At 36.9% G+C, this 57,671-nt stretch carries 56 protein-coding genes (2 of these 56 cut by a window edge); 26 read left to right on the top strand and 30 right to left on the bottom strand.

Features of this window, described 5'->3' with window-relative positions; translation table 11 throughout:
• Positions 1 to 562, bottom strand: partial view of a D-serine transporter DsdX gene (dsdX, locus tag AB4J89_RS12890; protein WP_100159298.1) — the 5' portion only. It extends 776 nt beyond the left edge of the window; 562 of the gene's 1,338 nt are visible here — the first part of the coding sequence; the start codon lies at positions 560 to 562; its stop codon lies off the left edge, out of view.
• Positions 563 to 785: 223 nt separating this feature from the next.
• Here dsdX and dsdC point away from each other — a divergent pair, with 223 nt between their 5' ends.
• Positions 786 to 1,730, top strand: coding sequence for a DNA-binding transcriptional regulator DsdC (gene dsdC, locus AB4J89_RS12885; RefSeq protein ID WP_088493618.1), 945 nt, complete (start codon positions 786 to 788; stop codon positions 1,728 to 1,730).
• 18 nt (positions 1,731 to 1,748) lie between these two features.
• Entirely contained in the window at positions 1,749 to 2,405 is a 657-nt protein-coding gene (locus AB4J89_RS12880; protein WP_368469499.1) for a hypothetical protein, read from the top strand.
• A gap of 80 nt (positions 2,406 to 2,485) precedes the next feature.
• Here the strand turns inward: AB4J89_RS12880 and AB4J89_RS12875 are convergent, their stop codons facing one another.
• Complete coding sequence (locus tag AB4J89_RS12875; RefSeq protein WP_088493620.1) at positions 2,486 to 2,839, bottom strand: hypothetical protein; 354 nt, start codon at positions 2,837 to 2,839, stop codon at positions 2,486 to 2,488.
• A gap of 90 nt (positions 2,840 to 2,929) precedes the next feature.
• On the bottom strand, positions 2,930 to 4,807 hold the full coding sequence (gene gss, locus AB4J89_RS12870) for a bifunctional glutathionylspermidine amidase/synthase (RefSeq protein ID WP_088493621.1): 1,878 nt from the start codon (positions 4,805 to 4,807) through the stop codon (positions 2,930 to 2,932).
• Between the two features lie 602 nt (positions 4,808 to 5,409).
• On the opposite strand from gss, the gene AB4J89_RS12865 reads away from it, so the two are divergent.
• From AB4J89_RS12865 to efeB, 6 genes are all read left to right on the top strand, one after another.
• Positions 5,410 to 5,697 (top strand): helix-turn-helix domain-containing protein, encoded by a 288-nt coding sequence (locus AB4J89_RS12865; protein ID WP_072063612.1) that lies wholly within the window; start codon positions 5,410 to 5,412, stop codon positions 5,695 to 5,697.
• Between the two features lie 303 nt (positions 5,698 to 6,000).
• Positions 6,001 to 6,558 carry an iron transporter gene (locus AB4J89_RS12860; protein WP_311755368.1) on the top strand — a complete coding sequence of 186 codons (558 nt, stop codon included), beginning with the start codon at positions 6,001 to 6,003 and terminating at the stop codon, positions 6,556 to 6,558.
• Positions 6,559 to 6,626: 68 nt separating this feature from the next.
• Positions 6,627 to 6,974: a cupredoxin domain-containing protein gene (locus AB4J89_RS12855; RefSeq protein WP_088493623.1), complete on the top strand. Its 348-nt coding sequence runs from the start codon at positions 6,627 to 6,629 to the stop codon at positions 6,972 to 6,974.
• 2 nt (positions 6,975 to 6,976) lie between these two features.
• Positions 6,977 to 7,813: an FTR1 family protein gene (locus AB4J89_RS12850; RefSeq protein WP_368469496.1), complete on the top strand. Its 837-nt coding sequence runs from the start codon at positions 6,977 to 6,979 to the stop codon at positions 7,811 to 7,813.
• Complete coding sequence (locus tag AB4J89_RS12845) at positions 7,803 to 8,726, top strand: EfeM/EfeO family lipoprotein (RefSeq protein WP_368469494.1); 924 nt, start codon at positions 7,803 to 7,805, stop codon at positions 8,724 to 8,726. Before AB4J89_RS12850 ends, AB4J89_RS12845 begins: the two co-directional genes overlap by 11 nt.
• Positions 8,716 to 9,981, top strand: coding sequence for an iron uptake transporter deferrochelatase/peroxidase subunit (gene efeB / locus AB4J89_RS12840; protein ID WP_088493626.1), 1,266 nt, complete (start codon positions 8,716 to 8,718; stop codon positions 9,979 to 9,981). Before AB4J89_RS12845 ends, efeB begins: the two co-directional genes overlap by 11 nt.
• Positions 9,982 to 10,045: 64 nt before the next feature.
• Here the strand turns inward: efeB and AB4J89_RS12835 are convergent, their stop codons facing one another.
• Positions 10,046 to 10,735 (bottom strand): IclR family transcriptional regulator, encoded by a 690-nt coding sequence (locus tag AB4J89_RS12835; RefSeq protein ID WP_088493627.1) that lies wholly within the window; start codon positions 10,733 to 10,735, stop codon positions 10,046 to 10,048.
• Between the two features lie 231 nt (positions 10,736 to 10,966).
• Between AB4J89_RS12835 and AB4J89_RS12830 the strand changes: the two genes are divergently transcribed.
• From AB4J89_RS12830 to htpX, 5 genes are all read left to right on the top strand, one after another.
• On the top strand, positions 10,967 to 13,303 hold the full coding sequence (locus AB4J89_RS12830; protein WP_368469492.1) for a molybdopterin-dependent oxidoreductase: 2,337 nt from the start codon (positions 10,967 to 10,969) through the stop codon (positions 13,301 to 13,303).
• Between the two features lie 2 nt (positions 13,304 to 13,305).
• Positions 13,306 to 13,857 (top strand): 4Fe-4S dicluster domain-containing protein, encoded by a 552-nt coding sequence (locus AB4J89_RS12825; RefSeq protein WP_072070981.1) that lies wholly within the window; start codon positions 13,306 to 13,308, stop codon positions 13,855 to 13,857.
• A gap of 2 nt (positions 13,858 to 13,859) precedes the next feature.
• On the top strand, positions 13,860 to 14,678 hold the full coding sequence (locus AB4J89_RS12820) for a DmsC/YnfH family molybdoenzyme membrane anchor subunit (RefSeq protein ID WP_318619983.1): 819 nt from the start codon (positions 13,860 to 13,862) through the stop codon (positions 14,676 to 14,678).
• A 304-nt stretch (positions 14,679 to 14,982) separates the two neighbouring features.
• Positions 14,983 to 15,543 (top strand): LemA family protein, encoded by a 561-nt coding sequence (locus AB4J89_RS12815; protein ID WP_088493630.1) that lies wholly within the window; start codon positions 14,983 to 14,985, stop codon positions 15,541 to 15,543.
• Between the two features lie 76 nt (positions 15,544 to 15,619).
• Complete coding sequence (htpX, locus tag AB4J89_RS12810) at positions 15,620 to 16,585, top strand: zinc metalloprotease HtpX (protein ID WP_311755363.1); 966 nt, start codon at positions 15,620 to 15,622, stop codon at positions 16,583 to 16,585.
• 100 nt (positions 16,586 to 16,685) lie between these two features.
• Here the strand turns inward: htpX and AB4J89_RS12805 are convergent, their stop codons facing one another.
• The 4 genes from AB4J89_RS12805 to AB4J89_RS12790 all read right to left on the bottom strand — a co-directional run bounded on the left by AB4J89_RS12805 (position 16,686) and on the right by AB4J89_RS12790 (position 20,077).
• Positions 16,686 to 16,868: a DUF2526 family protein gene (locus tag AB4J89_RS12805; RefSeq protein WP_088493632.1), complete on the bottom strand. Its 183-nt coding sequence runs from the start codon at positions 16,866 to 16,868 to the stop codon at positions 16,686 to 16,688.
• 87 nt (positions 16,869 to 16,955) lie between these two features.
• Positions 16,956 to 18,188 carry an MFS transporter gene (locus tag AB4J89_RS12800; protein ID WP_088493633.1) on the bottom strand — a complete coding sequence of 411 codons (1,233 nt, stop codon included), beginning with the start codon at positions 18,186 to 18,188 and terminating at the stop codon, positions 16,956 to 16,958.
• 186 nt (positions 18,189 to 18,374) lie between these two features.
• Complete coding sequence (locus tag AB4J89_RS12795; protein ID WP_088493634.1) at positions 18,375 to 19,145, bottom strand: ABC transporter permease; 771 nt, start codon at positions 19,143 to 19,145, stop codon at positions 18,375 to 18,377.
• Positions 19,142 to 20,077 carry an ABC transporter ATP-binding protein gene (locus AB4J89_RS12790; RefSeq protein WP_075674123.1) on the bottom strand — a complete coding sequence of 312 codons (936 nt, stop codon included), beginning with the start codon at positions 20,075 to 20,077 and terminating at the stop codon, positions 19,142 to 19,144. The genes AB4J89_RS12795 and AB4J89_RS12790 overlap by 4 nt, the downstream gene beginning before the upstream one ends.
• Before the next feature lie 784 nt (positions 20,078 to 20,861).
• Here AB4J89_RS12790 and can point away from each other — a divergent pair.
• From can to AB4J89_RS12775, 3 genes are all read left to right on the top strand, one after another.
• On the top strand, positions 20,862 to 21,515 hold the full coding sequence (gene can / locus AB4J89_RS12785; RefSeq protein WP_036932822.1) for a carbonate dehydratase: 654 nt from the start codon (positions 20,862 to 20,864) through the stop codon (positions 21,513 to 21,515).
• A 135-nt stretch (positions 21,516 to 21,650) separates the two neighbouring features.
• Positions 21,651 to 21,962: a type II toxin-antitoxin system HigB family toxin gene (locus tag AB4J89_RS12780; protein ID WP_194951895.1), complete on the top strand. Its 312-nt coding sequence runs from the start codon at positions 21,651 to 21,653 to the stop codon at positions 21,960 to 21,962.
• The gene (locus AB4J89_RS12775) at positions 21,959 to 22,375 is read left to right on the top strand and encodes a helix-turn-helix domain-containing protein (protein WP_311755361.1); all 417 of its coding nucleotides are present in this window, start codon (positions 21,959 to 21,961) and stop codon (positions 22,373 to 22,375) included. Before AB4J89_RS12780 ends, AB4J89_RS12775 begins: the two co-directional genes overlap by 4 nt.
• Before the next feature lie 58 nt (positions 22,376 to 22,433).
• Here AB4J89_RS12775 and hpt read toward each other — a convergent pair whose 3' ends face one another.
• Together hpt and cueO are read right to left on the bottom strand one after the other, a co-directional pair.
• Positions 22,434 to 22,976: a hypoxanthine phosphoribosyltransferase gene (gene hpt, locus AB4J89_RS12770; protein ID WP_036932823.1), complete on the bottom strand. Its 543-nt coding sequence runs from the start codon at positions 22,974 to 22,976 to the stop codon at positions 22,434 to 22,436.
• Positions 22,977 to 23,135: 159 nt separating this feature from the next.
• Positions 23,136 to 24,716, bottom strand: a complete 1,581-nt coding sequence (cueO, locus tag AB4J89_RS12765) for a multicopper oxidase CueO (RefSeq protein WP_368469486.1) — start codon at positions 24,714 to 24,716, stop codon at positions 23,136 to 23,138.
• A 213-nt stretch (positions 24,717 to 24,929) separates the two neighbouring features.
• On the opposite strand from cueO, the gene AB4J89_RS12760 reads away from it, so the two are divergent.
• On the top strand, positions 24,930 to 25,280 hold the full coding sequence (locus tag AB4J89_RS12760; RefSeq protein ID WP_088493638.1) for a YacC family pilotin-like protein: 351 nt from the start codon (positions 24,930 to 24,932) through the stop codon (positions 25,278 to 25,280).
• Positions 25,281 to 25,403: 123 nt separating this feature from the next.
• Here the strand turns inward: AB4J89_RS12760 and AB4J89_RS12755 are convergent, their stop codons facing one another.
• Complete coding sequence (locus AB4J89_RS12755; RefSeq protein WP_088493639.1) at positions 25,404 to 26,456, bottom strand: AbrB family transcriptional regulator; 1,053 nt, start codon at positions 26,454 to 26,456, stop codon at positions 25,404 to 25,406.
• A gap of 112 nt (positions 26,457 to 26,568) precedes the next feature.
• Here AB4J89_RS12755 and AB4J89_RS12750 point away from each other — a divergent pair, with 112 nt between their 5' ends.
• Entirely contained in the window at positions 26,569 to 26,979 is a 411-nt protein-coding gene (locus AB4J89_RS12750; RefSeq protein ID WP_368469484.1) for a GNAT family N-acetyltransferase, read from the top strand.
• On the opposite strand, the gene AB4J89_RS12745 is transcribed toward AB4J89_RS12750, so the two are convergent.
• The 4 genes from AB4J89_RS12745 to AB4J89_RS12730 form a co-directional block, all read right to left on the bottom strand.
• Positions 26,974 to 28,422, bottom strand: coding sequence for a hypothetical protein (locus tag AB4J89_RS12745; RefSeq protein ID WP_368469482.1), 1,449 nt, complete (start codon positions 28,420 to 28,422; stop codon positions 26,974 to 26,976). The two genes, AB4J89_RS12750 and AB4J89_RS12745, sit on opposite strands and share 6 nt — an antisense overlap.
• 74 nt (positions 28,423 to 28,496) lie before the next feature.
• A complete protein-coding gene (locus tag AB4J89_RS12740) occupies positions 28,497 to 30,041 on the bottom strand; it encodes a hypothetical protein (RefSeq protein ID WP_368469480.1) in 1,545 nt (514 codons plus the stop codon).
• Positions 30,042 to 30,254: 213 nt separating this feature from the next.
• On the bottom strand, positions 30,255 to 30,887 hold the full coding sequence (locus AB4J89_RS12735) for a transcriptional regulator (protein WP_075674283.1): 633 nt from the start codon (positions 30,885 to 30,887) through the stop codon (positions 30,255 to 30,257).
• A gap of 64 nt (positions 30,888 to 30,951) precedes the next feature.
• Positions 30,952 to 31,584: a TetR/AcrR family transcriptional regulator gene (locus AB4J89_RS12730; protein WP_072063633.1), complete on the bottom strand. Its 633-nt coding sequence runs from the start codon at positions 31,582 to 31,584 to the stop codon at positions 30,952 to 30,954.
• A gap of 232 nt (positions 31,585 to 31,816) precedes the next feature.
• Here AB4J89_RS12730 and AB4J89_RS12725 point away from each other — a divergent pair, with 232 nt between their 5' ends.
• Positions 31,817 to 33,028, top strand: coding sequence for a Tm-1-like ATP-binding domain-containing protein (locus tag AB4J89_RS12725; RefSeq protein ID WP_368469477.1), 1,212 nt, complete (start codon positions 31,817 to 31,819; stop codon positions 33,026 to 33,028).
• Positions 33,029 to 33,044: 16 nt separating this feature from the next.
• Positions 33,045 to 33,872 (top strand): phosphoenolpyruvate hydrolase family protein, encoded by an 828-nt coding sequence (locus tag AB4J89_RS12720; RefSeq protein WP_088493647.1) that lies wholly within the window; start codon positions 33,045 to 33,047, stop codon positions 33,870 to 33,872.
• 86 nt (positions 33,873 to 33,958) lie between these two features.
• On the opposite strand, the gene AB4J89_RS12715 is transcribed toward AB4J89_RS12720, so the two are convergent.
• The gene (locus AB4J89_RS12715) at positions 33,959 to 34,858 is read right to left on the bottom strand and encodes a diaminopimelate dehydrogenase (RefSeq protein ID WP_088493648.1); all 900 of its coding nucleotides are present in this window, start codon (positions 34,856 to 34,858) and stop codon (positions 33,959 to 33,961) included.
• A 200-nt stretch (positions 34,859 to 35,058) separates the two neighbouring features.
• Between AB4J89_RS12715 and AB4J89_RS12710 the strand changes: the two genes are divergently transcribed.
• On the top strand, positions 35,059 to 36,399 hold the full coding sequence (locus AB4J89_RS12710) for an MATE family efflux transporter (RefSeq protein WP_088493649.1): 1,341 nt from the start codon (positions 35,059 to 35,061) through the stop codon (positions 36,397 to 36,399).
• Between the two features lie 39 nt (positions 36,400 to 36,438).
• On the opposite strand, the gene AB4J89_RS12705 is transcribed toward AB4J89_RS12710, so the two are convergent.
• Together AB4J89_RS12705 and AB4J89_RS12700 are read right to left on the bottom strand one after the other, a co-directional pair.
• Positions 36,439 to 37,224 carry a hypothetical protein gene (locus AB4J89_RS12705; RefSeq protein ID WP_368469475.1) on the bottom strand — a complete coding sequence of 262 codons (786 nt, stop codon included), beginning with the start codon at positions 37,222 to 37,224 and terminating at the stop codon, positions 36,439 to 36,441.
• Between the two features lie 83 nt (positions 37,225 to 37,307).
• Positions 37,308 to 37,934: a hypothetical protein gene (locus tag AB4J89_RS12700; RefSeq protein WP_368469473.1), complete on the bottom strand. Its 627-nt coding sequence runs from the start codon at positions 37,932 to 37,934 to the stop codon at positions 37,308 to 37,310.
• Positions 37,935 to 38,396: 462 nt separating this feature from the next.
• Between AB4J89_RS12700 and pepT the strand changes: the two genes are divergently transcribed.
• From pepT to AB4J89_RS12685, 3 genes are all read left to right on the top strand, one after another.
• Positions 38,397 to 39,650, top strand: a complete 1,254-nt coding sequence (gene pepT / locus AB4J89_RS12695) for a peptidase T (RefSeq protein WP_194951885.1) — start codon at positions 38,397 to 38,399, stop codon at positions 39,648 to 39,650.
• Positions 39,647 to 41,014, top strand: coding sequence for a C4-dicarboxylate transporter DcuC (gene dcuC / locus AB4J89_RS12690; protein ID WP_088493653.1), 1,368 nt, complete (start codon positions 39,647 to 39,649; stop codon positions 41,012 to 41,014). Before pepT ends, dcuC begins: the two co-directional genes overlap by 4 nt.
• Before the next feature lie 671 nt (positions 41,015 to 41,685).
• Positions 41,686 to 43,008: a serine dehydratase subunit alpha family protein gene (locus tag AB4J89_RS12685; protein ID WP_368469471.1), complete on the top strand. Its 1,323-nt coding sequence runs from the start codon at positions 41,686 to 41,688 to the stop codon at positions 43,006 to 43,008.
• A gap of 198 nt (positions 43,009 to 43,206) precedes the next feature.
• Here AB4J89_RS12685 and yjiA read toward each other — a convergent pair whose 3' ends face one another.
• The 11 genes from yjiA to apt all read right to left on the bottom strand — a co-directional run bounded on the left by yjiA (position 43,207) and on the right by apt (position 56,392).
• Positions 43,207 to 44,187: a GTPase gene (gene yjiA, locus AB4J89_RS12680; RefSeq protein ID WP_270754520.1), complete on the bottom strand. Its 981-nt coding sequence runs from the start codon at positions 44,185 to 44,187 to the stop codon at positions 43,207 to 43,209.
• A gap of 22 nt (positions 44,188 to 44,209) precedes the next feature.
• Positions 44,210 to 44,416, bottom strand: coding sequence for a YbdD/YjiX family protein (locus AB4J89_RS12675; protein ID WP_004245057.1), 207 nt, complete (start codon positions 44,414 to 44,416; stop codon positions 44,210 to 44,212).
• A 60-nt stretch (positions 44,417 to 44,476) separates the two neighbouring features.
• The gene (locus AB4J89_RS12670) at positions 44,477 to 46,627 is read right to left on the bottom strand and encodes a carbon starvation CstA family protein (protein ID WP_088493656.1); all 2,151 of its coding nucleotides are present in this window, start codon (positions 46,625 to 46,627) and stop codon (positions 44,477 to 44,479) included.
• Between the two features lie 336 nt (positions 46,628 to 46,963).
• Positions 46,964 to 49,471, bottom strand: a complete 2,508-nt coding sequence (locus AB4J89_RS12665; RefSeq protein ID WP_368469468.1) for a TonB family protein — start codon at positions 49,469 to 49,471, stop codon at positions 46,964 to 46,966.
• 15 nt (positions 49,472 to 49,486) lie between these two features.
• Positions 49,487 to 50,962, bottom strand: a complete 1,476-nt coding sequence (locus AB4J89_RS12660; RefSeq protein ID WP_368469466.1) for a DNA-binding protein — start codon at positions 50,960 to 50,962, stop codon at positions 49,487 to 49,489.
• Positions 50,956 to 51,711, bottom strand: coding sequence for a PP2C family serine/threonine-protein phosphatase (locus AB4J89_RS12655; protein WP_088493659.1), 756 nt, complete (start codon positions 51,709 to 51,711; stop codon positions 50,956 to 50,958). The genes AB4J89_RS12660 and AB4J89_RS12655 overlap by 7 nt, the downstream gene beginning before the upstream one ends.
• On the bottom strand, positions 51,711 to 52,379 hold the full coding sequence (locus AB4J89_RS12650; protein ID WP_227336451.1) for a VWA domain-containing protein: 669 nt from the start codon (positions 52,377 to 52,379) through the stop codon (positions 51,711 to 51,713). Before AB4J89_RS12650 ends, AB4J89_RS12655 begins: the two co-directional genes overlap by 1 nt.
• Positions 52,380 to 52,624: 245 nt before the next feature.
• Positions 52,625 to 53,230: a recombination mediator RecR gene (recR, locus tag AB4J89_RS12645; RefSeq protein WP_088493661.1), complete on the bottom strand. Its 606-nt coding sequence runs from the start codon at positions 53,228 to 53,230 to the stop codon at positions 52,625 to 52,627.
• Positions 53,230 to 53,559 carry a YbaB/EbfC family nucleoid-associated protein gene (locus AB4J89_RS12640; RefSeq protein WP_023580840.1) on the bottom strand — a complete coding sequence of 110 codons (330 nt, stop codon included), beginning with the start codon at positions 53,557 to 53,559 and terminating at the stop codon, positions 53,230 to 53,232. The genes recR and AB4J89_RS12640 overlap by 1 nt, the downstream gene beginning before the upstream one ends.
• 54 nt (positions 53,560 to 53,613) lie before the next feature.
• On the bottom strand, positions 53,614 to 55,587 hold the full coding sequence (dnaX, locus tag AB4J89_RS12635; protein WP_368469463.1) for a DNA polymerase III subunit gamma/tau: 1,974 nt from the start codon (positions 55,585 to 55,587) through the stop codon (positions 53,614 to 53,616).
• A gap of 253 nt (positions 55,588 to 55,840) precedes the next feature.
• Positions 55,841 to 56,392, bottom strand: coding sequence for an adenine phosphoribosyltransferase (apt, locus tag AB4J89_RS12630; protein WP_036911661.1), 552 nt, complete (start codon positions 56,390 to 56,392; stop codon positions 55,841 to 55,843).
• A 137-nt stretch (positions 56,393 to 56,529) separates the two neighbouring features.
• Between apt and priC the strand changes: the two genes are divergently transcribed.
• Positions 56,530 to 57,072 (top strand): primosomal replication protein PriC, encoded by a 543-nt coding sequence (gene priC, locus AB4J89_RS12625; protein ID WP_088493663.1) that lies wholly within the window; start codon positions 56,530 to 56,532, stop codon positions 57,070 to 57,072.
• An 11-nt stretch (positions 57,073 to 57,083) separates the two neighbouring features.
• Entirely contained in the window at positions 57,084 to 57,248 is a 165-nt protein-coding gene (gene rsmS, locus AB4J89_RS12620; protein WP_102949409.1) for a pleiotropic regulatory protein RsmS, read from the top strand.
• Here the strand turns inward: rsmS and mscK are convergent, their stop codons facing one another.
• Positions 57,249 to 57,671, bottom strand: the final stretch of a protein-coding gene (gene mscK / locus AB4J89_RS12615; protein WP_368469460.1) for a mechanosensitive channel MscK. The gene runs 3,000 nt beyond the window's last position; 423 of the gene's 3,423 nt are visible here — the last part of the coding sequence; its start codon lies beyond the right edge, outside the window; it ends in the stop codon at positions 57,249 to 57,251.

Raw genomic sequence — 57,671 nt, 5'->3', positions numbered from 1 at the left:
CTAAGCCCACTGCAAGACCCGCAACAATAACGGTTCCCATATCTGCCCCTAATTCATTAGTCACGAACAGAGCGGCAGGATGAGGAGGAACAATACAGTGAACAGCCATTAATGCTGTACATAAGGGGATAGCTAATTTTAATAATGATGTATTTGTTTTTTTCGCAATTGAGAAAGCAAGAGGAATAAGTAATACCACACCCACTTCAACAAAGAGTGTAATACCACAAATAAGACCAACCAATACCATAATAACGTCTGGAGATAACCAACGGCATTTTTGCAATGTAATACCGATGCGTTCTGCGGCACCTGATATTTCCATCATCTTACCAAGAATAGTGCCTAGACCGATAATTGCTGCTAAAAATCCTAACGTACCACCAATACCATTTTCAATCGCATTTACCATTTCTAAAGGGTTCATCTTCATTGCAGTACCCACAAAGAAGCTTGCCAATAGTAAGGCTAAAAACGGGTGAAACTTAAGTTTTATTATAGTAAAAACAATGAGCAAGATACTAATTATAAGAGTACCTAGCACCCATAACGTTGAATCCATATATCCATCCCAAATATTTTATTTATTGTTAATCATATTGAATATTAATCATTCGGCACTTACAAATGATGAAAATTTACACTAAGATGAACTCAATTAACTCAAATAAGTGATCTTAACCACAAATAATCACATTTGGATGAGTGGTGGCATGGTATTTCATCTTAACATTACCTTGATTGTTAACTAACGTTACTATCAATAATAAAATGAGAATAAAAGAATGTTTGAATCTTCTAGCGTGATTTTAAGAAATAAACGATTATCCAGTTATCAATTAGCAAGACTTCACACTTTTGAAGCAACAGGTCGTCACCTTTCATTTGCTTTAGCAGCAGAAGAATTGTCATTAACTCCCAGTGCTATTAGCCATCGTATTAATACACTAGAAGAAGAATTAGGAATTAAGCTATTTAACCGCTTTCATCGCCGAATTGAACTAACAGAAGAAGGTGAACGTATTTATTGGGCACTTAAAAAAACGTTAGAAGACATTAACCAAGAAATTTTAGATATCCATAACCAAGAAATCTCTGGTGTACTTACCGTTTATTCACGTCCTTCCATTGCGCAATGCTGGTTAGTACCTCGTATTTCAGATTTTACTGAACGTTACCCATCCATTGAATTAAATCTACTCACAGGAAATGATGATATTAACTTTCGAGGTTATGGTATCGACCTCGCAATCTATTTTGATGATAAGCAACTGCAAAATCTTTATTGTGAAGATTTAATTTCAGAATCTATTATTCCTGTATGCAGTCCCGAATACGCGAAAAGACATGAGCTTATCGGCAATATTCATCATCTTTCTAATTGCACTTTGCTACATGATAGACAAGCGTGGAGTAATAACTCTGATTTTGATGAATGGCAAGCTTGGAGTGAATATATGGGGCTTTCACTTTTTCCTAATCGCAGTAATATCTGTTTTGACCGTTCTGATCTTGCTGTTATTGCTGCAGTGAACCACTCAGGGGTGGCAATGGGAAGAAAACGTTTAGTACAGAAACAACTTGCTAATAAAGAATTAATTATTCCTTTTGATAATAGTGAGCTGTTTTGTGCTCAGCGTTACTACCTTGTCACTAGAAATGAAAAGAATAACGCTAAAGTACAGCTTTTCATTCAGTGGTTAAAAAAACAAATCAAGGAAAGTATGTAATTTCTTAAGGAAAATCCGATGAAAGAGATGACCTTTTCAACACAACAAATTATTGCGATTGCAGAATATGCAGGACTAATTGTCAGTAATAAAGAAAATATCACAGAAAATAAACGCTATATCCTAGTTGATTTACTGGATGTAAAAACAGATGAAGGGCTTTATTACGGGGCTGCGGTACTGGATTTTAGTAACGTTAATCGCAAAGCGCGTATTTTAGAATTTGGCGACGAAGGCTATCAACGTGCCCAAACTCGAGAGAAACAAATTCAAGACTATAAAAATAATCGAAAAGCCCAAGAGCCTGATACTTACCAGCCTTCTATTCATCGATATAGTCACTATACGGATTTTCAAATAAACCTAACCGCTATTTATCGTCGTTATGGTTATGAAATCGAATTTGATGCAGAAACCGAAAAAGTTTGGAGCTCTTTAGATCCCGATGGTGCGTCATTCGATTTACTCAAAAATGCCGATGATGCGCTTTCTTTATTAGAAGATTGTGAAATGACATGCTCTTATCATCAAGAAAACAAAGTATGGTCTGTCACTTCAGTAGAAAAAGACACTGTTGAACATAAATCACTCAACCGTGCTATTGCCGAATGCTTTTTATTAATGACAGATCATTATGCCGATGATTGGCCTAATATTGAAAATATTCTTTATTAAAATAAAAAATCATAAATAAAATCATTAATTATCAAATTATTATAGTTAATGATTTTAGATTTTATTACTAAGAATAGAATCTAACTCAAACACCGAAAGGCATCATTCTCACGGTAATAGTTAATTTCTTCAACTACCCACTGCAAGTTTTTTTGTTGAGCTTGCTGGGTTTGATAAAATAACGCTAAATCACAAACGACCATCCAGCCTCGTAAATTTTTATCTTCAACAATTTTTGGCATTTCCAGATCTTCATCATCAAGGTAAATCTCATCATCAGGTAATTCTTGAAGATAATCCCAAGGAATATAATAAAAAATCGCCTGATTAGGATCTCTATTCCAAGTTGCAATTTCCGTATAAATCCACTCATTAGATTCAAGTGTTGAAAGCGATGCTAATAACTCACTAAGCGTTTCAAATTTTTGTATCATTCTATTTCTCACTAAGTATTCTGGTTATTTTTAAAATAAACCCGCCAATTAGGCGGGTCTATTATTTCTTAATTCTAAGCAACTATGATTTTATTTAGTTAAAAAGTGTTTATCTTCAATCACTATTAAAGGCTCAATATCACTCTCTTTTTTAATCACCAAAGTTGGGTCTGAACGTAAACAGCAACCACCATAATGCCCGCCAACAGTAAAGGTGCAAACTTGGATGTAACGATTTGCCACTTTTGGTAAGCACCATAGTTCTTGGTAAATATTTTCTTGATGATCAAACTGGCCATTGGTTTCATCTAAGATGTTCTCTTTATGATCCACTAAACCAATGTTACTACCACAACGTCCCGCAATAGGTTTAATTGCATAACCACTTTGTGCAAGACGAGGAGTCACCGTGAAATCAGTATCTAATAAATAAGGGTTATCAGGGAACAATTGCCATAAAACCGGTAAAATGGCTTTATTACTAGGAATTAGTGTCCAAAGAGGCTCAAAAACTGTAATTTCAGGACGTAAAAGCACATCCACTAAACGTACTTCATCTTCAGGATGTCCAGTACGAATAGGGATCAAAGCTTGTTGCTCACTCTCTTCTCTTAGTTGGTCTAATGCCGTTTCCCAAGCCCATGTTTTCCAGACACATTCAACGACACGTTTGTCTGCATCAATTAATTGACCACGACTATTCCAATGAAGCTCACCTAATCCACGTAGAATTTTACTGTTATAACCTGCTTGAGTCAGAGATTGTTGCATAAAGAGAGCATGATAATCTTCTTCACTATCATCATCTTGAAGAATATGCACAAAAGGTTTTGCATCACTGTGTTTCCAAGCATCGGCTAATGCATCAAGTAAGCGTTCGCCTGGGTTAAAACCGTCTTTAATACCGCCTTTCTGTGCCCATTTTTCGATAATTAAGCCCGCTTCTGTATGGCAAGAGGCAGAGTCAGCATTATATTCATAAACTTTGACACCGCGTTCATCCATGCAAAAATCCAATCGTCCGGTGATCATTTGATGGCGTCTGTTTTGCCATGATAAACGGATACGAGGCCACAACACTTCAGGGATATCGAATAAACGCAGTAACTTATCGTCTTTCAACACTTTTTCTGTTGCATGTAGATACATCAAATGCATTTCATTACTTGCGCGAATAAGTTCCTGCTCCGCACTTTCTGAGATGGAGAAATATTCATAGCTATCTTGATTGATAATGTGACCGTGTTGTGCAAGGACATAGGCTTTTTCTAGAGGTGAGCTTTCATCTAACCACTTGCCATCTAATTGACCTTTATTATCAAGCTGTTCCGCATGAATATTTAACAATTCTGGCGCAATTTTAGGTTGAGGAAGGCTGTAAGCATTTGGCTCTGTTTGGATCATCCAACCTAATAGGGTGGTATTATCAAAGGTATCTTGAATAAAGTAGCCGTTATCCGTCACTTTAAGAGGTAATTCTCTTGTCCATTGTTGCCCTGCGGGTAATCGAGTGTGAATAACATTTTGTTCTGCAATACGAATTTTATCTTCAAGAACTTCAGTAATAACAGCAACATGCCCAGTTACTTTAAACTCACCACCTTCTTGCCAAATCAGCAAAGCACCGACGGCTGGAGGTTGTTTACTACCATTTGCAAAGGCTTGTAATGGCAATATATCGTCATCTATGGTTTTACGTAGAAAACGCAGTGAGAAGATCTCATAAGCCATTCCCACATCAGTAAATACAGCCCCATAATGCAAATAGAGAAAACGGCGAGCAAACTCGACACACTGCCACTTGTGCCCCATATATTCATTACCAATATAACTACGGAATGAATCATTAGCGGCATAGTCTTCTTTATCAATACTGCTGTAATCTGAAGAGTAAATCGCGACACCACCAGGCGCATAGCCTAACAATGTTCCAAATGGTTCATGACGAATGATATCTTTTACATTCATAATCTCGACCTTGACGATAAATAGATAATTACCCTGCAACACTTATAATCTTGCCTAAGTATTATAGTTAACAATCTTAACGCCGTAGCCTATTAGATGTGAATGTAATTTTATAAATTTCAATAAAGTGAGGATAGTTGTTTGAATTTAACACGAGTTTAAGAAAGGAAATCTCGACGATATAAAAAAAAACTCAAAAATAACCCATTATAAAAAAGCATAAAAGGCATTTTCGAGTATAAACACAGTCAAAGAGGGCTTTATCTTTTTTGTTATAGCCTCATTATTTACTCTTTATTAATCATAAATGCGAGCACAAATAACAGATAAAATGGCGTTTGGGCAATATATAGCACTGTTTATCAAAAAATTCTCGATTATCCTGCTAGAAAAAATAAGGATATCAAAATAGTTTAATGAAAATTAATATCATCTTATAACATGACGGGTATAAATAATTCATCCAATTAACCGATAACACATTAGTATGGATTTTACTCATTCAAGTCGGAGTGCTTGTTTATTTTGAAGATCCATCACGGAAACTTGATATTCAATTTATTGGATATTATTGGTGGTTGATAGGAAGAATGAGGTCACTAATGTCAAAGATTTATCCCATTTCTCAAATTATTGGGCATAAAATTCGTAAGCAACGCCAGCAACTTCGCTTGTCAGCAAAGGTTGTCGCTGAACGAGTCGGTATTAGCCAGCAACAATTTTCACGTTATGAGAATGGGCTATGTAAGATTGATGTTGATATGCTCTTTCATATTGCACAAGAGCTAAAAGTCACCCCTGCATTTTTCCTACCGCCAAATGAAGAACAAGTTTCTGCTGTGGCATTGACACAATCCAAACAGTTTTGGAGTGCTCAAAGTCAAATTTAATATTCTTGGTATGGAAATCTTCTGTTTTATCTTCTCATTAAGATAAATAAGATTTCCATATATCATTCTTAATCAGATGATTTCATTGAGCATTATTACCTATAATTATTAATTCCTTTCATATATTTCTTTTAGAACAACAAATTTTTTTCTTTTATAAAATAGAATATTAACGCTATTTTCACTGATTTTCCTGCCAACTTAAGCGATATTTTTCGTATAGATTATCTCCTATTTCTAATACAAATTATGCTAACCTTATTAAGAATAATAACAATTATCATTCAACAATAAGGGTTAAACATGAAATATCGCTATGCGCTCTCTCTCACTGCACTATCATTTCTTTCTGCATCTGCATTAGCTGTTGAGTATCCAGTTGGTCACCCTATTCTTAAAAATGGTATGGAAATTCAAGGGGTTTATCTCCAACCTATCACCATGGATACTGAAGAAGGTCATCATGCGATGAATCACTTAGCTGCCGATAAAGCAGATATCCATTTAGAAGCAGATATTCATGCCACAGAAGATAATCCGAATGGGTTTGCTGAAGGCGATTGGGTCCCCTACCTCACCATTGAATACACCGTAACAAAATCTGATGCACCAGCGAAAAAACAGCAAGGCACATTTATGGCAATGGTTGCCAATGATGGTCCTCACTATGGTGAAAACTTGAAGCTGGACGGAAATGGTCAATATAACGTGACCTATAAGATTTACCCGCCTTCATATAACAAAGATATCGCTTTTGGTCGCCATATCGATAAAGAAACTGGCGTTGCACCTTGGTTTGAACCCTTTGAAGTGTCATGGGATTTCACCTATAGCGGTACAGGCCGTAAAGGTAGTTACTAATTAGCTTGATAACGGATAAATCCAATCATTTGGATTTGTCCTTTTTCTCTTTTTTAAGTGAAACGCTGATGATCAAAACTCTCTCTAAATACACATTATTACTACTCCTAATGGTGACATCCTCTGTTTTTGCAGCAGAGAAATACACGGTTGAATTAGAAATGAAAGATGGCGAACTTATCCCGCAAGTACTTGAAGTACCCGCCAAAACACCGATACGAATAAAAATTCGTAATACAGGTACTAGCCCTGTTGAATTTGAAAGTACACAGCTACGAAAAGAAAAAGTATTAGCGCCGGGCGCAAATTCTGTCGTTGTAATAGCACCACTAAAACCGGGTCGTTACACCTTCTTTGATGATTTTCACCTTTCTCATCCTCAAGGTGAAATTGTTGCAACTGAAAAGGCAGAGTAAATATGGGACAAGTTCTGTTTGTTGTTTGGCGAGAAAGTTTTGAAGCACTATTAGTGGTAGGCATTATTTATGCGTGGATAAAACGTTCACCAACACCACAACAAGGTATGAAATACTTGTGGGGTGGCGTGATATTTGGGCTATTTCTTGCCGTTATTCTAGCGCTGAGTATTTATGGTGTATTTAGCTCGCTAGAAGATATGTGGCAATCTCTATTTATGATCACAATGGAAATCCTCGCCTGTGTGCTTATTGTGCAGATGGTCTATTGGATGAATGGGCAAGGAAAATCATTAAAAGCAAATATAGAAAATGAACTCACCAAAAAAACACAACAACAAAGTGCATGGGGTATTTTACTGATTATTGCCATTGCGATTGCCAGAGAAGGCAGCGAAGTGGTGGTTTTTCTCTCTAGCCATATAATGGCTCTTAATACACAAACAGCACTACCTTTCTTTATTGAAGTCTTTATTGGCTTACTGGTCGCGGCATTCACACTATGGCTATTTTTGCTGACTTCAAAAGTTATTTCATGGCGCTATTTCTTTACCGTAACCGGGTTTTTGTTACTATTCCTTGCCGTTTCTCTGTTATTAAAAGCAGTAGAAGAAATTGCAAATCTACTGATTGAAATGGATTTTGAATTACCTGATTTCTTTATTTACCCACTTTGGGATATTAGCCATATTCTTGATGATTCCAGTATCTTTGGTAATTTTCTAGTTTCATTTTTCGCTTATCGTTCTCAACCTATTGGCTTAAGCGTGGTGACATTTATTGTCTATTGGGTGATTGTTGCACTGTTATTTAAGCGGGGTTCACGCCATGCTAAATAATGCAAAATCGAAAAGTAAAAAGATCACCACTTTTCTAGTTATCTTATTATTTTCTTTTCCTGTTTATGCCGAAAAAATTATTCAGGGCATTATTCAAGATAGTGAAAACATCGTTATTGCCAAAGGGGATATCCCTACTCCCAAAAAATTCGAAACTGATATTTTAAATTATCGAGAAAAAGCGGTTGAACAATTAACGCTAGTTGAAAAATCGCTCGATAAATTAATCGAGAATAGTGAAAAAAATCAGCTTATTAATGCGCAAAACGCTTATCAACAAGCGCATTATCATTATGAGGTTATTCGCCCTATTATCGCCCTTTTTGGGTCAAGTGAACGTTTATTAAATAATCGGGCTGATTTCTTTCTTGAAAGAGAAAACTCACCTCGTTTTTCAGGATTTCATTTAGTTGAATATCAACTGTTTAAATTAAAAGATCTTCAAAAAGCCACGGAGTCGGCAAAAGCCCTTTTAAGAGACATTAGTGACTTAAAAAAACGTGTTGCGATTGAAGATATCCCTATTCCTAAATTGGTTCAATCTGCGGGTGATAGCCTAGAGTTTATTTTGACTGACAAACTCGCTGGTATTGAAAATCAATATTCAAACAGCGATCTGGGTGATAGTTATGCCAATTTATCTGGATCACGCCTAATCGTAGAGATCTTATCGAACCACATTCCAACGGCTGAATATCAATCTCTTATCAAACAATATGACGATATTGGTGCTCTAATTTTAAAATATCAGCGTAATGAAGGTTTATTCCAGCCTTTAACGGCGCTTCCTGAAACAGAAAAAAGTTGGCTTTTTTCTCAAGTGACACAATTAGCAGAGCAAGTAGCGAACTTACGTAGCACGCTCAATATTGATGTCTACTATCACTATAAAGAAGCAAGTGATGAAAAATAAAACTCTCTTTAAATCGCTATCAAAAAATCCTGTTAACCTCAATAAGCGTACAACGTTAAAGTGGCTAGGAGGAAGCTTATTACTCGCCAGTATGGGAGCTAAAGCAATAGAAAAACAAGAAACTTCATCAACTCCGCGTTATCAACGCGCTATTGCTTATTTAGGTCAACATCAAGCGGGCGTTATTACGCCAGAACAAAAACATGCCTCATTTATTGCACTTAATCTGACAGTAACAAGCGCCGAGGATGTGAAAAGAATATTCACAATACTGACACAACGAATTGCATTTTTAACTCAACCCAGAGAACTTCAACAAAGAGCTAATCCACACCTTCCCCCTGCTGAATCGGGTATTTTAGGAACACAATTACACCCCGATGAATTAACCGTCACCGTCGCTTTAGGCGATAGTTTTTTTGATAGTCGTTTTGGTTTTCATGCTAAAAAACCTAAGCGCTTAGAGCCAATGAAACCCTTTCCTAATGACCGACTCGATCCTAAATGGTGCGGTGGCGACGTATTGCTGCAATTGTGTGCGAATAGCCAAGAAAGCGTGATTTATGCATTAAGAGATATTCTAAAACACCTGTCTGGTAAGGTTTATGCTGTATGGAAAATTGACGGTTTTCTTCCTGCTCGTGATATCGATAATCAACAAACGCCGATTAATCTTTTTGGCTTTAAAGATGGCTCTGGTAACGCACCATCTTCAGATAATAGTTTGATGGACTCTCTTGTATGGATCACTGAAAAACAAAAAGAGCCACAGTGGTGTTTAGGCGGGAGTTATCAAGCGGTTCGCCTTATTCGCTTTGCTTTGGAATTTTGGGATAGAACGCCTCTTGAAGATCAAGAAAATAACTTTGGTCGCCATCGTTCAACGGGTGCGCCAATAGGTATGAAACATGAAATGGACGATCCTCAATTTGAAAAAGATCCTCACGGTGACAGAGTGCTATTTGATTCTCATATGCGACGAGCTGAACCAAGAAATCCAGAGCGTTACAGTGCAAAACTACGCCGACGTAGTTATAGCTACTCGTTAGGATTAACGCCTTCAGGTCAACTAGATATGGGGCTGATTTTTATCTCGTTTCAAAATAACCTTAAAAAGGGCTTTATTGATACGCAAAAACGTTTAGACGGTGAACCTTTAGAGCGTTATATCAAACCTTTTGGTGGTGGATATTACTTCGTGTTACCCGGTATATCTCAAGAGGGTGATATTCTGGCAAAAGGGCTATTTGATTAATCAACACACGATTTTAGGCACTTTGCTTTTTCTGCAAAAGTGCCTAAATAACGCCTTTAGCAAATTAGCGGGAGAAATGCGCCATTTTTGCTTTTAATGCATTGCCCAGTTCCATTTGCCTTTCGGGTTCAATAAATCCCATCGTCAATACTGCTGCCACCATTTCCCCTTTTTTATTAAGTACAGGGCATGAAATAGATTGTGCGCCTGGAATGCCTTCTGCCGGCTCATGACGAATAGCAAAACCTTGTTCGCGAATAATATTTTTCTGCTTTTGTGATAAATCGGCTTCAATTTTTAAATCACTAAAAGTGGCAAAAATAGCACCCGCTGCACTGACTTTATGAGGAACAGGAGTATCTGGTAAAAAATCGATATCAACATGTTTAAAGCTACGGTTATAACGAGCTAAAAACAGTTGATTACCTTGAGAAATTACCAGTCCCGTAGACATATTCTGTTCGTCTCTAAATTCACATAATAACTGATTAATCTCATCTACGAAGGATTGTGGCTTTGGCGTCGCCTGTGCTAAAAAAAGAATTTTACTGCCCAAACAATACTGACTTCCTTCACTCTCTTGATACAGCATTTCAGAGCGACAAAGTGAAACTAAATACTTATGTAAGCGACTTTTTGAAAGCGAACAGGCTTTTGCAATATCTGACGATCGGGCAATACCTCCATTCGAAGCAATAAATTCAAGAATGGTAATAGCGATATCAACCGAGTTAACTCCTTGAGAATTCTGCATTTATTTTTCCCACACCTATTCGTTATTTACTTTGTTTTATGACGATATCCCATTATTCTTTTTTTGTCATTTTTACTAGTTTATTTCACTGAAACCTTATTTTAAATAGGGCTTTTTAATCATTTTCTATCGATTATTTTCTTTGTCTATTTTTAGATGATCTAACTCAAGGTTAACTATATATGAATTGGGTTTATATATAGTTAACTTTTCTTGTGCGTGAGAATGTCTATGTCTAAAAATCAAAAATGGGAATTAAATAGAAGAACGTTGTTAAAAGGAATGGGCGCCATTGGCGTGGCTGCTCTTTCTCCTAACGCATTCAGTCTAGTTAATGAAAATAAACCCATATTTAACCAGAAACCACGGATCAAATTATCCGAGTATAAAACCTTTCGTTCAACCTGTGCGATGGAATGTTTGCACTGTAACCTAACAGCTTTTACACATAAGGGGAAACTGATCAAAGTTGAAGCCTCTGAAGGCTTTAATGTGAAATGCTGTTTGCGTGGAATGAGCCGAACTAAGTGGGTATACCATAAAGATCGTCTCACCACACCTTTATTACGTGTTGGCGAAAAAGGGAAAGCAGAATTTAAGCCGATCAGTTGGGATGAAGCGCTTGATCTTATTGAAAAAAACATCAGAGAAACCATTGATAAGTTTGGTAATGAGGGGCTATTTATCTCCACTCATGCGGGCAATATGGACTCGATTAAAAATGATATGGGTAAGGCATTTTTCGATTATTTGGGTGGCTCAACAAAACAAGCCGGCTCTTTATGCTGCTCTGCGGTAACGGCAGCGATGATCCCAATGGTAGGTCTGCGCTATGCAGATACTCGAGATACCGTAAAAGATAGTCGCTATATTCTTTGTTGGGGCAATAACCCTGCTGTCACCATGCAAGCATATTTTAAAAACTACAACCAAGCTCGTCGAAATGGCGCCAGAATGGTGGTTATTGATCCTCGCTTTAATGAAACTGCCGCTAAAGCAGATGAATGGGTCCCGATTGTACCCGGTACAGATACCGCCCTCGCATTAGGTATGATCAAAATTATCATTGAAGAAAACCTCACTGATAAACCTTTTTTACGCGCGCATACAGGTGCTGTTTATCTTGTTAACGCACAACAAAAACTATTACGCCAATCTGATGATGACCAAGATAGCTATCTGGTTTTTGATACCTTGAGCCAGCAACTTGTTCACCATGAAACACCCAATATTGTTCCTGCGTTAACTCATGATGAACTACCCGCTAATGCTGATTACGTGACTGTCTTTGAGCAAATTTATCAACAAGCACAGCCTTGGACTATCGAAAAAACGAGTCAAGAAACGGATGTTCCCAAAGAAACCATTATTCGCTTAGCACGCGATTATGCCACCACCAAACCGGCAATGATTGTGCAAAATATGTCGGGTGCTCAACGAACAGAATTCGGTGCTTATGTTGCCGCAAGCCAGTTTTATCTCGCTTTATTAACTGGCAATATCGGTAAAAAAGGCGCTGGAATTTGTGATGCGGGCGGTGCTCGTCAAATGGCGAAATTTAGCCCAATTATTCCACCAGCACCGAATGCAAAACCCATCAAACCGATCCCTGTTGCAAAAGTGGGTGATTGGATTGTCAATGAAAGACCACATCCAATTAACTTTTGGTGGATCATGACAATGGGTGTGATGACGCAACTTCCTAATACCAATATGGTGCGTAATGCACTGAAAAAAGTCCCTTTTGTTGTTGTCGCTGATAACTTGATGTCATCCACGGCTCTTTATGCTGATCTCGTACTTCCTGTTACCACTATTTTTGAAGATACCAGCTTAATGGCAGGGGTTCGTAGCCAATATGTGCAATTAATGGAAAAAGCCGTTGAGCCACCAGGAGAAGCAAAACCTGATTACTGGATCTTTGCTCGTCTTGCTGAGCGCTTTGGCTTTGGTGAAGTCTTTAATCAACCTATTGAGCATTACATTGATGCTTGCCTTAAAGGTTCTGGCATTACTCGTGAAATGCTGGAAAAAGGTCCAGTGCGTCCAGTTGAGGGTGATTGGGTCCCATTTAAAGATGGTGTTTTCCGTACCTCAACGAAAAAAGCACACTTCTTTATTGAAGAGTGGCAGGGTAAAAATTTCTCCCCTGTTGTCACCTATTACCCAGTAAAAGAGTCCACAAAAGGCTCTCCTGAACTTGCCAAAAAGTATCCTCTGATGGCGGTGCAACGCAAACTCGCCCGTAGTGTTCACTCCAGTCATGGTATGAATGAGTGGATCTTAGAAGTACAGCGTAATCAACCTAATATTCTTATCCATCCTAATGATGCCTTAGCTCGCGGTATTAAAGATGGTGAATGGGCTATCGCATTTAATGATCGAGGTGAACACCGTGCTATTGCCGTTGTGACCACTCATATTAAGCAAGGTGTTGTCTCATTGGATAATGGATGGTGGGAACAACAAGGCGGAAGTAGTAGCCATGTCACCAATGATCACGTAGAGCCTTTGGGTAATGGTCATTGCTGTAATAGCACCTTAGTTAACGTAAGACGGGAGGCATGATCATGGCGAAGAAACAGTATGGTTTTCTGATAAATACCAAAGATTGCTACGGTTGCCGTACCTGCTCTATGGCATGTAAATCTGAAAACGTAACACCTCCCGGCGTGCTATGGCGTCGTGTTCGTGAATTCAACGAAGATCAACCTAATGCACAAGCTTTTATTACTATGTCTTGTAACCATTGTGATGATCCACAGTGCCTAAAAGTCTGCCCTGCTGATACTTACACCAAACGAGAGGATGGTATTGTCGTGCAAGATCATGACAAATGTATTGGTTGCCAGATGTGTATTATGGCATGTCCTTACAATGCGCCTGTTTATGATCCGGTTGAAGGCAAAACCAGCAAATGCAATATGTGTGCAGATAGACTGGATGAAGGCTTAAAACCACGTTGCGTTGAATCTTGTCCTACGGGTGCCATTGAATTTGGCGAAATTGAAGATTTACGTAAAAAACATACGACAAACTGGGCTTTATTAGAAAAACGCTATGGCGTTCCTGATCACACCATCAGTAACCCTAATATTGTCATTATTGGTATGGAGGATTAATCATGCATGATTATCAACTGCCGTTAGTCCTGTTTACGGTAATGAGTCAATGGGGCATTGGTGCGGTATTAGCGCTTTCACTGTATCAATGGCAAAACCAGACTCAAAACGTTGCAATGCTAAGTACCAAAGCATTACGAACAACCATTGCGCTGATTTGGCTGATTGAGGTTCTGGGCTCATCAATGTCAATGGGACACTTAGGTGATCCGCTTGGTGCATATCGTTCTGTTTTAGGTATTGCCCACTCTTGGTTAAGCCGTGAAGCAATTGCCTTCGTTATGCTTAATGGGTTGATTTCATTATGGGCATTAGCAAGCTGGGTACAACCGAATGCTATTCGCCGTAATAGTTTGATTGGATTGTTTTGTGGTGTGATTGGTTTACCTATTATCTTGGTTACAGCGCAAATCTATTACCAAATGCAAGCACACCCGTTATGGCATACACCAGCAACACAAATTAGCTTTATTGGTACAGCGTTACTACTTGGTTTTGGCTCGATGATCCCTTGGTTACGTTTACAAGGTAAAACAATTAGCAATTCATTAAAAATAGGAACATTTATCGGCGCATTATTAGTACTTGTGGGATTAGTTATGAGAGCGCAAGTACCCGGTGCAGATGTGGCAAGCCTATTATTATGGTGGCAAGTCATTGCTAGTTTGATTGTGGGTATTTGTATTATTACGTTGTCTGACAATGCTTCATTTACCAAAACATCGCTTTCTGTTATCGCTATTTTGATGCTTTTTAGCGGTGAAATCACAGGAAGAATGCTGTTTTATGGCAATGTAATGGCGCAAGCACCTTGGTTCTAAATTTGTTATTTCTCTAGGTTAAATGGCTGGGTTAAATAGCTTAGCTTGTTTGCTTATTTAACCTAGTTTTCATCCCCGATGTTTCACTTGATAATTTTATTTACCTTAACATTACCTTTAATTTTGCCCCGAATTTATTCGGGGTATTTTTTTATCTCACCCAATATTATTGATTTTGCTTTATCTGCACTCTTTTTATCTTTGATGAAATAATCATCTAGCTATCTTTATCAATAATAGGCAAAATTAACCTTAATGATTTAGCACAATTCCCTGTTTACTATTAGAAAAGAGAGCGCTTCGCATGACTGGATTAATTATTACCATCGCGTTATTGGGTCTTATTTTTTATTATTACAACCGTATTATCTCTATGCGTGAAGCTGTTATCTCAAGTGAAACTGAAATTTCAGTACAATTAGATCGTCGTGGAAAAGTGTTTGACAGCTTATTGGCCACCGTAAAAAAATACCTCAGCCATGAGTCTGAAGTCTTTACTAAAATCACTGAATTAAGAACACAATCCCAAAGCGCAAATACCAAAGAAGCCAAAGCGGCTGAAGATGAGTTATCAAAAATTGTCTCAAGTGGTGCCATTAATGTTGCGGTTGAAAATTACCCTGAATTAAAATCCGACACCATCATGGCAAATTTACAAGAAGAGATTGTTTCGACAGAAAATAAACTCTCTTTTGCAAAACGCGGCTACAACCGTACTTTAGAACAATATCGCGCTTTCATCGCTTCTATCCCTGCGGTATTTATCGTCAAGATTTTCCCAAGCCTTGTTATTGATAAAGAGTACTGGCGTCTTGATGAAGGAACCATTAAAGCAGAAGAAGCGCGTCGCATTAATTTCGATTAATTTTATAGTAATAAGAGATAGTTATTACTTCTAGATTGATAAAAACAGCACTTAACGGTGCTGTTTGGAGTCACTAATGGATTTCAGAAATGTTCTACGAAAAAATGCTATTCGAACTCGTTTCGTTATAGCAACATATTTACTCTTAATGCTTATGATCGGTTTGCTGGTGGATACGGCTATTGGGGCAAATCCCTATTTAGATCTTACTGATAATATGTGGGCATTTCTGACGTTTCAATCTCTTCCCATTGCTTCACTCATTATTTTAGCTATCTCGATTTTATTGCTTCTCTTTATTCATTTTAAAGGGCATAAAATCATGCTTACAGGAATGAATGCGCGATTAATTAGCCCTGATGACACCTTAAATGCACAAGAGCGCCAATTACTCAATATTGTTGAAGAGCTTAGTTTAAGTGCAACTCTGGGCTACATTCCTAAACTCTATCTTCTTGATACACCTGAAGCCAATGCTTTTGCAGCCGGTTGGTCTGAGAAAAATGCCTTTATTGGCGTAACAACGGGTTTATTAAGTCGTCTTAATCGCCAAGAAGTACAGGCTGTATTAGCTCACGAAACAGGGCATATTATTCATGGTGATTCACGACTGACGTTATATGTTGGCATATTAGCCAACGTTATTTTGACGGTAACAAATATCTTTGGCAGTCGCTTATATATTGCCTCTGGTAATCGAGGTGGTAAAAGTAATGATGCTGCAAGCAAAGCTCGATTGATTTTAATTATTCTAAACTTTGTTTTGCCGATCATTACACAAGTACTCTATTTCTATTTATCCCGAACTCGCGAATATATGGCGGATGCTGCGGCGGTTGATTTAACTCAAGATAATCAAGCAATGATTAATGCATTAAAGAAAATTTCAGCACAGCATGACACTGAAAATTTTGAAGATGGTTCGACGGGACGAGCTTATCGTAAAGCCGCTTTTATTTTTAATAAAGGGGACTCGTTTTTCTCAACGCACCCTTCCATTGAAAATAGGATCGCAGCGCTAGAAGGTCGAAAGACATTTTAATTCGTACTAATACAATGCAGAAAAAGAAAAAAGCGTTTGTACCTGTTTATCAATATGGTACAAACGCTTTTTTAATTCTTATTTCTTAGCAACAATCCGATTAACGGTGTTTTTCACCGTGATGAAAAATAGCGGTACGTAAACGCTCTTGTTGCTCATAACGTAGTGGAAATTCAATTGTTTTATCTTTACCTAATTCCACTAAAAGTTCATTCATGGTTTGAATACTGGTTGTAGCAATCGCATCATCAACCTGTTTAACCATTTCATTATAATGAGACATTGTGATCTCCTTTTTCTCATAAAAATCTTAACCGCTATCATATTACAAGAAAGAGAAATTCTATATTTTTAGTCGCACAAAGCATGATTAAATTGAGTTAAGTGGCTTATTTTTTGTCTCTTGCCCCAATAACATCACCGCTAATATTCCAATCACAATCGAAAAACTGAAAATCAGAAATATTGAGCTTATCTCAAATTGATATTGAACCAAATATCCCACCATTAAAGGCCCTAATATTCCACCAATACGTCCTATTGCTGTTGCAGTTCCAGCACCTGTTGTCCGAATTCCATCGGGATATTGTTCTGGCGTATAAGCGTATAAAGCCCCCCAAGCGCCTAAATTAAAGAACGATAACAACATACCGAAAATAAGCAGTGTTGCAGTTGAATCAGCAATACTGAAATAATAAGCACTAATGGCAGTTCCTGCTAAATAAGTCACTAAAACAAATTTTCGCCCATAACGCTCAATTAACCAAGCCGCGGTAAAATAACCGGGTAACTGCGCTAATGTCATAATAAGCACATATTGAAAGCTCTTAATTAAGCTAAAGCCTTTTAACATGGCAACACTAGGTAACCATAAGAAAATACCGTAATAAGAGAAAACAACACAAAACCATAATATCCACAGCATGAGTGTTGAACGACGATATTGTGGTGACCAAATTAACGCCATTGATTGGCGAATCGATAAACGTGTTTTTTTCTGTGAAATATGCGATGAGGTAGGTTCAGGTAATTTTGAACGTAAATAGAGAGCATATACTGCGGGTAATGCACTTAATAGCATCGCCATACGCCAGCCATAATCAGGAATAATAAAATAAGCAATCAACGCAGCAATTAACCAACCGACAGCCCAAAAACTCTCTAATAAAACAACAATTCTGCCTCGTTCATGGGTTTCAACACTTTCACTAACAAGCGTTGAGGCAACGGGTAATTCGCCACCTAATCCCATTCCAATAAAGAAACGTAAAACAAGTACCACCATCAAAGAGCTTGCTAATGCCGTTAATCCACAACCTAAGCTAAACAGTAACAAAGTAAAGATAAAGACAGGTTTGCGCCCTTTTCTATCAGCCATAATGCCAAACACAAAAGCGCCAACAGCCATTCCAATTGAGTTTACACTACCAATCCAACCCAATTGTGATGCCGTTAGTCCCCAATCTTCTTTTAATGCTGTGAGTAAGAATGCAAGTAATCCCACATCCATTGCATCAAAAGTCCATCCCATACCTGCAATACATAAAAGCTTATTACGAGAGATTGCCTCAGGTGCTTTACCTGTTTGGCTTGCCGTTGTCATTACATTTCCTTTTTATCCCCTGCCAAAGTGTTTAGTATACTAAACAAGAAAATTCTCTTTGTTAATAGCAAAGTCATCATTTAAAGAAAAATTAACATTTATGCTGAAAAAATAGCTAAAAAAAATCGGTATCTCTAAATAAGATACCGATTTCAACTTTTATAACTTTCTATTTTGCTTTTTTGATTAGCTTCTTAAACCACGACCTTTTTCGATTAAATACCATGCAATAACGTAAAACACAGCAATGAAAAGACACAAAACACTAATCGTTACGGTTAAAGAGACATCTGTAATGCCCAGAAAACCGTAGCGGAAACCACTAATCATATAAACAATTGGGTTAAGCTTGGATACACCTTGCCAAAACTCAGGTAGTAGTGAAAGTGAATAGAACACACCACCTAAATAGGTTAATGGTGTTAAAACAAAGGTTGGGATAATACTAATATCATCAAAGGTTTTCGCAAAAATTGCATTTAATAATCCGGCGAGAGAAAACACAATTGAGGTCATCAGTAATGTCACCACCACCATTGTCCAAGAATGTATTTCTAGCGGTACAAAAAAGAGTGAAACTAAGGTCACTAAAATACCAACACAAATACCTCGGGCCATACCACCACCAACAAAACCGGCAATAACAACATGCGTTGGCACTGGTGAAACTAATAATTCTTCAATACTACGTTGAAATTTCGCACCAAAAAAAGAAGAAGAAACATTTGCATAAGAGTTTGTTATTACTGCCATCATAATCAAGCCAGGAACAATAAACTGCATATAATCCACACCGCCCATATCGCCAATTCGTTTACCAATCAGGTTTCCGAAAATAACGAAATAGAGAGACATGGTTATTACTGGTGGAATTAATGTCTGTACCCAAATACGACCAAAACGGGTGACTTCTTTAATCCAAATTGTTTTGAGGGCTACCCAATACAGCTGAATCATTCCCTCTCTCCTTCTACTGTATGCTCTTCATTCACTAAGTGAACAAATAATTCTTCAAGGCGGTTGGCTTTATTTCTCATACTTAACACTTGAATACCTTGTGCATTAAGTTGAGCAAAAACACTATTTAGTCCTTGCTCTCTTTTAACATCAACTTCTAATGTAGATGTATCGACCAAGCGATATTGATAATTTTGTAATTCAGGTAGTGGGCTCTTCGGTGCTAAATCTAAAATAAAGGTTTCAGACTCTAATTTACTTAATAGCCCCTTCATACTGGTATTCTCAACCAGTTCACCACGTTGAATAATACCAATATTCCGACACAGCATTTCTGCTTCTTCCAAATAGTGTGTGGTTAGAATAATGGTTGTACCTTCAGCATTTAATTGTTTTAAAAACGTCCACATTGAGCGACGTAATTCAATATCAACACCTGCGGTAGGCTCATCAAGAATAAGTAATTTAGGTTGGTGCATTAATGCACGCGCAATCATTAAACGGCGCTTCATTCCCCCAGATAAAAAACGCGCTCTATCTTCGCGCTTTTCCCATAAATCTAACTGGGTTAAATAAATTTCGGCACGCTCTAATGCCAATTTACGAGGTACCCCATAATAACCGGCTTGATTGAGTACAATTTGTAATACGGTTTCAAAAGGGTTGAAATTGAATTCTTGTGGCACTAATCCTAATTGACGTTTTGCATTGACCATATCGGTATCAGTGTCATAACCAAATACTTTGACTTTACCGCTACTCTTATTAACTAAAGAGCTAATAATACCAATTGTGGTCGATTTGCCTGCGCCATTAGGGCCTAATAAAGCATAAAAATCGCCAGCCTCAACGGTGAGATCAATTCCTTTTAGCGCTTTTACGCCATTGTGATAAGTTTTCGTTAACTCCGTTAACTCCAATGCATACGTCATATGTGGGAATTACCTTTTATCAACTGCATTATTCAGCATTAACTGAGCTGAAATCAGAAAATAAGCTTAGTTCAAAGAATAAAATGGAATAAGTTATTCTAGAGAATATTCGGTGGCAAATAAACCGTTTTAGGGCTTATGACACAAACGAATAAATAAATATTTTTTAACTATTACAATAATAAAGAATAAGAGATGGAGAGAAAGAAAATTAGCCATCAAGGCTCAAGGTTCTTTTATTTCTTACGAATATTCTGATGTTTTAATAAATTTATCCCTTGATGCAATCATTTAGCCTAATTGATACCAATAAAATTATTGCCTTTGTTTCTCAAGTTTACTGATGAATATTATCCCTCCATTTATCACCTCAATCAATGATGCTCTTTATTTTTATCCTTTTTACTTTCAGAGTAAAAATAAAACCAATAATCACAATCATTAGTTTTATTTACGTAATATTTGCAAGTATCTATTTTTGAATAATACAACGGCAGGTTTAACAAACAGTTATCTTTTTATACATTTGATTTACATCAAGGAATGTATTGATAAATTCATTAAACAAATGCTATAAAAAGATCTATCTTATTTGAAAGCGAAAAATTACAAGCAATTATCTGTCACTTGGCTTTAAAAAGCCCTCTGATTAATTCAAAAGTAATGGTATAAAAATACCCTTTCTTAATGGATCTCTCGCATCCAACAATAACACAAGAGCTATTTCGTGTTGGCGTACTGTCAGCGCAAATGGTGGGAAACCGAATTTACAGGCAGTCACGTCATGATGAGAAAAATTGAAGAGCTGTTAGCCAATAACAAGCAATGGTCAGAATCTGTTACTGAAGAAAATCCTCAGTTTTTTAAAGATCTCTGTAAAGGTCAAAAACCTCACTTTTTATGGATTGGTTGCTCTGACAGCCGCGTTCCAGCAGAAAAATTAATCAACGCAGCACCGGGTGACTTATTTGTTCACCGTAATGTAGCAAACTTAGTCATTCACACTGACTTAAACTGTCTTTCTGTGATCCAGTATGCGGTTGATGTATTACAAGTCGAACACATTATTGTCTGTGGTCACTATGGTTGTGGTGGTATTGAAGCCGCTATTGAAGGCACCGAATTAGGACTTATCAATAACTGGTTACTGCATATCCGCGATATCTGGTACAAACACAGTTCTATGTTAGGTGAACTTGCACCACAAGATAGATTAAACCTACTTTGTGAGCTAAACGTTATTGAGCAAGTTTATAACCTTGGTCACTCGACAATTATGCAAGCAGCGTGGAAGCGTGGGCAAAAAGTGATGATCCACGGTTGGGTTTACGGTTTAAATAACGGTGAACTACACGATCTTGATGTCACCTCTGACAGCCGTGAGAAACTTGAACTTTCTTATCGTCAAGCAATGGCGAAATTGAGTCATCCACGTTAATAAGATACTTTCGATTAAATAACAAAAACCCGCCTAAAGCGGGTTTTTTTATAGTTTTAAAATATATAGTTGCCTATTTGGCAACAACAAAGAAAGATGCTAGTCTGTTGACAAATAGGAAACAAGGGGCAGGGAATGCACGTAATATCACGAGAGCCTTTTGATTTAGCATCTATACGTTTCCCCAATTGTGCTCAAGCACTTACCGATGCTTATAGAACGCTAAAACAGAATACTTATCAAACACCTGAAGCATTAAAAAAAGTCTTCCCAAGTTTAGATAGGATGAAGTATAGAGAAAAATGGTGGGTTATCGATATTGGTGGAAATACGCTAAGGATCCTATTTTTTGCGGATTTTGAACGCGACAAAATATTTGTGAAACATATTTCTACTCATGCTGAATACGATAAACTCATTGATTACTATCGGAGAACAAAAGAATGATGATTGTTGATGCAATTAAGGCTGCTAATAGCCTAGTCAATATAGTTCCTATTCTTGGTCATAACCAATCTCGTAAAGACTATGAAGAGGGTGTCAAATTAGTTGAATACTTAGTAGAACACGACCCAGATAATCCTTTAATTGATATGCTTTGTCATAAAATTGACGAATATGAAAATAGCGCACCTGAATTTGGAGCTTTCAATGCAAGACTCAATCAATGTGATGATGCAATTGCAGTTTTGCGCACATTGATGGATCAATATCAGCTAAATACGACTGATTTTAAAGAAGAATTAGGCTCACGCTCTTATGTAAGTCGTATTCTCAATGGTGAACGTAATCTCACACTAGAGCATATTAAAAAACTGGCAGCTAGATTCAATGTACCTGTGTCTATTTTTATTAAGTAATGCCGATAAAAAAACCCGCCTAAAGCGGGTTTTTTTACTTCTATTTTAAGTAAATAAATTACTCATCTAATAATGTTACATGCCCAATATAAGGCAGGTGACGATAACGCTGTGCGTAATCAATGCCATAACCAATAACAAATTTATCTTCGATGGAATAACCAATCCACTCAACAGGTACATCTACTTCACGACGAGAGGGTTTATCCAATAAAGTACAGATAGAAATAGAAGCGGGCTCACGTAAGCTTAAAATCTCTTTAACCCGATTTAAGGTGTTACCTGAGTCGATAATATCTTCAACAATCAGAACATCTTTACCACGAATATCTTCATCGAGATCTTTAATGATTTTAACGTCACGCGTTGACGTCATACCATTACCGTAACTTGATACAGTCATAAAATCGACTTCATGGTTCACGTCAATTTCACGACATAAATCTGCCATAAAAATAAAAGAACCCTTTAACAAGCCGATTAAGACAAGATCATGTTGACCTTGACGTGGGCGGTAATGTTCTGTGATTTCACGACCTAGCTCAGCAATACGCTGTTTGATCTCTTCTTCAGAGATCATGACATCAACAATATGTTTCATGATTAATTTCGATTGGGTTAACGGGGAAAGCAAACGATTGTACCAGAACTTCCTTCATCATGCGATGATCTGATTTAATGAAAATAAAGGCACAAAATATTAATTCCATGCCTTTTATTAATTTATCTTACTGATATTAATGATTTTTATAGTGATAGATTATTTACTAACAGTAAAACCTGCCATCATTCCAGTATCTTCATGTTCTAATAAATGGCAGTGTGCCATAAATGGATGTGCTTTTGTCGCCAAATGATCAAATTTCACCAAAATTTCGCTAAATTGCCCTTCAACTTTCACGATATCTTTCCAACCTTGGCGATGCTTCTCTGGTGCTCTGCCATTTTCAGATAAAATGCGGAATTGTGTACCATGAACATGGAATGGATGTAACATCATATCGCCACGCCCAGAAACAACCCAGCGTTCGTAAACACCTTGTTTCACATCAAATGCAGGTTCAGTCATTGAGAATGGAATACCATTGATACTGTTAGCATTATAGATATCTAAATCACCATTACCATGACCGCAATTCATGCCACCGCCCATCATGCCACTGCCGTTACCTTGACGCATATGACTCATTCCATGATGAATACCCGCTAATGCTTTATCACCATAACGCTCTGTTAATAGCATCATGCCTTGCATATCTAAACGCATATCCATACGTAGATGTAATGTGCGCGTTGAAAGATTGCTTAATGTTGGTAGTGCAGGAATAAGTGCTAATTGCTCAGGTAAAAGACCTTGCCCTTTTTCTGCTGATGGTAACAAGCGTAATACAGGTAATACATTATCAAATGGCGCTAAAACCATTCCCATTTGGCGCACGGGTAAAGTGACAATATCAAAATCGCGTCCATCAGAGGTATCCACTAAAACTTCAAAGCGCTCACCCATTAAAATTGGTAATTCGGTCACTTTGACTGGCTCGGCGAGTAATCCACCGTCGCTGGCAATCACATACATTGGTCTGCCATCACTTGTGGCAAGGTTTAAACTACGCGCATTACAGCCATTTAAGAAACGTAATCTAACCCAACCTTTTGGTACAATATGCTGCGGTTGAATAGCGCCATTGGTTAACATCATATCGCCAAACCAACCAATTGCAGCACTCATTACGTCGAGTTGATAATCGATTTGTCCATCACTGTCTAAACGCTTGTCTTGTAAAATAACGGGTAAATCATCAACTCCCCAGCGATTAGGCAATTTACGGCTTGCGGTTTCATCATCTTCAATAATCACTAACCCGCCTAATCCCATGGCGACTTGTTGTCCGGTAACACCATGAGTATGAGGATGGAACCAACACGTTGATTCAGCTTGATTGGGTGTAAAAGTGACAGTACGAGATTTTCCTGGCTCAATCATTGCTTGTGGGCCGCCGTCTTCTTCACCACTGATTTCAAGTCCATGCCAGTGAACAGTTGTTGTCTCAGGTAATTGGTTATTGATATTAATTGTGACGGGTTGACCACGTTTAAGTTTCAATGCGGGGCCTAATAAGCTGCCGTTATAACCCCAAGTGGTGGTGTTCGCGGTAGGTATAAATTTAGAAATACCTTGTTGAATATTCAGAACAATCTTTTGTTGAGCATCGGGGGCAATTTGAGGTGGAATAGCCAATGAAGGCGTGTTACTTTGGGCAAACGCAAAGCGACTCCAACTTGGTAATAATGTTACAGCACTTAATGTGGCGCCTAATTTTAAAAATTCGCGACGTTGCATAATGTATTCCTTTGAATAAAAACAAATTATTTTGTATTTATCGAAATAAGATGAATAAAGAAGTTTTGTAAACTATTACCAATGCTAAAGTTTCCCCTTACTGGAAGGTCAATTTAAAACCCAACAAAACAGCGGGTCTTTGCAAAACTTTTAACTACATTAAGCCAAATAACAAAACTTGCTAAATCATCACACAAAGGAACAGCACACCTAATGAAAAAAATGTTCGCCTTGTTCTGCACACTAACGCTTTCTTTTACTATGCTCTTTTCTTCAAGTGCAAAAGCGTTAACTTATACACAAGCAGAAGACTTGGCAGATTTAACCGCCATCTACCTTTTTTTAAACAAAGATTGTGGTTATGAGCAGATATCAAAATCTAAAATTGAAAGAGCCTTAATGGTCTTTTCTCGCTCACAACAATGGGATGTTAGTAATTACTCGACATTGCCAATGGGTCAATTGAATGAAGATAGCTACAATGATCTAAAAGGTATTGAAGTATCACACAATAAGAAATGCCAACTGTTAGCTAATAAATCACTCAGTTTATTAAACTATTAATGCCTCTATTAAATCACCATTGGATTAATAGAATAAGATAACCTCTTGAAATAGCATGCTTATACTACAATATAAAGCAACTAAATAGGGGTTATCAAAGAAACAAAACTTCCCTTCTAACTTTTATTCTTCTTTGTGCTGATTATTTTTCTTCTGTTTATATTCATTCCAATATAAAGCTACCGATGGAATACTTTGAATAATCAACATTCTAAAAATATGATTCGACATAACAAAAGCCGCATCTACATTCATCGTTATAGCTGCAAATGTCATGGCTTCCATGCTTCCTGGCGCCCAAGCTAATACTAATGTAGCCCAAGGAACACCTGTTAAATAAGCCGCTCCCCATGCAACAATCACCGTTAAAATCACATTAATAATAACCACTTGCACAGAAGAAAAAGCATTTTTAATTAGTGATGAGAGAGGGAAAACAACAAAGTGTGCTCCGATATTCATACCGATTAAAACCATGCTCAATTCATTAAGTAGCATGGGAAAAGCAATGGATTCGCTAACAAACGATTGAACCAATATCGCACTGCCTAATGACGTTAACATAAAGGGCGCAGGGAATCGGATTTTCTGCAATAAAAGCCCTGAACCTAACCCTAAAGCAACAATCAATAATAACCACAACAATGAAATAAGGGTCATTTCAGGTATAGCAAACTCTGGCATATTGGCTTTATCGGCTCCGACAATAAAACCCGCCATAATAATCAGCACCATTAAACGAATAGTATGAGAAATAACAATTTTTTGGGGTGGCGTTTTCGTATGATCAGTCAATGCTAAAATAGCAGCCATCGCACCGGGAACAGCTCCAAGCATTGATTCTTCTTTCGTCCAACCAATATGACGGTGGAACCAAAAATAACTCACAAAAAATTGAATGGCTAAACAAACAACAAGGGTGAGTAATAAAATCATTAAATTATCAGCACTGCCTAAATGAACTTGGTTAAACATTAGACCAACCGATGTTCCTAAAGTAAGCTGAATAAAAGTTAATGTATGCTTAGGAACCGCAAGCTCCCATTTAAAACGATAAGCAATAATGACAACAATAATTGGCCCAAACATCAAAGCCATAGGTAAGCCAGATAGTGTGAGAACACCACCAATTAAAGCACAAAATAAAATACCTGGTAGAGTTTTTAAAAACGACATGTTGTGTTACTCAGTTTTTTTAATTATGGTTTTATCCTAGCATTTATATAAATATTTAATAACCAAATAGTGATAATGTAATTATTATTTTTCTTAATATTAAGAGCCGATTATGTCGTTAAAAATTACTACAAATCCAACACCGAATGAGATCAATGAAATTTATGAAGGATTATTGACTCACAACCTTCGTTATATTCAGATGGAACAGTACACACCACTGGCTGTTTTTAAGGAAGAAAACGGTAAAAAAATAGGTGGGATCACTGGGGATATTTTAGGAAATTGGCTGCGTATTCGTTATTTGTGGGTAGATAAAGCCCATCGAGGACAAAATATAGGTACAGAATTACTGCAAGCAATGGAAAACACAGCAAAAGAGAAAGGTGCCAAATACGCTGAAGTCGATACCTTTAGCTTTCAAGCTCTGCCTTTTTATCAAAAGCAGGGATTTGAGATATTTGGCACCCTAGAAAACTATCCTATAAGTGATAAAAAATATTATTTAAGGAAAGATTTATAGTTTTTTATTATTTTTATCTTCTTCACTTATTTCACTAGCGTTTTCTTTTGTGTCAAAATCCAATTGATAATTATTTGGTGAAAATTTCAATTCCTTATCTAAATCCAAAGGAGAAACTGCTTCAGCAGAGTATTCATCTATATCGAGCATAATTAATTCTAATGCATTATTTATTTTATTAAATTTTTCGTCTGAATTCAGCCCTAGGCTTAATTGTTTTATTCTTTCCATTAAAACATCATTTATTCTTTCTTCTTTCTCACTTTGTTCTTGTTGTTCTTTATCATCAACAATATTATTTATATTGGTAAACTCATCATCCCATTGCAAATCTAAATCATCATATTTATCTATTCCTTTTATACAATCATCTTCACGTCTTAATGTAAGTTTATAATCACCAATATCAAAATCATCAATACCAATATATCTAGTATTAAAATCTTTTTTGGATAAGGGTTTAGGTATTTCTATTGTTTCTTCTATCTCTATACTATTAGCTAAATTTGTCTTTTCTTGTATATCAGTATTTATAATTTTATTTCTTTTTATAGCATTATAATTATTACTAATATATTTTTCATTCCATTCTTGCTTTAAGCTATCAAAGGAATATTCACCATCAGTATTTTTACCAAGAACTATCATCATAATGATTGATAATTTATTTTCCATTTCATTTTTTATATTATTATCAAATTTCTTAAGAACTTGACCTTCATCTATGCTAATTAGTAATAAATTAATTGATTTTATAAATTTATCTCTCTCTTTTAAACTTGAAAAATTATGCATAAAATCATATTTTTTATTTAAATTCACATTTTCAAAATCAAATTTTAAACTAACTAACTTAAAAACATTCTTTATACTTTTATCATCTATTGCCTTGATTCTATTTATAGCAATCTTGTTTAACAAATCGACAATTAATTTACTGTCAGAGCACTCACCTCCCGCAACATCATTTAATGACGAGAAAAAATCTTTAGCTCTTTTTATTTCAGTCAAATAATCACAAAAACTATAAAAATCAAATTTATCATTTGCATGATAAATTATATTCTTTATAGCTTCTAAATTTTTATTTTTTATTTCATCTTGTGAAAAACAACCCTCACTATTAGAATTAATACTACAAGAGCCATCTGATTTTTTACTTTCTTCATTATCTACATCATTAAAAAAATTATTATGTTTATTTATATCAACAACACTAGATAACTTATTATTTTTTATATTTCTTATAAGAAATTTAATTTCTATTTTATGAAATAGAGAGGTTAACATATGAATAACTTTTTTACCAAAAGATGGAGCAACTGGTGTATTTTTTATCTTATTTATTTTTTTAGCATAAGTATAAATTTCCTTTTTTGGAATATGATGCGTTTTATTTAAAAATGACACTCCGGGTTCGAATATTTTCTTATCAATAATCATAGATTATCCATTTATATATAATTAACATGATTTAATTATTAAACATATAAATAAAAAATAATTTAATAAAACAATCATATATGTTCAAAATAATTTGAAAAATATTTTCTCATAACTTCATCTTTAGATTTTTCTAAATCATTTGTATCCAACCCCAAACGATTAAAAATTGATTGTAAATCAAGCTGCAATGATGATAGTTTATTTAAATGTGAACCAGAGCCACCAATATTAGCTACACCATTATTATTATATTTCTTTATATTTAAATCTTGATTAGAGAATGTTTCATAATATATTAATAACACCACTGCATCTTGAGCCCATTTATAATTAATATTATTACTAGTATTTTTAAATAAACGAGTTAGCAAATCATGGCCATTACCACTTTTCTTTATATTATTATAAAAATTTTCATTAAGCTTACTTATTATTTCATTATTAACCTCCCCCATATTTTTTGAAATTTCATTTTTGAATTTTTTAGTTAAAAGATCTACTTTTGAAAGTAACTCACCTTCATCAATAAAACTCTCATTACTAGAAATATTGTTAAATAATTCTTTTATAATATCTTTTGATATTTCGTTCTTAACATTACTTAAATTATCACCTTTATAATCAATTAGATTATCTTCTTTTATAACTGTTCTCACTGAAGTTAAAATAGCATCATCAAAATAAACACCTCTTTTACTATCATTAATAACATTCTTTAATATATCTTTTAAATCATTAATAGTATTATCATAGAATAAATTCGAAATATCATAGTTGCTTTCTTTGGATAATTTACTATCTAAATAGTTCTTAATTTCTTTTAATAACTTTGGCGTAATAGTGTTAAATTTACTTTCAATAAGATCACTAACAAGTTCACTTTTTAATTTTTTTATATCGCTAAGAAATTTATATTCTAGTGTTTTTTCCAAAGTATGATATTTAATCAATAAACTTCTATTTTCCTTATTGATGGCTTCGTTTTTTTTACTTTCCACTCTAGCTATATTATTTTCAAAATTGCTATTTAACTCATTAAAGCGTTTTGAAAAGAACTCAACCTCTTTACGGTTATGGTTTTTATTTTCAAGTTTATACTCACCTAGCTCTTTATTAATTTCTTTATTAAATTTATTTGTTTTTATCGGCAAACTCATCCTTGAAATATATTTTAATGGAGAGATAAAAAATGATAATAAATTTTTAAAACTTCTTTTCTTTTCATCTTTAAATTTAATTTCCTCATTTACATTAAGTCTTTTTTTTCCAAACTTGATCATAGAAAAAGTCATTTCACTCGTTTCATTTTCATTTTTATTTAAAGTCTTAATGGATTCTTGAAGTTTTTTACTTTCAACACTACAATTTAATTTTTCCGTTAATTTAAAATCTAAAGAGTCAATACTGTTATTTATTTCACTAATCAAATTGCCAAAAACAGCCTCAAATTGATCACCCGTTAATAAAATATTATTTTCTTTAGAGTCGATCCTAAAGTCTTTATTGTTATTTTCAATACTTTCACATAAACTATTAATTTTATTATTAGAATAATTAGAATTATTATTTACTTTTACTCTAAAACTATTTTGATCAACTTTACTTTCTATTATCATTTTCACCATCTCCATTTTCATCAATAAAGACAGTCTATTCCTTAATTTTTCTCTATGTTTATAAAAATCACACAATAGTAATCAGTTAACCACTTTCAATAAAAATACGACATATTATAAAACTATAAAAATAGAAATAAAAAAAGATATCAACAAGTGATATCTTTTTTTAAGTTTATTTATTCTTTAGCAATAGCTAATAATGAAAGATGACTACTCTTTTAAATCGTTATACACAGTCGCTCTTGAAACACCAAGATATTGTGCGGTAATTTCCATTGCCTTACGCAGTGAAAGATAGCCTTCATCCTGTAAACATAGTAGTAATTCACGTCGTTGATGTGGCTTCAATGCTCTTGGTGTCACTGAATAAGTCGCAGAAAATTCATCGATACGTTTTTTCAGCGAGTCTTCAGTCACTGAACTAAAGGTTTCAATAATGTCATTACCTTCTTCAAGGGTCGCAAATTGGTTCAGCACCATTTGTAATCCTTTGATCATTGAAATATCAATATTTAAACATAACGCAGCAACATAATTACCTTGCTTATCTTTAATACCAATAGAGGTACTTTTTGCTGTTCTACCATCAGGAAATTGATTCGGGTAATTAGCCACTATTTGAGGGAAATTCGACGATTCAATACGTGCCATTCCCAATTCAGTTGCTCTATCCCCCACTTTTCTACCTGATAGATTATTTTCAATGACCATAATGGTATTTTCACTATCGGTTAGATCATGAAGTACAACTTCACAAAAAGGCGATAATGTTTTACCAATGCCTTGTGCAATAAATTGTAGTTGTTCTACCAGCCACTCTTGGTCTTCTGTTTTGTGTGACATAACGATCCCTGCAATAGCTAAAACGTAAATGATTTATACAATTTTAACTGATTTATTCAAATAATTAATCGTTATCTGCGGGATAATCAGATTTTGCCTGATTTAAAATAGCTTTTGCCATCCATTGAGTCATATCAATGACCTGTTGATCATCCATTTTCCAGATATCTTTCATTACCAAAAAGACTTCAGACCCGTAAATTAAAGAGAACGATTTAATCACCTTATCCCACATTTCTTGAGGATAGTGTGATTTTAATGGCTCAATAACTTTGAGTAAAATCTCTTTACGATGACCGCGAATAAATCGTTTTTCTGCATATTCACTTGATTGCCTCTCTTTTGCCCATTGCTGCAATGAAACTTGCAATGCGCCACGTAGCGCACCTTCATGTTTAAACATTTGTGGATAGGCAAGATTGAGCAATTCAGTAATGCGTTGTTGCGTATTATCTTCAGGAGTAGGTGTCCATGCAATGATCGGCGCTAAACTTGCGTCAACTGTGGCACTAATTAAATCACTTTGTGTGGGAAAATAACGATATGCGGTTGCTCTCGAAACACCTGCATGTGCCGCTAATTCCGACACTGTCGGTAACATTCCTTGCTCAAAAAGCCCCAATGCTGTTGTCACCAATAATTGATGGGTTCTTTTTCGTGTACCGGACATTGCATCCGTTTCATCACTGTAACTCATAGAAGATCCTTCGTTATTTCTACACTTTTATGTGTCTGGCTTATTTTAAGCTAAATATTCACAACACTTGACGTTTACTTTAGGTGATTAATCGCACCTTATCGACCTTTAATGTACAAAAAATAAAAATAATGAGACAGCAGTCTCAAAACGATGCTATGATAAATGAAACTCTAGTCTCATTATGATTATAATCTATTCGTCGATAATCATAAAAGGTATGGGAAGGCTTATGAAACAGTATTCTGGTTCTATTTATATTGCCACAACGCTTGATACTAAAAGTGCTGAGATTTTTTATGTCAGTGATTTAATTAAAAAAGCAGGCCTTCCTGTTAAAACCGTTGACTTGACAACCAAACCCACGGCATTAGCTAGAGAAGCCGATGTCACAGCAACAGAAGTTGCACGCTTTCACCCAAATGGCGAAGAAGCTGTTTTTTGTGGCGATAGAGGGAAAGCAATAGAAGCGATGTCTATCGCATTTGAACACTATTTAACTCACTGTGATGATGTCTTAGCCATTCTTGGGCTAGGCGGATCAGGGGGAACGGCACTGATTACACCAGCAATGCAATCGCTGCCAATTGGTGTACCTAAATTGATGGTATCTACGATGGCGTCTGGTGATATTTCAGGCTATATCGGTGCAAGTGATATCTCAATGATGTACTCCGTTACAGATGTATCCGGCTTGAATCGTATTTCTCGTAAGGTACTAAGAAATGCGGCAAATCAAATAGCTGGCGCTGTTTATTTTTACCAAGAAGAACAAGTTGTTGATAAACCGGCTGTTGCATTAACGATGTTTGGTGTAACTACGCCTTGTGTACAACAACTCACACAAAAACTTGAAAATAATTATGACTGCCTTGTTTTTCACGCAACAGGAAGTGGCGGTAAAGCCATGGAAAAACTAGCAGACAGTCACTTACTTCATAGCGTGCTCGATCTTACAACAACAGAAGTATGTGATTACTTGTTTGACGGTGTGCTTGCTTGTGATGAAGACCGTTTTGGTGCAATCGCCCGTACCAAAACCCCTTATATAGGTTCTTGTGGCGCATTAGATATGGTGAACTTTGGTCGCCCTTCTAGTATTCCTGAGAAATATAAAGGGCGTCAATTTTATCATCATAATGCGCAAGTCACCTTAATGCGCACAACACCAGAGGAAAACCGTCAATTAGGTATCTGGATCGCTGAAAAACTCAATCAGTGTGAAGGTCCATTGCGGTTTGTATTACCACAGGGCGGTTTTTCAGCTCTGGATATTGAAGGAGCCCCTTTCTGGGAGCCTAAAGCGAACCAAGCTTTTTTTGATGCATTTATAACAACATTTAAAGAGACAGAGACTCGTCAGTTAGTCATCAGTCCTTATCACATAAACTCCGCTGAGTTTACTCAGCAAATTTATGATTTACACCAGGAACTTATTTGTTAACCACGGAGAAAGAAGAATGACTCATTCACGTGAAACGTTACTAAAAAAATTCAATGAAATGATTGCACGCCATGAACCGATTATTGGTGGTGGCGCAGGTACAGGACTTTCAGCTAAGTGTGAAGAAGCCGGTGGTATTGACCTTATTGTTATTTATAACTCAGGTCGTTACCGTATGGCTGGTCGAGGATCTTTAGCGGGTTTATTAGCTTATGGTAACGCTAATGAAATCGTTATGGATATGGCAAAAGAAGTATTACCGGTTGTTAAACATACACCTGTGCTTGCTGGTGTTAACGGTACAGATCCATTCTGTAACTTCGATAAATTCTTAGATGAAGTTAAAGCAACAGGCTTTGCTGGCGTACAGAATTTCCCAACAGTAGGTCTGATTGATGGTAATTTCCGCGCTAACTTAGAAGAAACAGGTATGGGTTATGGGCTTGAAGTGGATATGATCCGCAAAGCCCATGAAAAAGGTTTATTAACCACACCTTATGTCTTTAGTCGTGAAGATGCGATTGCAATGGCTGAGGCTGGCGCAGATATTATTGTCCCTCATATGGGGTTAACAACTGGCGGTAATATTGGTGCTGAAACAGCATTAACATTAGCGGACTGTGTTCCTCTAATTAATGACTGGGCAAAAGCGGCAAAAGCTGTGCGTTCTGATGTTATTGTGCTTTGCCATGGTGGCCCAATAGCAACGCCAGAAGATGCACAATATATCTTAGATAATTGCCCTGACTGTCATGGCTTCTATGGCGCAAGCTCAATGGAACGCTTACCAACAGAAGTGGCATTAACCGCAACTACCAAAGAATTTAAAAGTATTAAACGCTAATTCAAAATCATCAAGTTTGCCTAAGCGTTAATCCATATTGCCCACTTTATGTGGGCAATATTTTATGCAGAGAGTCTTAATTGAAATTAGACCAATTTGGCAATTAATGTATTTAAATCACCCGCTAAGAAATCAACAGGTGGAATTTCAATAACAGTATAAGCGCCTGCACGTTGTTTCATACTGGCTCTTGCGGCAGATACCATAAATTGAGAGGTCAATGCAGGGTTGTTAATTCGCATTGAGTATTCAAATAATTGATTATGAGTTTTACCTGATACCCCTTTATGGGTCATATGAACGCCATGCCCCACATCTTTTAAGCTATCAACACAATCAACTTGCTTAATATGGGTTTCATCAGAAGAAAAATAGCTATCTGCTTTAATAGCTTGCTCTACTTGATTAAAATTCGCCCCTGCTTCCAATTCCACGTAAACCATACGGCGATGAACACCTGTACCTAATGGAATAGTCATTGAAAGTGCATCTTTGACACCATCAATGGTCTTAGCCGCAACGCTGTGCCCCATACTCATTCCTGGCCCAAAGTTAGTATAAGTAATCCCTTTTGGTGCCATAGCTAACATTAAAGTACGAACAATAGAATCAGAGCCTGGATCCCATCCCGCAGAAATAACAGCAACGCGGTCATGTTTTTTCGCAACTTCATCTAATTCTGTTTTTAATGACACAATTTCACTGTGAACATCAAAACTATCTACTGTATTAATCCCTAAGCTTAAAATAGATTTTGCTAACTCTTTAATCGCGCGTGTCGGTGAGCATAAGAGTGCAACATCAATATTACCTAATGTTTTGATATCGTTAGTTACGGTAATATTTTGCAGTTCTTCTGGGATATTATTGATATCACGACGAACAACACCCATTAATTCAAAATCTTGAGCTGCTTGAACAGCTTCTAATGCAAATCGACCAATATTGCCATAACCGACAATCGCCACTTTTATTTTAGTATTCATTAATTCCCCTGACTTTAACGTTAATCATCTCTTAATGATAATAGTGATTAGTTATCAACGAATAAACCATATAAACATCTTTTTTGCCAGATAAACATTATTTGCACTATTACCTTATAAATAAACCTTGTAGAATTCCCTATCTTCCCACACGTTATATTAATAATATCGATTTCACTCTGTTTTTAAGAAGGTTTTCAATGCATCAGTCTGATGTAGCGGATCGCTCGCTTTTTTCCCTTAGTTGGCCAATATTTATAGATATATTCCTACATCTAGCCACTCTTTTAATTAATACCTATATGGTAAGCCACGTTTCTACCGCTTACTTAGCAGCAATGGGTGTAGGTAACCAAGTCTTTGACCTGTTTATCACCATCTTTAGCTTTATTAGTGTGGGCTGTAGTGTTGTTATTGCACAATACTTAGGTGCAGGTAAAAGAGAAAAAGCCAGCCAAGCGATTCATATTTCTATCGCTTTTAACTCTTTGCTAGGTATTAGTAGCGCTTTGATCATTCTTTTCTTTGGCTACAATATTCTACATATCATGAATACGCCTGAGCATTTAGTGCAAGATGGCTATAACTACCTACATATTATTGGTATTTGCCTTATTCCTGAGGCAATTTCGATTATTCTTGCAGCTTGTCTGAGAGTCTATGGCAAATCTAAAGCGGCTATGTATGTCACATTGATAGCCAATATTGTTACCGTTATTGGTAATATGATTGTGCTTTATGGCTTCTTTGGTTTACCACAATACGGATTAGTGGGTGTTGCTTGGTCTACTGTTGTCGGCCGTATTATCGCCGTGATTTTACTGTGTGGATTACTGTTCTACGGTTTACGTATTAAATTCGAAGCCAAACAACTCGTAGTGTGGTCTAAAAATATGTTAGGGAAAATCCTACATATCGGTTTGCCCGCTGCGGGAGAAAACTTGGTTTGGATTTTACATTATATGACTGCATCTGCCTTTATTGGATTAATGGGTGAAGTCCCTCTTGCAGCACAAACGCTCTATTTCCAATTGTCATTATTTTTAATGCTCTTTGGAATTGCGATTAGCATTGGTAATGAAATATTAGTAGGCCATTTAGTTGGTGCAAAGCGCTTTGATGATGCTTTTGTTCGAGGTTGGAAAAGCTTAAAAACAGGCGTGATATTTACGATTGGGGTAGTTATTGTTTATTGGTTTATGCGTGATCCTATTTTGTATTCCATTACAGAAGACCAGCGCATTATCGACCAATTGATCCCACTGTTTATTTTGTCCGTCTTTTTAGAGCCAGGTCGTACTTTTAATATCGTAATGGTAAATGCCTTACGTGCGGCAGGCGATGCTAAATTCCCTCTTATGACAGCAATTTGCTTTATGTGGGGTGTGGCTATTCCGGTGGGTTATTTCCTCGGTATAAAAATGGAAATGGGCCTAATTGGTATATGGATTGGCTTCCTTTGTGATGAGTGGTTACGCGGATTAACTAACGCATGGCGTTGGCGCTCTCGTCGATGGCAAACAAAGCGCTTGGATATATAATAATCGAACTTCCCCCGATATTGTTATCGGGGGAATATATTAAATAATATTATTATCTTTAAATTTTAGGCTTTTTAAAAGGATAATAGAATTTATCCCTCTCTTTAAATCTTCATTTGATTTTATTTTATTATTATTTGATTTATTAAAATCCTCTATAAATCGAAAAATAAATCGACTAATTAAAAAAAACTCTTCTACTTCATACTGTTCTTCATATTCTTCACATAAAGAAAACAATTCATTTAATGAAATATTATTTAAACATTTAATTAGATTATCTTTGAAAATTCCTTTTATTTTTTTATCTTTAGAAACAACGTCAGATAAATCATTAATTAATTCTAATTTTTCACTTAAGGAGTAATCATCATTCATTGTTTCATAAATATTTTCTTCAACAATATCCTCTATAAAATCTTCAACAGAAAAATTGGTAATTCTTAGTTTATTAATATCATAATTTTTAATTTTTAGCTCACTAAATATTGACTCAATTTCTTTCTCATTTAAATCAACAAAAAAATTAAACTTCTTATTATTAATGGATAAATTCTTATTAAAGAGATAACTATCAGTATTATCATCATAATGAACTTCATAAGAATTGGTAACATTACCTACACTCTTACTCATTTCCATATAAATGGGTTCATCTTCTATTAAGCCTTTATCATTTAAATATCTCACATCAGAAATTTTATTTACTGAATTCTCTATTAATAATACAGAGCTAGGTTTAATGTTAAAATCAATACTTGATGATTGATTTGATAAATATGAAGAACTTCCTTGTAGTGACCCACTTATCTTTTCGATAATCATTATTATCATTCCATTAGTTTAACATAGATACTATTCTATATTTTGATTTTCCTATTTCTATCATTTATCTACCATCTATAAATTTAGTTTTTATAAAGAACACACTCAACAGCATTATTGATATCATCGCGTAAAAAATGTTTGTAATTATCAATACTTCCAAAATTAGATTTTATTTTATCGTCTGAATTTAATATGGTATCTACTATTGACTCTAAATAATTATTTTTAGTTTTTTCTAAAGAGATTGCATCACCAGAAAATAGAATCCATTTAGAGTTAAATTTTAATTCATTCTTAAATTGTGTGATTTTTTCTTTCTCTAATGTAGATATTCCCTCCAAAGAGGAGATAATATCATTAATTACACTCTCTTTTATTTTATCACTTTTTACTTTTCTTTGGGCGTAAGAGAATGACTTGTCAAAGACTTCATTAGTTTCATTAAGTTCTTCTTTATTTATTTTTTCTTTGCTATCTAACTTTGTCGTTTTATTTTCACTCTGATTGTTTTTATTTTCAATATTAGAAATACTTTTTCTTAGCCCTAAGAAATTATTTTTTATATTAAAACTTGGCTTTATAAAACTAATAATTGTATTATAACAACTTAATACCACTCCATTTAAAACATTTTTAATTTTATCCCCTTTATTTTCAATGTTTTTTATCGCTAAAAATGTACTTCTAACCATATTATTTATATACATATATCCCCCTTAGTCATTTTAGGAGAATTAAACCGTATATCATAATTAGCTTCTATCAATAAGTTACGTTCTTTTGTTCATTATTTGTGATTATATTCTATAAAAAGGTTAATAAAATATAACTATTTAATAAAATAAAACATTAAAATAAATAATGATTATTTTTATATTTTTAAAACATCTAATGTTTACAATGCTTTTTCCATGATTAAGATCACAGAAAAAAATCCCCATAAGTTAAATAAAATATCCTCACCTACAAAAAACACTATTTTTTTTAATAAAGAAAAAACCAAAAATTAAATAATAATCAACATTAAAAATTTATTGTAAAAATAATAATTTTTCTATAATTCCCTATTGTTTTTTTTATGATACAAGTAGATGTTAGTCTTTTCTAATAAGCAAAATCAGTAAGTATTAGTACAGAGAATACAATTAAAAACATAATGGAGTATTGTCATGAATCTCGTTGAACGGTTTATTTCTTATACAAAAGTTAACACCACCACAAATAGGGAAAATGGCGCAGCTGGTATTATGCCTTCTTCAGAAGGTCAGCGAGTCCTAGCTCTACAATTAGTCGAAGAGTTAAAAGCTTTAGGTGTTGAAGATATCAAAATTCGTGATACTGCGATTGTTACCGCGACACTGCCTTCTAATCTTGACTATGAAGTTCCAACCGTTGCTTTCTTTGGCCATTTAGACACTAGTGCAGAACAAACTAATGACACCAAAGCGCAAATCCTACCTTATAAAGGTGGCGATCTTTGCTTAAATAAAGAACTTGAGATCTTTTTACGTCAAAGCGAATTTCCTGAATTAGAAAACTATATTGGTGACGATATTATCGTAACCGATGGTACTAGCTTATTAGGTGCTGACGATAAAGCGGCTATCGCCTCAATTATGGATATGTTGCAGTACTTTAAACAACATCCTGAAGTGAAACACGGTACAGTTAAAATTGGTTTTGTACCCGATGAAGAGCAAGGTTTACGTGGTGCAAAAGTCTTTGATACTAAAGAATTCGGTGCCGATTTTGCCTATACATTAGATTGCTGTGGTATTGGTGAATTAGTATATGAAAACTGGAATGCAGGAGATGTTGAAATTACCTTTACTGGTGCTTCAGCTCACCCAATGTCTGCAAAAGGTAAATTAAAAAATTCACTGTTAATGGCACATAAATTTGTTGCAATGCTACCGGGCGGTGAAGCACCAGAGTATACCGAAGGTCGTGAAGGTTATTATTGGGTCAAGCAATTAGCAGGTAATAGCGCTCGTACTGTATTAAAAATGGATGTGCGTGATTTCACCGAAAAAGGTTATGCACAACGCATGGCATTTTTAAAACAACTTTCAGATTATTGTGAAGGTTTATGGGGTGAAGGCTCTGTAACTTGTAAACTTGCTGACCGTTATGCCAACGTCTTTAATAGCCTGCAAGGCGATAACCGTTACCCTATCGATATTGCTGTTGCCGCTTATGAAGCGAATGGCATTACACCTCGCCCAATTCCAATGCGTGGTGGTTATGACGGTGCCGCACTCTCACAAAATGGTCTGCCTTGTCCTAATATCTTTACTGGTGCTCATAACTTCCACTCTATTTATGAATATCTACCAGTTAAATCGCTTTACGCTGCCAGCGATGTCTTAAAATCTGTCGTTAAGATCACAGCTGAGCGCTTTGCACCTGGAGCTAAGGCATGATCCAAATTCTTGCGGTCTTAATTGTCGTTGTTATTGTCGCTAGAATGATCTTGAAAGGATATAAAGCAGAGCCTGTCTTGTTAGTTGCTGGTTTAGCCTTAATGGCGCTAACAATGATGTTTGGTTGGGGAGATATTCTTCCTAAAAATGTCAAAACAACAGGTATTGGCTGGTTAGATCCTTTTGAAGTAATGCGTGATCTCTTTAGTAGTCGTGCGGCTGATCTTGGTTTAATGATCATGGCACTGATGGGATTTGCGCATTATATGGATCATATTGGCGCTAATGAGGCCGTTGTACGTGTTGCAACCCGCCCATTGAAAAATATGCGCTCACCTTATGTGTTGCTATTTTTCTCTTTTTTACTCGCGAGTATTTTGCAACTTGCTATTCCTTCAGCAACTGGATTGGCCGTTCTATTAATGGGTACGATGTTCCCGATTATGATAGGACTTGGCTTATCCCCAGCATCTGCTGCGGGCGTGATCGCAACTTCATTAGGCGTTGCTTACACCCCAACTGCTATTGATGCCATTCGTGGTGCAAAAGCGGTTGACTTAGGGGTTGTTGAATATGTGCTTTATTACCAAGGCCCTGCGGCGATTGCAACCGTATTAGCTGTTGGTATTACACATATCTTCTGGCAGCGCCATTGTGACCGCAAAGCCGGATTTGTGCCTCAGTTAGGCAAAATGTCTGAAGAAGCAAAGAGTGATAAAAATGTACCCGGCTTTTATGCCTTACTGCCAATGTTACCTATTATTATGGCAGTAAGTTCATCAAGCCTATTTGTTGAAGGCATTCACCTTGATGTGGTCACAATTGTATTGATTTCAATGGCAATTTGTATGCTGATTGAAACATTACGCTTACGTGATTTTAAATCAGTGTGTGCAGGCTTCCAGCATTTCTTAAAGGGTATGGGTTCTGCATTTAGTAACGTTGTGGGATTATTAGTCGCAGCGGGTGTTTTTGCTCATGGTATTAAAGTCAGTGGTGCAATTGACAGCCTGATCGTGATGGCGGAATCCGTTGGCTTGCCACCATTTGCAATGGCATTGGTCTTCGCTATCGTAACATTAGCTGCAGCGATTATTATGGGTTCAGGTAATGCGCCTTTCCTTGCATTCGTTGAACTTATTCCACAAATCGCCCATAGCATGGGTGTAAACCCAATTGCGATGATTTTACCAATGCAACAAGCGTCACATATGGGACGTGGTATGTCTCCAGTGGCAGGTGTTATCATTGCAGTATCTAGTGGCGCGAAATTACAACCATTTGATGTTGTAAAAAGGACTGCAATACCGCTTATGGTAGGTTTTGTTTTCCACAGTGCTATTATTGCTATCTTCTATTATTGATAAATATACCTGAAGCAATATTTGTTGCTTCAGGTTGTTTTCAAATAATAAACATATTAAAAATGGACAAAGATATTTTATTGTTATTTTTATAAATAAAAACTAGTTAACTGTTTTTCTAAATATAGACTTAATTATTTATTTAAAAAAAACATCAAAGCTATCATCATGAAAATATTAACAAAATAATAAAGCATTATTCTTATACACTAAAATTTAATGAGCCTATTATCTGCTTTGTTAAAATAAAAATGTGATATTGAAAACATTCATTATTTTTATTTTAACGATTCTGAGTTAGCCCACATTAAGTATGATGATTATACTAGCAATAGAATTGTGTATTCGTTCTATTGCCTTTTTATTTAATCTTATCGTCAATTTTTTAAATTATCTTATTTAACTTCATTTTTTATCCTCCTTAATTTATACACTAGATACAAAATATTCCTTCTTTAGCACTCATAAATTACATTAAAGAGTCAGAACGTTTGCTTTTATTTTATGTGGAAAAAATTACCAATACAGAAGCTATAAAGGGTAATATTTTCTCAAAATTTGTACAATGTTAGTAAATTCAGAAAAAACTTTCTCCAATAAATTCAGTATGATGATGGTATTAAAAATAGAATAACCCTTTGAATTCTCATACTGTTTATTGGATGCATGCAATGAAAGAACAATTATCTTCTCGTTGGAAAATATTGATAGCGGCAGTTAAGCAACAAGTTAAACCCGCTTTAGGTTGTACTGAACCTATCTCGCTTGCATTAGCGGCTGCAACAGCAGCAAGTTACTTACAACACCCTATTACCCGCATTAGTGCAGAAGTTTCTCCCAATTTAATGAAAAACGGTATGGGCGTAACTGTACCAGGTACGGGTATGGTGGGATTATCCATTGCCGCGAGTTTAGGTGCCGTTGGGGGTGATTGTAATGCAGGTCTTGAAGTATTAAAGAATGCAACGCCAGATCACGTTGAACAAAGTAAAGCACTATTAGCGGCTGGCATTGTGAATGTTTCAATTAAAAAAGCATGCCAAGAAGTTCTATATAGTGAAGTGACTGTTGAAGATGCTGAAAATAGCGCAACAGTAATTATTGCCGGTAATCACACTAATATCGTTAAAATTATTCATAACGGTCATGTTGTTCTTGATAACACTTGCGATGGCGCAGAACAGTCTGCATCACCTTGTGAAATTAAAGAAACGTTAACCCAAACTAATACCCAAGAAATTTACCAGTTTGTTACCCAAACTCCAGTAGAAGAAATTTCTTTTATCCTTGAGTCAGCACACTTAAATGATGCGCTATCAAAAGAAGGTTTGAACAATACTTATGGTTTACATATTGGGCAAACTTTACAACGCCAACAACAGCGTGGCTTATTAGCAAAAGATTTATTATCAGAAATCATGATCCGTACTTCTGCGGCATCTGATGCTCGTATGGGTGGTGCCGTTTTACCTGCAATGAGTAACTCTGGTTCAGGTAACCAAGGTATTGCTGCAACGATGCCTGTTGTGGTAGTTGCTGAATATTTACAAGTTGGCGAAGAAAAAATGGCAAGAGCATTAATGCTTTCCCATTTACTGGCTATCTATATTCACCATAAATTTCCTGCACTATCTGCATTATGCGCGGCAACAACAGCATCAATGGGCGCTGCTGGTGCAATTGCATGGCTTATGGATGAACGTTACGAATCTATGGCTATGGCAATTAGTAGCATGATTGGTGATATCAGCGGTGTGATTTGTGATGGTGCTTCAAATAGCTGTGCGATGAAAGTCTCAACCGGAGCGAGTGCAGCTTATAAAGCTGTATTAATGGCGCTAGATAACACTTATGTGACAGGTAATGACGGTATTGTTGCTCATGACGTTGATTCTACAATTGAAAATCTGTGTGCATTGGCAAGCCGTGCAATGCAACATACCGATATTCAAATTATTGAGATCATGGAATATAAAGCTGTTGCCAATGGCTAATTTGAGCGTTTAAAAAAAAGCACCCCATAATGTTGGTTATTATGGGGTGAAACATAAGATCCTAGGAACAGGACCCTCCTCAAGTCAGGAGCTTATCAATATTCGTTACTGCTATTTACAACTACTATGGTTGGTTCAATGACTACGGTTACAGCTCTACTTCTTACTACTTTCTAACACTCACTACAGGGTATTAGGTTAATGAGCCTTTTCTTCTGTACTAGGCATCAATGCATCAAAACTAGCTCTTATCTCTTGTTCTGGTAATTGAATACCGATAAAAACCAATGTGCTTTGGCGTGTTTCATCTTCATGCCACGGCCTATCCCAATCAGCACTATAAAGACGTTGTACACCTTGGAATAACAAGCGATTAGGTTGGTCTTTAATATTTAATATCCCTTTATAACGCAAAAGATTATCAGCGAAGCTTAATAGTAATTTTTCCATTACGTCTGAAACTTCTTGCAACTCAACGGGATAATCAAATTTCAGCACAATCGAATTGATGTCATCTTGCTTATCAGCCTGATAACGGAACAGAGGCTGTTTTACATCGAGATTATCGTTCAACATAAAACCTTTTACGTTAAACAGTAATCCTAAATCAATTTGTCCATGAATAACGGTATGCACAGGTGCTCTGGCATTAATACGTCTTAGTCGTGCCATTAGTTCAGGAGAGGCAGGTGCAACATCTGTTTTCGTTAATAAGATCCGATCAGCATAACCAATTTGTGATTGTGCTATCGTAAATTGATCCAGTTGTTGCTGAGCGTGAACATTATCAACAAGCGTGATAATGCCATCTAATAAGTAGCGCTGGCAGATAATTTCATGAGAAAAGAATGTTTGGCTAATAGGGCCGGGATCAGCCATGCCTGTACATTCAATAACTAATCTATCAAACTCGATTTCACCACGATCAAGGCTGTCACATAAGTCTAATAGCGTGTCTTCTAATTCATTCGATTTGCTACAACAAATACAACCATTGGTCAGCGTTTTAATTTGAGTGGCTCTATCACCAATGATTTCATCATCAATCGGTACTTCACCAAATTCATTTTCAATAACAGCAATTTTATAACCATGCTCTTCATTGAGCATATGACGTAAAAGTGTTGTTTTTCCTGATCCTAAAAAACCGGTCAGTATTGTCACTGCAATAGGTTCCATCATTTATCTCCTTTACGGATCATTAGCAACAGCGAAAACCGCCTTTACCATCACCACCGCCATAACGGGCTTCCTGACGCTCACGGAAAAACTCGTTATAGGTCATAACAGGCTTATCTGGATGGTTATCTTTCATGTGTTGCACATAATTATCGTAATCAGGAATACCTATTAGCATACGTGCTGCTTGTCCTAGATATTTTCCAGCTTGTCCTAAATTACCAAACATAAGTTTCTCCTAAGCCCCGCACTGGCAAGCCAGCACGGGGGTTAACCTAACTACCTAAAATTAGTGACCTGAGGACACTTTTACATCTTTTGGCATAGGAACATATGGTGTTTCTTCTGCTGTTACTTCTGGGTTTTTACGTGCTTTCATTGCAGTACGGAAACCGTAGAAAATGATGCTGTAAACAACCACTAAGAACAGAATACTTAAGCCCGCATTGGTGTAGTTGTTAATTACAATATGATTCATATTGGTAATTTCAGCCGCAGTTAAGTCGGCACCACCTGCTAAGATCTTCGCTTTGTACTCATTTGCTAAATAGAAGAAGCCTTCCATTTGTGGGTCATCACTGAGAAGTTTCAGACCTAATGCCCATGTTGTACAAATTAATAACCATACTGCTGGAACCACTGTCACCCAGATATATTTAGTACGTTTCATCTTAATTAAGATAACAGTACCTAATACCAGAGCAACCGCCGCTAACATTTGGTTTGAAATACCAAACAGAGGCCACAAGCTCTTAACACCGCCTAATGGATCAACAACACCTTGATATAACAGATATCCCCATAAACCTACGCAACCCGCTGTACCAATAACACCCGGAATGAATGAGTTTGTTTTCTTCAGGTAAGGGATAAAGTTACCTAACAAGTCTTGGAACATAAAGCGGCCAGAACGTGTACCTGCATCCAACGCTGTTAAAATAAAGAGCGCTTCGAACAAGATACCAAAGTGATACCAGAAGCCCATATCCGCAGCAGGAATGATTTTATGGAATACCATTGCAATACCAACTGCTAAGGTAGGCGCACCACCAGCACGGTTTAATACAGAAGGCTCACCAATATCTTTCGCCGTTTGTAGAATTTCTTCTGGCGAGATAACAAAGCCCCATGAACTAACCGTTGCAGCAGTATGTACAGTAACTTCCCTCAACTGCTCCATAATAACTGCTGTATTTTCACCACCTAATTCATGAAGGTTTGGCATAGTAATACCTAAACCTGCTGGCGGTGTATTCATTGCAAAATACAGACCTGGCTCAATGATAGATGCAGCTACTAACGCCATGATCGCAACGAATGATTCCATCAACATTGCACCATAACCGATAAAACGCGCATCCATTTCATTTGCGATAAGCTTAGGTGTTGTACCTGAAGCAATCAGTGCGTGGAAACCAGAAACGGCACCACAAGCGATAGTGATAAATAAGAATGGGAATAATGCCCCTTTCCATAATGGACCTGTACCATCGACATATTGAGTAACCGCTGGCATTTTCAGTTCAGGGTTTAGGATAACAATACCAATTGCTAAACCAACGATAACCCCAATTTTCAGGAACGTCGCTAAGTAGTCACGAGGCGCAAGGATCAACCAAACTGGCAGTAATGCAGACACGAAAGCATAACCAATAAGACCAAAAGTGATGGTTGTATCTTTAAAGGTTAACGCAGGTCCCCAGTATGGGTCTTGAGCAATAACACCACCAAACCAAATCGCAGCAATCAGTAATACAATACCGATAACAGAGACTTCACCGACACGACCTGGACGGATATAGCGCATGTAGATACCCATAAACAGGGCAATTGGTACTGTTGAACAAACAGTGAACACACCCCATGGGCTTTCTGCTAATGCTTTAACAACGATAAGTGCAAGTACTGCAAGAATGATGATCATGATAAGGAAACAGCCGAATAAAGCGATAGTACCCGGAATAGGACCCATCTCTTTCTTTATCATCTCACCAAGTGAGTTACCATTACGGCGTGTTGAAATAAACAACACCATAAAGTCTTGTACTGCACCAGCAAGCACAACCCCAGCTAATAGCCAAAGTGTACCCGGTAAATATCCCATCTGCGCAGCAAGTACTGGACCCACTAAAGGACCTGCACCCGCGATAGCTGCAAAGTGGTGACCAAATAAAACATAACGGTTAGTCGGAACATAGTTCAAACCGTCATTATTAAGAACAGAAGGTGTTGCTCTAGTTGGATCAAGCTTCATCACTTTTTGAGCGATGTAAAGACTGTAATAACGATAAGCAACTAAATAAACGGCAACAGAAGCAACAACTATCCATAGCGCACTGACGTGTTCACCACGGCGAAGTGCAACCACTGAAAGACAAAAAGCACCGATAATCCCGAGGATCACCCAAGGTACGTGCTTTAAAAATGCATTTTTGTTCATGAGACACCTTTTTTTCAGGCAAGACCGAACAGCCAAAGAGTAATGCGGGACAGCAGAGAATGATTTGAGCGAATCTGAGAAATAACTGCCCGCAGCTACATAATAAGAATTCTGACACGGGAATGGTGTGACTAAATCTCTTAGCGGTTGTATAACGAATTAAGCGGTCTGTTTTCTCAGTTAAGTGGTTTTGCTATTTTTAAATAGTTATTTTTTTGTGATCGAGATAACAAATTTATGACTTTCAATAAGTTAGAAAATCTCCAAATAGAAGAAAACCTCCTTTTCTCTAACAAAAAAGGAGGTTTTTTATAACATTATTTAATTGAATAGTAATTATTGGCTAAATTGGACTGATATCAAAAGCACATTACCTTTTCGAGCAGGTGAACCATTAAAACGCCATTGATATGCAGCATCAATAACAGCATTGTCTATGCTCATATCACCACTACCAGATTTCAATAACACCACAGTAGGAATACCTTGAGGATCAACATCAAGTTGTAAGATCATATCCCCTGTTTTAGGTGCAGAGTCAGGTGCTTTCACTTTTGGTAATGCCTGATCACTGCCTTTGATATTCGCTGATGAGAAATCAATACTAAATATCCGATTTGATTGCTCAATTTTATCGGTATTTAACGGTAAGCGAGCAACTTTACTATTCGGATCTGATGCGGGTATTGCACGTTGAGCCAATTGAATTTGTGTTAAGTCATCACTGAGATAATCATCTGAAGGCTTAACTTCAACACCTTCCGGTAAATAGCGCATATCCATTCTCGCTCGTAAGGTCTGATAGCGCTCTAATCGAGCACCTTCAAGTGTAGCTATCACCATTCTCATTTCTAGCATTTGCATTAAAGAGCTAACACTCTCTTGGGACTTTTGCTGTGTTGCCTTAGCAAATGCACCTGCCGCAATTTCAGGATCTTCGTCTAACCATGTTATTCCCCACCCTAACCAAACATCTTCACGAACGGGTTCTAATGCAATAGCCTGTTCAAAGTGAGTACGCGCATTAAGTAATAAAGTTTGCCAATACTCTTTATCTTGAGGATAAATTTTAGGAGAGCTGGATAAATTATTTGTCCCGATATTGTAATATTGCAATTCAAAACGTGCCACTGTTCTCACGATATCAGCATTATCCTGATGAAGAGCGAGTTTTTCATTTAAAAAGCGAATGCTATTATCCCAACTTTCATGGTTATTTTTACCATCAGGCAATGTCTGCAACTCTTTTAAGATAGCTTGTAACGCTGCACGCTTTTCTTGCTGTTGTTTAGATAATCTAGGGTAATAAGAAGCATAAGGATCATAGTTAGAGCGAGTTACTTCTCTTCCATCTTCTAATTCAGGTGCTTGCTTTTTCAGTTCTATATAAGCATTTTCAGTCAGTGTTATCCCTTTTGCATCTTGTCTCGCATAAGCTTTAACTAATGTTATCAATGTTGATTGTTGCTTAACCGCATACTCTTTCCAACCAAGGCGGGTACTTTCAAAACGGACTGTCACACGTTGGCGATATCCATCTTTGTTTGGCATAAAACGCCAATAACGAGCTGCTTTAACCGCTTGATCATCAAAAACATTAACACCACTACTGTTTTGCACCCAAAGCCCTGAAATACGCCCTTGAGGATCAACATCAACGGATAAAATAACATCTGCTCGAGGGATATATTTTCTGATTGTTGGATAACGGATCTCAGTTAAGTTTTTCACTTCATTAGGTGATTCAACAATCACTTCTCCGGGATACTCTTTTCCCATCATTGATTGCATTTCAATATAAGTGGTTAAATCATTATTAATTGCATTACTCACTGGTAATCGCTGATTAGCAAGCTTAGTAACTTCTTCTGGTGGTGTACTGTTTTGTCGATAAAAACGATCTTCAATAACACGCGCTTGTAATATCTGATAAATCTGGCGCTGATTTTCACTAAGCTCTGAAATTGCTTTTTTCAACAATTGTTGTGCTGAAATATCATTATGACCTTGCTTAGCTTGCTTGAGCGTATCTGCCATCATTAAAGCTAACATCGCTTTTTCAATTTGTGCATCCAAAGAACGATGAGCAATATAAGTAAGTGCTAAAACTTGCCATGCCTCAGGTGATAATGGTGCAACAGCAATAACATTAATACCTGATTGCGTTAATTGAGCATCATTACTATTTGAAAGGGAAGCTAATGCCTGAGCAACCATAATCTCAGGTTGATTTAATAGCCAGTCGCCATAAAAATTGAGTGTTTTTACAGCTTCTGCACGTTCTGGTGTTCCCTTGGTATGAACTAAATAAGCTTCTTTCGCTTTTGTCGCTGCTGTCACATCATCACTAAAATAATCCAATCCTGGTAAAGCAATCCGCGCTTTTTCAATAGCGCTAATAGATGCCAGCGCTTTCGGTTGATTAGACCGAATAATATTACGGATCTCATTTTCACTATTAACAACAAAATAATGATAATTTTGCCATTCAGATTGTTCGATATTTTGTAAAACAAAACGACGACGATCTTCTAATTCACTCGTTGGGATCACTGAAAATGACACGCCCAACGTCATTAAAAGTACTAATCCACCACCACATAAATAGTAAATATTTTTAGCTCGCCACGATTGCAATAACATAACAATCGTCATAATAAGAGAGCCTAGCCATAATCCCAGTAAGAAATTACGCTCATCAAAGCGAACAGATGAGGGGAGAATTTTGCTATTAAAACTATCAATCAAGCTAAAGGTTGAAACTAAGAAGGCTGGCAACCAGAAAGGGAACAGTAACGTTATAACGCCAATAATAATCAGGATCAGCTTTATTCTTTTTGTCATGTTATTTTCCCTAAGTTATGGCTTTCTTTTCAAAATATGCATTGAAGGGAAAACAAAAAGAACTAACACAATAATGGCTGAAATCATTAAAAACATCACACTTAACATCGTTATTAGTATTTGCTCAATATAATCCGCTTTGATTAAATCTGCGATCCAGCTGGAACCTAAACTACCGCTGGCTCCTTGTGGAATAAAATTCATCAGTAATACCCCAAAAAACACAGGGACTATCATGGCAATAGCCGTATGTAATATGACTTTGGGTACTTGGTTTATTGCATTTTTAACCGCTATAAATATCGCAGGCGGTTGAATCGGTTTCGCGGGTGTAGTTTGAGTTGGCGCTTGTCGGATATTCGCATTTTGTACTCTTTTTTGACGAATTTGTTTACGTTGCGTTTGGTTTTGTTTCTGAGTAATTGCAACTTGCTGTAACTTCGCCTCTCTTGCACATGCTGCGCAAGCTTTACCTGCAAAATGCTGGTGGTTTTTATCTTTCTGACAAACCAACATTTGCTGCTTTTCAGGTTGTGCATATTCATAAAGCGCCGTCGCCCATATTTTGGCGCTTGGTCTTAATGAAGGCGCACCAGAAAACGCTTTATCAAAAAGAGTTCTTAATTTATCAGGTAATTGTTTATGTCCACTCGCCACACTGGGTGTAATTAAATTATGCGCTTTTACGCCATAACCATAAAAGCGCCCAGCAATACGCCTTGGAATATCCGTAGGTACAGTGTCGTTTTTAGGACGACCACTAAAAGGATGAATACCAAAATTAAGTAATTGAAAAATAATTACCGCTAAGGCAAATCGATCTTGCCACTCTTCTTCTGTTTCTGGAATAGTTTGCTTGGCTTGAAATTCAGGCGCTAAATATTCGACAGTAAATTGCCCAGCAGGATAACGTGTATTCTCGCCTTGAATACTAAATCCATCACAATCGAGAAGAGACATATACAAACTTGATTTATAAAACCGCAAATTCAGCGGTTTCATATCAATAATGCGGTGCCCTTGTTGGTGCAAAGCATCAATCAATGAACAAAGGTTATAAGCAAGGCTAACTTTCGCCCCCATTCCCGTAGGTAAGCCATGAGCTTTAGCTTGGCGTTCTTGAAGAATGTATTCCAACTCAATCGTATTTTTGACATCAAGTTCAGGCATCACAAAACCAACAAATTGCTTTTGGCTATTGTATAAACGAGCTTGGGGCCATGCGAGTTGGATAATAGGTGTATCGTCAACAGAGACAGGCTTTAATGCAGGTTCTAACTTCTGCATCGCCGTGATCTTTTTCAGATAATAGGCTTTATCAATTTTGTCATGATAAACTTTTGATACTTGGAAAGGTGCGTTATTAATATGGCTAACGCTACCTGCACCACCGCTTTTTATCAAATTACCTATTTGATAAATCTTACCGTTTTCATCTTGTAATTGCGTAGATACTGATTGAGCTATCCCTTTCTTTCTCGCTTTTACCACAACTCTTCATCCCTGATGCAAATAACTAAGGTTTTATCATCGCCTGTGATTGAGTGTGTTCGAGGATCAGCTAAAGTCCCTGCTAATGCCTCACTTCCGCTATCTTCTGAGACCGTTTTTAAATAACGGATCACGGGGGTGATAAACGGTTCATAAAGGGCATCACACGCTTTATTCATGGCAAAAGGCTGTACACCATCAGACATCAAAACAACCTGTTTTACCGGTTTATTTAGGGGAATAACACGCAAATGTGCTTCCCAATTTTCTGACGTTACAAACCATGTTTGATTCGCATATTCTCCATTTTCAGGCTGTGATACATAACTTGTCCCATCGCAGTATTCCACCACAGCAATACCATCACCCAAATGGAACAAATAGCCACTATCATCACCAACCCAACATGCAACCAGTGTTGATGCATATTCATTAAGTGCACACTGTTTTATTTCTGCATATTCGGCGAGCTGGAGGCGAATATCTTCAATAAGTTGCTTAGCCCCTTGTGCTATCTGTTTTTCGGTTAAAAAATCGATATTTGGCCACTCTGTAATTCGTAGCGTAAATAACCGAGCAACAAGCTTAGCCCCTTGTTCACTATAGCGAGAAGAGCCCGCACCATCACAAACCGCAGCAATCAGATATTCACCTTTACGACGAATAAAATAAGCATCCTGACAGGGGATTTGACGTTCTTGATGGGCAACACCTGTCGCAGATGCCCCATAAGCTAACCAATCATTCATCAAACAGGTACACTCGCCCAAGAATCAGTTGAAGGTAATTGTGCTGTGCCACCCGGTGTTGATTGAGAAACCACCTGCATGCTGGCACTTAGCCATAAGAACAGTTCTTTAAATTGTAATCCCTTGAGCATTTTTACACCGTTAACACCATTACGACTAAAACTTCCCATCACTTCAGCTGATGCACCATCAACCATAATAGGAAATACCGCTGTTTTTTGACTTTCTTCGGCTTGGCGACAAAGTTGTGCCGCTTGTTCCCATTGATCTGTCGGAACACCATCAGACATTAAAAATAGCCAAGGACGAGTATAAGCAACGCCGGCTTGTTTAAAGCGTTGTTTTTCAGCTTCAATTTCTTCAAGCGCCAGCGTAATGGCTTGCCCCATCGGCGTTGTACCATTTGCCTCTAAAACAGGTGCCGTAAAGTCCATCGCATCTTTCCAATCACCATGAACTGTACATTGGTCATATCCGCCATATTCAATCACTAAAATACGCACACGTTTCGCTGCAATAACGTCATTTTTTAGTTCTTGTTCAAGTAGCTTAAGACCTTCATTTAGTTGTTGAATTGGCTGCCCATACATACTACCAGAGCTATCTAGTACTAAGATCAGTGGGGTTCTTTGTTCACTATTATCAACCAAGGCTACGTCAGGGATCATCAGATGCTCCATCATTCAGTTATTATTTTTCATGATAATGATTAATGTAACATAAAGACGCAAAATTCATCAGAAAGAAAAAAGCGATAAATTAAAGATAAAGATATTTCTTAGAAATAGCCCGTCTAAAAGCTTAATAAGCTGATTTTTGGCTAAAATTGCGAAGCTTTTCGAGTCTTAAGATGAAAAAAAGCACCTCATTACATTAAGTAAAAAGGTGCTTTTTTAATAAACTATTTATGATGTTAATAGTGGATTTTTTGGCGTCCAGCAATAGAGTGCGAAAGCGTTGTACCATCGACCATTTCAAGCTCACCGCCCACAGGAACTCCATGGGCAATTCGGCTTGCAGTAATATCATACTGAGCACAAATTTCAGCAATGTAATTGGCTGTTGCTTCACCCTCAACGGTCGGGTTTGTAGCCAAGATCACTTCTGAAATAGTCTCTTGGCTTAAGCGCTCTTCAAGTCTATCTAAACCAATATCCATAGGCCCAATACCATCTAAAGGGGATAAATGCCCCATTAAAACAAAGTATCGACCCGCAAACTGCCCTGTCTGCTCGATAGCATGAATATCCGCAGGACTTTCGACAACACAAATTTGCCCATTTTGCTGACGGCGAACATTGGCACAGATGGTGCAACGCTCTTCTTCAGTAAAGGTTCGGCAATCACAACAATGACCAATTTCAGACATTGCACGCGTGAGTGCTTGTGCAAGTCGCATACCACCGCTTCTATCACGTTGAAGCAGTTGGAAAGCCATTCGTTGCGCTGATTTAGGTCCGACACCGGGTAAACAACGCAACGCTTCCATTAATGATTCAAGAAGTGGGCTGGTTTGCATTAGAATGGCATCTTAAAGCCTGGTGGCAATTGCATACCGTTAGAAACAGAGGCCATTCTCTCTTTTTGCGTTTCATCAATACGACGCGCAGCATCATTAAAGGCAGCAGCAATCAGATCTTCCAGCATCTCTTTGTCATCTTCTAGAAGGCTAGGATCGATTTCAACACGACGGCAATTATGAGCACCATTGATAGTGATCTTAACTAAGCCAGCGCCAGATTCACCTGTCACTTCTAAGTTTGCGATCTCTTCTTGCATTTGTTGCATTTTTTCTTGCATTTGTTGGGCTTGCTTCATCAGATTACCCAAACCACCTTTTCCGAACATAATTGTCTCTCTTTGTAAAAGCCACACAGTATGAAGTCATACAATATGTTGCGATTAAACAGGTCGGATACTCTCTTCATCCAGTTCAGCATCAAAATATTGCTGTAATGTTTGAATCGTTTTATCCGTAATAATCGATTGACGCGATAACGCCAATTTTTCATCATAAATGGCTTGTCGCCACTCCAACGGCGTTTTTACCGCTGGATCATCATCTTCTATAATTGTGAGTGAAATTGCTTTTCCATGCAATTCACTTAACGCATTAGTGAGCGTGCGTAACGCATTTGCTGAATTTAAATGTTTCTGTTTAGTTCGTAAATGCAAAATAACGTTTTCTTCGCTTACTGTCTCTTTATACGCATTTAATGCCAGTTGTTGTACTAATTTAGGTAGTGGCATTTTGTCAATTTCAGCTGCCCAAGCATCTCTTTCTTGCGACTCTTTGGCAATTTTTGCCGCTAATTCAGGTGTTTTTTCATACTCGAGAACTTCTTTGATCTCTTTTGGTGAAGAAACAACCTCTTGCGTTGACATTAATTCAGGATTTTGTGGACGCCACTGATACTCTTCTTTTTTCTTCTTTTCAGGCGCATTAGTCTGACGCTTAGCAACTTGCTGGCGTTTTTCACTCACGGCTGCTAGCCGCTCTAATGCACTAGCAGCCGGCTTAGCCCGATTAGGCGTCGCCGGTTCAGACTTTTTTGGCGGGGTTTGTTGTTCCGTCCCCTTTATTGCCTGCCTTGCTCTTAAAAGTTGTGCTGCGGGGCTATTGCCTAATGAAGCACTATTTTCTATTTGTGAAGAAGGTTGATGAGCCTTTTGAGACGAATGCGTTTGCGCCATTTGCGGTGCATTATGCTCAGACATCCTATTTGCTGGTAATGATGCTAACGGTAATGTTTGTGCTAATGGCGCAGAAGGTATTTCATCAATCACTGTTTTAGGATGAAAAGCAAGCGCACGCAGCAGCGTCATTTCAACGCCCATACGTCTATCTGGCGCATAAGCCAGCTCTTTTCGCCCTACTAATAAGGTTTGATAATAGAGTTGTAAATCTTGTGGAGAAACAGATTTAGCCAATAAACGTAAGCGTTCTTGAGTAAATTGCTCTTGAGGATTTTCTTCACTAGGCAATAATTGCAACATTGCAATTTGATGCAGTAATGAGAGTGTTTCAACCAAGAAGTTTTCCCAGTCAGTACCTCTTGAAGCAACTTCATTAACCAGCGACATGACCTGTTGGCCATCGGCTTTTACCAGCGCTTCAATCAATGCTAAAGGCTGAGCATCATCAATAGTGCCAAGCATTTGGCTAACCACTTCCGCACTGACAACACCTTCGCCACTTGCAATAGCTTGGTCTGTTAGGCTTAACGCATCTCGCATACTGCCATCAGCAGCACGCGCAATAAGTTGACGCGCTCTTACATCATTTTCAATATGCTCGGCTGAAAGTACTTTTTCGAGTTGTGTCGCAATCTGGTCGATATCTAATGCACGCAGATGAAATTGCAAGCAACGCGATAAAATCGTGACAGGTAATTTTTGTGGATCAGTCGTCGCTAATAAGAATTTAACGTGTTCTGGCGGCTCTTCTAATGTTTTTAATAGAGCATTAAAACTGTGGCGAGAAAGCATGTGAACTTCGTCTATTAGATAGACCTTAAAACGTCCACGAGCTGGCGCATATTGCACATTATCAAGCAGTTCACGAGTATCTTCTACTTTAGTACGAGATGCGGCATCGATTTCAATTAAATCGACAAAACGCCCTTGTTCTATTTCAAGACAATTTGCACATTGACCACAAGGTTTACTCGTAATGCCAGTTTCACAATTCAGCCCTTTGGCAAATAATCGGGCAATAGTGGTTTTTCCGACACCTCTTGTGCCAGAAAAAAGATAGGCGTGATGAAGTCGCTGATGATCAAGACCATTAGCTAAAGCCGTCAACACATGACGTTGACCAACAACATCGTTAAAAGTTTGTGGGCGCCACTTACGGGCAAGTACCTGATAGCTCATTGATTCCGCTAAATTTGAACAAGATTTATCTCTATGCTAACACAGGGACGACCTATTGAGCGAGATTTGTAAGAAACAAATGAGATATTGATGAAAGAACCAGCAGAAATTTAAGATAAAGTAAAAAGTAACAATTGTGCGGGCAATATACATTTATAAAAATAGAAAAACTTATAAACGATATATAAACACCCGCACTCTTACTTGTGTTTACGATAAGAGCTCATTCGCCCTTCTCTAAACAGTGAAGATATTAATGTCCTGGAAAATCAACCAGTGTAAAGCTGTGAACACCTTGTTTTTCTAAGCGTTCGATACCGCCTAAATCAGGTAAGCAGATAATGAAAGCAGCTTCTGTCACAGTGCCACCTAAACGGCGGATAAGACGAGCAGTTGCTTCAATGGTGCCACCCGTTGCCAGTAAATCATCAACCATTAATACTTTGTCTTGATCCGTAATGCTATCTTTGTGGATCTCTAAAGTATCTGTGCCGTATTCCAGATCATAAGTTTCACTGAGCGTTTCGCGAGGCAATTTACCTTTTTTACGGACAGGAACAAAACCAACACCTAGGCGTAAAGCAACCGGAGCACCAAATAAGAAGCCACGTGCTTCGGTACCCACAACTTTAGTGATACCCTGACCTTGATAGTGTTCTACCAATAAATCAATGGTTGCCTGATATGCAGCAGGATTATCCAATAACGTAGTGATATCACGGAATAATATCCCTTCTTTTGGATAATCAGGAATGGTTTCAATACTGTCTTTAATAAATTGCAGTTGTTGCGCGTTAGCAGTCATAATCAGTGCCATAATAAAAAACGAAACGATAGAATCTATGCAATATGCCGTTAAAATGCAACAGAAAGCCAATTAACAACTCTTTTTTGTTGCTTTAAGTCAATTCATGTTTTTATCAAAACAGGGACAAGAACCAGATGAATAAACCCGATCCTTTAAGCTTGTTTAAAAAACAGATAGACAATCTTGCCGAAACAGTAGCACCTATTGCAAACAAAAAAATTGCAGCACCTTGCTTCGACACAGCACTGTTCCACCGCCGAAGTGATTCCCTTGGTGGCTATATGCAACAGATCCGCGATAATTTTACCCAGTTAATCGCTTGTGTTGAGGCACAACGAAGCCAGCAGGTTAAATTTCTGGCCACACAAATCCTACAACAAATTGAAGCATTAACTCGTGAATTATCGACACAAACACTAAGAAAGCAAGAGAACCAGCTTACTCAACGAAAAAAAAGTGTCGATTTATACCAAAAGCTTGCCCAACATCAGGATTATGAGCGTCGATTACAAGCCATGATCCAAGATAGAGAGCTTTCATTAACGCAAGCACAAAGCTTTATGAAGCAACAAGAGTTACAAAAAGAGATTGCTGCTCTTGAAAATCGCCTTGCACGCTGCAAAAACGCCCTGTTTTCTATCGAAAAGAGTATTGAGAAACAAGAAGATAAATTTTAAAGGGAGTGACTATGAGTTTAAAAGAAGCACCTGAGTCTGTTCAATTGGCAGTCGATCTTATCTATTTACTTGAAAGTCACCATATTGATCCTAAAACAGCACTAGAAGCCCTTGAGATTGTGCGCCAAGATTATGAAAAAAAATTGGCGGCACAATCTACCCATTCATCTCTTTAATTAAGCAAAAGGCGTATTGGCTTCAGGTGTTGAGCCATCAATAGGACGTTTTATCTCTTGTACTTCATCACCTTGTTTATTATGTAAATAGACATCAAGTTGGTTAAACGCGATATTGATATTATTTTCATTACATAGTTTATCAATAGCACGGTTAACTTCATCTATTGCAATACTTCTATCACCTAATGTTCTGACATAAAAACGTAAATCATGATTCAGGGTACTTGCCCCAAATTCAGTAAATAGCACCACAGGTTCTGGCTCTGTCATCACCCTGACATTATCTTTAGCCGCTTTCATTAAGATCTCTTTGACCTTATCGAGATCAGAGCCATAAGCAACACCCACTTGAATAATAATACGTGTCACCGTATCAGATAATGTCCAGTTAATAAGCCGTTCGGTTACAAACGCTTTATT

The organism is Proteus sp. STS61-E, assembly GCF_040932335.1.
GTDB lineage: Bacteria > Pseudomonadota > Gammaproteobacteria > Enterobacterales > Enterobacteriaceae > Proteus > Proteus mirabilis_B.
This window is presented reverse-complemented; position numbering and strand designations above follow the sequence as displayed.

Bases quoted from the DNA above. Each gene is read 5' to 3' on its own strand.
- dsdC (WP_088493618.1), top strand. From the start codon at position 786: ATGTTTGAATCTTCTAGCGTGATTTTAAGAAATAAACGATTATCCAGT.
- AB4J89_RS12880 (WP_368469499.1), top strand. From the start codon at position 1,749: ATGAAAGAGATGACCTTTTCAACACAACAAATTATTGCGATTGCAGAA.
- AB4J89_RS12875 (WP_088493620.1), bottom strand. From the start codon at position 2,839: ATGATACAAAAATTTGAAACGCTTAGTGAGTTATTAGCATCGCTTTCA.
- gss (WP_088493621.1), bottom strand. From the start codon at position 4,807: ATGAATGTAAAAGATATCATTCGTCATGAACCATTTGGAACATTGTTA.
- AB4J89_RS12865 (WP_072063612.1), top strand. From the start codon at position 5,410: ATGTCAAAGATTTATCCCATTTCTCAAATTATTGGGCATAAAATTCGT.
- AB4J89_RS12860 (WP_311755368.1), top strand. From the start codon at position 6,001: ATGAAATATCGCTATGCGCTCTCTCTCACTGCACTATCATTTCTTTCT.
- AB4J89_RS12855 (WP_088493623.1), top strand. From the start codon at position 6,627: ATGATCAAAACTCTCTCTAAATACACATTATTACTACTCCTAATGGTG.
- AB4J89_RS12850 (WP_368469496.1), top strand. From the start codon at position 6,977: ATGGGACAAGTTCTGTTTGTTGTTTGGCGAGAAAGTTTTGAAGCACTA.
- AB4J89_RS12845 (WP_368469494.1), top strand. From the start codon at position 7,803: ATGCTAAATAATGCAAAATCGAAAAGTAAAAAGATCACCACTTTTCTA.
- efeB (WP_088493626.1), top strand. From the start codon at position 8,716: ATGAAAAATAAAACTCTCTTTAAATCGCTATCAAAAAATCCTGTTAAC.
- AB4J89_RS12835 (WP_088493627.1), bottom strand. From the start codon at position 10,735: ATGCAGAATTCTCAAGGAGTTAACTCGGTTGATATCGCTATTACCATT.
- AB4J89_RS12830 (WP_368469492.1), top strand. From the start codon at position 10,967: ATGTCTAAAAATCAAAAATGGGAATTAAATAGAAGAACGTTGTTAAAA.
- AB4J89_RS12825 (WP_072070981.1), top strand. From the start codon at position 13,306: ATGGCGAAGAAACAGTATGGTTTTCTGATAAATACCAAAGATTGCTAC.
- AB4J89_RS12820 (WP_318619983.1), top strand. From the start codon at position 13,860: ATGCATGATTATCAACTGCCGTTAGTCCTGTTTACGGTAATGAGTCAA.
- AB4J89_RS12815 (WP_088493630.1), top strand. From the start codon at position 14,983: ATGACTGGATTAATTATTACCATCGCGTTATTGGGTCTTATTTTTTAT.
- htpX (WP_311755363.1), top strand. From the start codon at position 15,620: ATGGATTTCAGAAATGTTCTACGAAAAAATGCTATTCGAACTCGTTTC.
- AB4J89_RS12805 (WP_088493632.1), bottom strand. From the start codon at position 16,868: ATGTCTCATTATAATGAAATGGTTAAACAGGTTGATGATGCGATTGCT.
- AB4J89_RS12800 (WP_088493633.1), bottom strand. From the start codon at position 18,188: ATGACAACGGCAAGCCAAACAGGTAAAGCACCTGAGGCAATCTCTCGT.
- AB4J89_RS12795 (WP_088493634.1), bottom strand. From the start codon at position 19,145: ATGATTCAGCTGTATTGGGTAGCCCTCAAAACAATTTGGATTAAAGAA.
- AB4J89_RS12790 (WP_075674123.1), bottom strand. From the start codon at position 20,077: ATGACGTATGCATTGGAGTTAACGGAGTTAACGAAAACTTATCACAAT.
- can (WP_036932822.1), top strand. From the start codon at position 20,862: ATGATGAGAAAAATTGAAGAGCTGTTAGCCAATAACAAGCAATGGTCA.
- AB4J89_RS12780 (WP_194951895.1), top strand. From the start codon at position 21,651: ATGCACGTAATATCACGAGAGCCTTTTGATTTAGCATCTATACGTTTC.
- AB4J89_RS12775 (WP_311755361.1), top strand. From the start codon at position 21,959: ATGATGATTGTTGATGCAATTAAGGCTGCTAATAGCCTAGTCAATATA.
- hpt (WP_036932823.1), bottom strand. From the start codon at position 22,976: ATGAAACATATTGTTGATGTCATGATCTCTGAAGAAGAGATCAAACAG.
- cueO (WP_368469486.1), bottom strand. From the start codon at position 24,716: ATGCAACGTCGCGAATTTTTAAAATTAGGCGCCACATTAAGTGCTGTA.
- AB4J89_RS12760 (WP_088493638.1), top strand. From the start codon at position 24,930: ATGAAAAAAATGTTCGCCTTGTTCTGCACACTAACGCTTTCTTTTACT.
- AB4J89_RS12755 (WP_088493639.1), bottom strand. From the start codon at position 26,456: ATGTCGTTTTTAAAAACTCTACCAGGTATTTTATTTTGTGCTTTAATT.
- AB4J89_RS12750 (WP_368469484.1), top strand. From the start codon at position 26,569: ATGTCGTTAAAAATTACTACAAATCCAACACCGAATGAGATCAATGAA.
- AB4J89_RS12745 (WP_368469482.1), bottom strand. From the start codon at position 28,422: ATGATTATTGATAAGAAAATATTCGAACCCGGAGTGTCATTTTTAAAT.
- AB4J89_RS12740 (WP_368469480.1), bottom strand. From the start codon at position 30,041: ATGATAATAGAAAGTAAAGTTGATCAAAATAGTTTTAGAGTAAAAGTA.
- AB4J89_RS12735 (WP_075674283.1), bottom strand. From the start codon at position 30,887: ATGTCACACAAAACAGAAGACCAAGAGTGGCTGGTAGAACAACTACAA.
- AB4J89_RS12730 (WP_072063633.1), bottom strand. From the start codon at position 31,584: ATGAGTTACAGTGATGAAACGGATGCAATGTCCGGTACACGAAAAAGA.
- AB4J89_RS12725 (WP_368469477.1), top strand. From the start codon at position 31,817: ATGAAACAGTATTCTGGTTCTATTTATATTGCCACAACGCTTGATACT.
- AB4J89_RS12720 (WP_088493647.1), top strand. From the start codon at position 33,045: ATGACTCATTCACGTGAAACGTTACTAAAAAAATTCAATGAAATGATT.
- AB4J89_RS12715 (WP_088493648.1), bottom strand. From the start codon at position 34,858: ATGAATACTAAAATAAAAGTGGCGATTGTCGGTTATGGCAATATTGGT.
- AB4J89_RS12710 (WP_088493649.1), top strand. From the start codon at position 35,059: ATGCATCAGTCTGATGTAGCGGATCGCTCGCTTTTTTCCCTTAGTTGG.
- AB4J89_RS12705 (WP_368469475.1), bottom strand. From the start codon at position 37,224: ATGATTATCGAAAAGATAAGTGGGTCACTACAAGGAAGTTCTTCATAT.
- AB4J89_RS12700 (WP_368469473.1), bottom strand. From the start codon at position 37,934: ATGTATATAAATAATATGGTTAGAAGTACATTTTTAGCGATAAAAAAC.
- pepT (WP_194951885.1), top strand. From the start codon at position 38,397: ATGAATCTCGTTGAACGGTTTATTTCTTATACAAAAGTTAACACCACC.
- dcuC (WP_088493653.1), top strand. From the start codon at position 39,647: ATGATCCAAATTCTTGCGGTCTTAATTGTCGTTGTTATTGTCGCTAGA.
- AB4J89_RS12685 (WP_368469471.1), top strand. From the start codon at position 41,686: ATGAAAGAACAATTATCTTCTCGTTGGAAAATATTGATAGCGGCAGTT.
- yjiA (WP_270754520.1), bottom strand. From the start codon at position 44,187: ATGGAACCTATTGCAGTGACAATACTGACCGGTTTTTTAGGATCAGGA.
- AB4J89_RS12675 (WP_004245057.1), bottom strand. From the start codon at position 44,416: ATGTTTGGTAATTTAGGACAAGCTGGAAAATATCTAGGACAAGCAGCA.
- AB4J89_RS12670 (WP_088493656.1), bottom strand. From the start codon at position 46,627: ATGAACAAAAATGCATTTTTAAAGCACGTACCTTGGGTGATCCTCGGG.
- AB4J89_RS12665 (WP_368469468.1), bottom strand. From the start codon at position 49,471: ATGACAAAAAGAATAAAGCTGATCCTGATTATTATTGGCGTTATAACG.
- AB4J89_RS12655 (WP_088493659.1), bottom strand. From the start codon at position 51,711: ATGAATGATTGGTTAGCTTATGGGGCATCTGCGACAGGTGTTGCCCAT.
- AB4J89_RS12650 (WP_227336451.1), bottom strand. From the start codon at position 52,379: ATGATCCCTGACGTAGCCTTGGTTGATAATAGTGAACAAAGAACCCCA.
- recR (WP_088493661.1), bottom strand. From the start codon at position 53,230: ATGCAAACCAGCCCACTTCTTGAATCATTAATGGAAGCGTTGCGTTGT.
- AB4J89_RS12640 (WP_023580840.1), bottom strand. From the start codon at position 53,559: ATGTTCGGAAAAGGTGGTTTGGGTAATCTGATGAAGCAAGCCCAACAA.
- dnaX (WP_368469463.1), bottom strand. From the start codon at position 55,587: ATGAGCTATCAGGTACTTGCCCGTAAGTGGCGCCCACAAACTTTTAAC.
- apt (WP_036911661.1), bottom strand. From the start codon at position 56,392: ATGACTGCTAACGCGCAACAACTGCAATTTATTAAAGACAGTATTGAA.
- priC (WP_088493663.1), top strand. From the start codon at position 56,530: ATGAATAAACCCGATCCTTTAAGCTTGTTTAAAAAACAGATAGACAAT.
- rsmS (WP_102949409.1), top strand. From the start codon at position 57,084: ATGAGTTTAAAAGAAGCACCTGAGTCTGTTCAATTGGCAGTCGATCTT.